51 protein-coding genes and 1 tRNA gene (1 of these 52 running past the window's edge) are annotated in these 57671 nt (G+C 63.3%); 14 read left to right on the top strand and 38 right to left on the bottom strand.

Going from position 1 to position 57671, the window contains the following annotated elements; all coding sequences use genetic code 11:
* Positions 1-298 carry the beginning of an RlpA-like double-psi beta-barrel domain-containing protein gene (locus EWH12_RS13885; RefSeq protein WP_129926966.1) on the bottom strand. It extends 653 nt beyond the left edge of the window, so only the first 298 of its 951 coding nucleotides appear in the window; it begins with the start codon at positions 296-298; its stop codon lies beyond the left edge, outside the window.
* Positions 282-1331 (bottom strand): lytic murein transglycosylase, encoded by a 1050-nt coding sequence (locus tag EWH12_RS13880; RefSeq protein ID WP_129926965.1) that lies wholly within the window; start codon positions 1329-1331, stop codon positions 282-284. The genes EWH12_RS13885 and EWH12_RS13880 overlap by 17 nt, the downstream gene beginning before the upstream one ends.
* Before the next feature lie 133 nt (positions 1332-1464).
* Between EWH12_RS13880 and EWH12_RS13875 the strand changes: the two genes are divergently transcribed.
* Positions 1465-1554 (top strand) — tRNA-Ser (locus tag EWH12_RS13875).
* Between the two features lie 53 nt (positions 1555-1607).
* On the top strand, positions 1608-2195 hold the full coding sequence (locus tag EWH12_RS13870) for a hypothetical protein (RefSeq protein WP_129926964.1): 588 nt from the start codon (positions 1608-1610) through the stop codon (positions 2193-2195).
* Positions 2196-2209: 14 nt separating this feature from the next.
* Here EWH12_RS13870 and EWH12_RS13865 read toward each other — a convergent pair whose 3' ends face one another.
* The 8 genes from EWH12_RS13865 to secA form a co-directional block, all read right to left on the bottom strand.
* Positions 2210-2911 (bottom strand): response regulator, encoded by a 702-nt coding sequence (locus EWH12_RS13865; RefSeq protein ID WP_066602060.1) that lies wholly within the window; start codon positions 2909-2911, stop codon positions 2210-2212.
* Positions 2908-5574: a sensor histidine kinase gene (locus EWH12_RS13860; RefSeq protein WP_129926963.1), complete on the bottom strand. Its 2667-nt coding sequence runs from the start codon at positions 5572-5574 to the stop codon at positions 2908-2910. Before EWH12_RS13860 ends, EWH12_RS13865 begins: the two co-directional genes overlap by 4 nt.
* Positions 5571-6158 (bottom strand): potassium-transporting ATPase subunit KdpC, encoded by a 588-nt coding sequence (kdpC, locus tag EWH12_RS13855; protein WP_129926962.1) that lies wholly within the window; start codon positions 6156-6158, stop codon positions 5571-5573. The genes EWH12_RS13860 and kdpC overlap by 4 nt, the downstream gene beginning before the upstream one ends.
* A gap of 18 nt (positions 6159-6176) precedes the next feature.
* Complete coding sequence (gene kdpB / locus EWH12_RS13850) at positions 6177-8210, bottom strand: potassium-transporting ATPase subunit KdpB (protein ID WP_129926961.1); 2034 nt, start codon at positions 8208-8210, stop codon at positions 6177-6179.
* 12 nt (positions 8211-8222) lie between these two features.
* On the bottom strand, positions 8223-9926 hold the full coding sequence (gene kdpA / locus EWH12_RS13845; RefSeq protein ID WP_129926979.1) for a potassium-transporting ATPase subunit KdpA: 1704 nt from the start codon (positions 9924-9926) through the stop codon (positions 8223-8225).
* Positions 9927-9942: 16 nt separating this feature from the next.
* Positions 9943-10032: a potassium-transporting ATPase subunit F gene (locus tag EWH12_RS13840; RefSeq protein WP_082679110.1), complete on the bottom strand. Its 90-nt coding sequence runs from the start codon at positions 10030-10032 to the stop codon at positions 9943-9945.
* 249 nt (positions 10033-10281) lie between these two features.
* On the bottom strand, positions 10282-10638 hold the full coding sequence (locus EWH12_RS22485) for a PilZ domain-containing protein (RefSeq protein WP_066605272.1): 357 nt from the start codon (positions 10636-10638) through the stop codon (positions 10282-10284).
* A 127-nt stretch (positions 10639-10765) separates the two neighbouring features.
* Complete coding sequence (gene secA / locus EWH12_RS13830) at positions 10766-13501, bottom strand: preprotein translocase subunit SecA (RefSeq protein WP_129926960.1); 2736 nt, start codon at positions 13499-13501, stop codon at positions 10766-10768.
* A gap of 257 nt (positions 13502-13758) precedes the next feature.
* Here secA and EWH12_RS13825 point away from each other — a divergent pair, with 257 nt between their 5' ends.
* Genes EWH12_RS13825 through EWH12_RS13810 form a run of 4 tightly spaced genes read left to right on the top strand, consistent with a single transcriptional unit; the run spans position 13759 to position 17979 of the window.
* A complete protein-coding gene (locus EWH12_RS13825) occupies positions 13759-15306 on the top strand; it encodes an ArnT family glycosyltransferase (protein WP_242496058.1) in 1548 nt (515 codons plus the stop codon).
* Positions 15307-15338: 32 nt separating this feature from the next.
* Positions 15339-16565 carry a bifunctional glutamate N-acetyltransferase/amino-acid acetyltransferase ArgJ gene (gene argJ, locus EWH12_RS13820; RefSeq protein ID WP_129926959.1) on the top strand — a complete coding sequence of 409 codons (1227 nt, stop codon included), beginning with the start codon at positions 15339-15341 and terminating at the stop codon, positions 16563-16565.
* Complete coding sequence (locus EWH12_RS13815; RefSeq protein WP_422917735.1) at positions 16565-17359, top strand: inositol monophosphatase family protein; 795 nt, start codon at positions 16565-16567, stop codon at positions 17357-17359. Before argJ ends, EWH12_RS13815 begins: the two co-directional genes overlap by 1 nt.
* 11 nt (positions 17360-17370) lie before the next feature.
* Positions 17371-17979 (top strand): glutathione S-transferase family protein, encoded by a 609-nt coding sequence (locus EWH12_RS13810; protein WP_129926958.1) that lies wholly within the window; start codon positions 17371-17373, stop codon positions 17977-17979.
* A 54-nt stretch (positions 17980-18033) separates the two neighbouring features.
* On the opposite strand, the gene trxA is transcribed toward EWH12_RS13810, so the two are convergent.
* The 9 genes from trxA to EWH12_RS13765 form a co-directional block, all read right to left on the bottom strand.
* Positions 18034-18354, bottom strand: a complete 321-nt coding sequence (gene trxA, locus EWH12_RS13805; RefSeq protein WP_066602036.1) for a thioredoxin TrxA — start codon at positions 18352-18354, stop codon at positions 18034-18036.
* A 26-nt stretch (positions 18355-18380) separates the two neighbouring features.
* The gene (gene addA / locus EWH12_RS13800) at positions 18381-21854 is read right to left on the bottom strand and encodes a double-strand break repair helicase AddA (protein ID WP_129926957.1); all 3474 of its coding nucleotides are present in this window, start codon (positions 21852-21854) and stop codon (positions 18381-18383) included.
* Entirely contained in the window at positions 21835-24804 is a 2970-nt protein-coding gene (gene addB, locus EWH12_RS13795; RefSeq protein WP_129926956.1) for a double-strand break repair protein AddB, read from the bottom strand. Before addB ends, addA begins: the two co-directional genes overlap by 20 nt.
* The gene (locus tag EWH12_RS13790; protein ID WP_129926955.1) at positions 24797-25507 is read right to left on the bottom strand and encodes a nucleotidyltransferase family protein; all 711 of its coding nucleotides are present in this window, start codon (positions 25505-25507) and stop codon (positions 24797-24799) included. The genes addB and EWH12_RS13790 overlap by 8 nt, the downstream gene beginning before the upstream one ends.
* Positions 25504-26490 (bottom strand): aminoglycoside phosphotransferase family protein, encoded by a 987-nt coding sequence (locus EWH12_RS13785; RefSeq protein WP_066602027.1) that lies wholly within the window; start codon positions 26488-26490, stop codon positions 25504-25506. The genes EWH12_RS13790 and EWH12_RS13785 overlap by 4 nt, the downstream gene beginning before the upstream one ends.
* Entirely contained in the window at positions 26487-26945 is a 459-nt protein-coding gene (tsaE, locus tag EWH12_RS13780) for a tRNA (adenosine(37)-N6)-threonylcarbamoyltransferase complex ATPase subunit type 1 TsaE (RefSeq protein ID WP_129926954.1), read from the bottom strand. Before tsaE ends, EWH12_RS13785 begins: the two co-directional genes overlap by 4 nt.
* Positions 26938-29274, bottom strand: coding sequence for a sensor histidine kinase (locus EWH12_RS13775; RefSeq protein WP_129926953.1), 2337 nt, complete (start codon positions 29272-29274; stop codon positions 26938-26940). The genes tsaE and EWH12_RS13775 overlap by 8 nt, the downstream gene beginning before the upstream one ends.
* Before the next feature lie 174 nt (positions 29275-29448).
* Positions 29449-30867, bottom strand: coding sequence for an adenosylhomocysteinase (gene ahcY / locus EWH12_RS13770; RefSeq protein WP_066602017.1), 1419 nt, complete (start codon positions 30865-30867; stop codon positions 29449-29451).
* Between the two features lie 127 nt (positions 30868-30994).
* Positions 30995-31555 carry a YqgE/AlgH family protein gene (locus EWH12_RS13765; RefSeq protein ID WP_129926952.1) on the bottom strand — a complete coding sequence of 187 codons (561 nt, stop codon included), beginning with the start codon at positions 31553-31555 and terminating at the stop codon, positions 30995-30997.
* A 144-nt stretch (positions 31556-31699) separates the two neighbouring features.
* Between EWH12_RS13765 and EWH12_RS13760 the strand changes: the two genes are divergently transcribed.
* Positions 31700-32182 (top strand): peroxiredoxin, encoded by a 483-nt coding sequence (locus EWH12_RS13760; RefSeq protein WP_066602012.1) that lies wholly within the window; start codon positions 31700-31702, stop codon positions 32180-32182.
* 93 nt (positions 32183-32275) lie between these two features.
* Positions 32276-33730 (top strand): AMP nucleosidase, encoded by a 1455-nt coding sequence (locus EWH12_RS13755; protein WP_066602010.1) that lies wholly within the window; start codon positions 32276-32278, stop codon positions 33728-33730.
* A gap of 5 nt (positions 33731-33735) precedes the next feature.
* Here the strand turns inward: EWH12_RS13755 and EWH12_RS13750 are convergent, their stop codons facing one another.
* The 7 genes from EWH12_RS13750 to EWH12_RS13725 form a co-directional block, all read right to left on the bottom strand.
* Positions 33736-34884, bottom strand: a complete 1149-nt coding sequence (locus EWH12_RS13750; RefSeq protein WP_129926951.1) for a GGDEF domain-containing protein — start codon at positions 34882-34884, stop codon at positions 33736-33738.
* A 31-nt stretch (positions 34885-34915) separates the two neighbouring features.
* On the bottom strand, positions 34916-36748 hold the full coding sequence (locus tag EWH12_RS13745; RefSeq protein ID WP_066602005.1) for a M2 family metallopeptidase: 1833 nt from the start codon (positions 36746-36748) through the stop codon (positions 34916-34918).
* A 53-nt stretch (positions 36749-36801) separates the two neighbouring features.
* Positions 36802-37575 carry an alpha/beta fold hydrolase gene (locus EWH12_RS13740; protein ID WP_129926950.1) on the bottom strand — a complete coding sequence of 258 codons (774 nt, stop codon included), beginning with the start codon at positions 37573-37575 and terminating at the stop codon, positions 36802-36804.
* A gap of 73 nt (positions 37576-37648) precedes the next feature.
* A complete protein-coding gene (locus EWH12_RS13735) occupies positions 37649-37876 on the bottom strand; it encodes a type II toxin-antitoxin system VapC family toxin (RefSeq protein WP_129926949.1) in 228 nt (75 codons plus the stop codon).
* Between the two features lie 37 nt (positions 37877-37913).
* Entirely contained in the window at positions 37914-38063 is a 150-nt protein-coding gene (locus tag EWH12_RS22255; RefSeq protein ID WP_165363630.1) for a hypothetical protein, read from the bottom strand.
* Entirely contained in the window at positions 38045-38326 is a 282-nt protein-coding gene (locus EWH12_RS13730; RefSeq protein WP_207212405.1) for a FitA-like ribbon-helix-helix domain-containing protein, read from the bottom strand. The genes EWH12_RS22255 and EWH12_RS13730 overlap by 19 nt, the downstream gene beginning before the upstream one ends.
* A 45-nt stretch (positions 38327-38371) precedes the next feature.
* Positions 38372-39397, bottom strand: coding sequence for an aspartate-semialdehyde dehydrogenase (locus EWH12_RS13725; RefSeq protein WP_129926948.1), 1026 nt, complete (start codon positions 39395-39397; stop codon positions 38372-38374).
* 140 nt (positions 39398-39537) lie between these two features.
* On the opposite strand from EWH12_RS13725, the gene EWH12_RS13720 reads away from it, so the two are divergent.
* A complete protein-coding gene (locus EWH12_RS13720) occupies positions 39538-40248 on the top strand; it encodes a class I SAM-dependent methyltransferase (RefSeq protein WP_129926947.1) in 711 nt (236 codons plus the stop codon).
* A 12-nt stretch (positions 40249-40260) separates the two neighbouring features.
* Here the strand turns inward: EWH12_RS13720 and EWH12_RS13715 are convergent, their stop codons facing one another.
* The gene (locus EWH12_RS13715) at positions 40261-42477 is read right to left on the bottom strand and encodes a S9 family peptidase (RefSeq protein WP_129926946.1); all 2217 of its coding nucleotides are present in this window, start codon (positions 42475-42477) and stop codon (positions 40261-40263) included.
* A 430-nt stretch (positions 42478-42907) separates the two neighbouring features.
* On the opposite strand from EWH12_RS13715, the gene repC reads away from it, so the two are divergent.
* Genes repC through EWH12_RS13700 form a run of 3 tightly spaced genes read left to right on the top strand, consistent with a single transcriptional unit; the run spans position 42908 to position 45887 of the window.
* A complete protein-coding gene (gene repC, locus EWH12_RS13710; RefSeq protein ID WP_129926945.1) occupies positions 42908-44086 on the top strand; it encodes a replication initiation protein RepC in 1179 nt (392 codons plus the stop codon).
* Positions 44083-44670, top strand: coding sequence for a ribbon-helix-helix domain-containing protein (locus EWH12_RS13705; RefSeq protein ID WP_129926944.1), 588 nt, complete (start codon positions 44083-44085; stop codon positions 44668-44670). The genes repC and EWH12_RS13705 overlap by 4 nt, the downstream gene beginning before the upstream one ends.
* On the top strand, positions 44667-45887 hold the full coding sequence (locus EWH12_RS13700; RefSeq protein WP_129926943.1) for a relaxase/mobilization nuclease domain-containing protein: 1221 nt from the start codon (positions 44667-44669) through the stop codon (positions 45885-45887). Before EWH12_RS13705 ends, EWH12_RS13700 begins: the two co-directional genes overlap by 4 nt.
* Positions 45888-46102: 215 nt before the next feature.
* On the opposite strand, the gene EWH12_RS13695 is transcribed toward EWH12_RS13700, so the two are convergent.
* The 3 genes from EWH12_RS13695 to EWH12_RS13685 are packed head-to-tail and all read right to left on the bottom strand — an operon-like array spanning position 46103 to position 47970.
* Positions 46103-47020, bottom strand: a complete 918-nt coding sequence (locus EWH12_RS13695) for a hypothetical protein (RefSeq protein WP_129926942.1) — start codon at positions 47018-47020, stop codon at positions 46103-46105.
* A 19-nt stretch (positions 47021-47039) separates the two neighbouring features.
* Positions 47040-47297 (bottom strand): hypothetical protein, encoded by a 258-nt coding sequence (locus EWH12_RS13690; RefSeq protein WP_129926941.1) that lies wholly within the window; start codon positions 47295-47297, stop codon positions 47040-47042.
* Positions 47275-47970, bottom strand: a complete 696-nt coding sequence (locus tag EWH12_RS13685) for an LYR motif-containing protein (RefSeq protein WP_129926940.1) — start codon at positions 47968-47970, stop codon at positions 47275-47277. Before EWH12_RS13685 ends, EWH12_RS13690 begins: the two co-directional genes overlap by 23 nt.
* Before the next feature lie 479 nt (positions 47971-48449).
* Between EWH12_RS13685 and EWH12_RS13680 the strand changes: the two genes are divergently transcribed.
* Positions 48450-48731: a hypothetical protein gene (locus EWH12_RS13680; RefSeq protein WP_207212404.1), complete on the top strand. Its 282-nt coding sequence runs from the start codon at positions 48450-48452 to the stop codon at positions 48729-48731.
* A 3-nt stretch (positions 48732-48734) separates the two neighbouring features.
* Here the strand turns inward: EWH12_RS13680 and EWH12_RS13675 are convergent, their stop codons facing one another.
* Positions 48735-49040, bottom strand: a complete 306-nt coding sequence (locus EWH12_RS13675; RefSeq protein WP_129926938.1) for a type II toxin-antitoxin system RelE/ParE family toxin — start codon at positions 49038-49040, stop codon at positions 48735-48737.
* Positions 49037-49285 (bottom strand): ribbon-helix-helix domain-containing protein, encoded by a 249-nt coding sequence (locus EWH12_RS13670; protein WP_242496057.1) that lies wholly within the window; start codon positions 49283-49285, stop codon positions 49037-49039. Before EWH12_RS13670 ends, EWH12_RS13675 begins: the two co-directional genes overlap by 4 nt.
* 115 nt (positions 49286-49400) lie before the next feature.
* On the opposite strand from EWH12_RS13670, the gene EWH12_RS13665 reads away from it, so the two are divergent.
* On the top strand, positions 49401-49688 hold the full coding sequence (locus tag EWH12_RS13665; RefSeq protein ID WP_207212403.1) for a hypothetical protein: 288 nt from the start codon (positions 49401-49403) through the stop codon (positions 49686-49688).
* A gap of 9 nt (positions 49689-49697) precedes the next feature.
* Here EWH12_RS13665 and EWH12_RS13660 read toward each other — a convergent pair whose 3' ends face one another.
* The 6 genes from EWH12_RS13660 to EWH12_RS22480 all read right to left on the bottom strand — a co-directional run.
* Entirely contained in the window at positions 49698-50615 is a 918-nt protein-coding gene (locus EWH12_RS13660; protein ID WP_129926936.1) for a restriction endonuclease, read from the bottom strand.
* Positions 50616-50619: 4 nt separating this feature from the next.
* The gene (locus EWH12_RS13655; RefSeq protein WP_129926935.1) at positions 50620-52077 is read right to left on the bottom strand and encodes a restriction endonuclease subunit S; all 1458 of its coding nucleotides are present in this window, start codon (positions 52075-52077) and stop codon (positions 50620-50622) included.
* Positions 52074-53540 carry a class I SAM-dependent DNA methyltransferase gene (locus EWH12_RS13650; RefSeq protein WP_129926934.1) on the bottom strand — a complete coding sequence of 489 codons (1467 nt, stop codon included), beginning with the start codon at positions 53538-53540 and terminating at the stop codon, positions 52074-52076. The genes EWH12_RS13655 and EWH12_RS13650 overlap by 4 nt, the downstream gene beginning before the upstream one ends.
* A complete protein-coding gene (gene hsdR / locus EWH12_RS13645) occupies positions 53541-56870 on the bottom strand; it encodes a type I restriction-modification system endonuclease (protein WP_242496060.1) in 3330 nt (1109 codons plus the stop codon).
* A 120-nt stretch (positions 56871-56990) separates the two neighbouring features.
* On the bottom strand, positions 56991-57407 hold the full coding sequence (locus EWH12_RS13640; protein ID WP_207212402.1) for a helix-turn-helix domain-containing protein: 417 nt from the start codon (positions 57405-57407) through the stop codon (positions 56991-56993).
* Positions 57408-57461: 54 nt separating this feature from the next.
* On the bottom strand, positions 57462-57671 hold a 210-nt coding region (locus tag EWH12_RS22480; protein WP_207212401.1), incomplete at its 5' end, for a hypothetical protein.

Genomic DNA, 57671 nt, shown 5'->3' with positions numbered 1-57671 from the left:
AGGGCAAGGTCTTGTGCGCCGCCATGATGGCCGAAGGCATGAACGCCTCGCCCGTTGCGGTCGAACCGCCCCGACTGCCATCCTCGATAACGCCGGCATAGCCGACCTCGTCATAGGAGGCGGGATCGGCCGGCGTGTATGTGACGCCACCCACCGCATAAGGCGGCTCCAGCGGGATCGGCGTATCGCCTGCCATAGCGACCGAACCGGCCTGCTGCGGCTGCGCCGCACACGCGCCTCCTCCGATCAGCGCCAGCATTATGGCGGTCCCGAACAGCCCCTTATTGTTTAACAGCATCCGCCAGCAATCCCACCGACAAGGCATAGAAGTTGGAGCAATTATAATCCAGGATCGCCCGATAATTGCCGGTCAGCAGATAGGCGGTCTTGCCCGGCCCATCGGGTTCCAGCAGCGTCGCCAGCATCGTATTCGCAGGCCACACGCCATTGGCGGGAAACAGCCCCAGCTTGCGCCATTCCGCCATGGTCAGCCAGCGGCTGTGCCGGTTGAACACCCGCGGGCACCGCGCTGGCTCGGTCTTGGCCGCCACGGCGGCGCGGTTGAAACTTGCCGGCACATTGACCGCCACGCCCCAGGGCTGGCCCTTGCGCCATCCCGACTGGACGAAATAATTGGCGATCGACGCCAGCGCATCGGCCTCGCTGGTCCAGATGTCCGCCTTGCCGTCCCCGTCGCCATCCTTGGCGAGGCGCAGATAGACCGACGGCAGGAATTGCGGATAACCCGTCGCCCCGGCCCAACTGCCGACCAGCCGGCTCCGCGGCACGCCATTGTCCAGCATCTTGAGCGTAGCGAGCAATTCCGGCTCGAACAGCGCGCGCCGCCGCCCTTCATGCGCCAGCGTCGCGAGCGACCGGATCAGGTCGAAATCGCCGGTATAACTGCCATAATTGGTTTCATGGCCGTAGATGGCGACCATGATCTCTTCCGGCACGCCCGTCTCCGCCTCGATCCGGGCCAGGCGCGCCCGGTTCGCCTGATAGACGGTCCGCCCCCGGCCGATCCGCGCCGCATCGACATGCTGGCGACGATAGGGTTCGAAATTGGGGATGGGCGAATAGGCGCCGCCGCCGGGCTGGCTCTGGTCGAGTTTAACGACGCGTGGATTGATGGTCAGCGATGGAAAAACACTGTCCAGCGTCGCGTCGCTTATGCCCATGGCCCGCGCCTTGGGCCGCAGGCTTTCCAGATAGGCCCGGAAATCCGCCCCTTCCTGCGCCTGTGCCGGCCCCACGGCCATGCCTCCGGCGGCGATGGTGGCAAGGCCCAGCAAAAAAGACAGGACGGGTGAACGCAAAGAATCCCTCATGCCCCCGTTGTTGCACAGGCGGGGCGGCAGGTGAATCCCCTTAATGCTCGGTCGGGTCGCTTAAGGCGACGAACGGAGAAAGCGACGATTTCCACTTGGCATCGCCGCCCGGCGCGCTAGGAAGCGAGCCAACGGAAGTGTGGCCGAGTGGTTTAAGGCAGCGGTCTTGAAAACCGCCGTGGGTGTAAGCTCACCGTGGGTTCGAATCCCACCGCTTCCGCCAAGTTCTGTCGGCTATCGTCGGGAGTTGCAGCCGCGTCTGAACTTCGTACCTTGATGGCTGGCGCACATGTCCATGTGCTGGGCTCTGCACCGGGAGCCTGCCTCCCTGCCGGCCCCGCGCCCTATGTGCTGATGGCCGTCAACGGCGGCTTCCTGCCCTGGCCGACCCTGGTCCCTGACATCGTGCTGCTCAACGGACATACCGTCGTGTCTGATAATGCGGCGCAGCAGATGACGCGCAGCCTGATGCGCGGCCGACATGCGACGCATGTGCTGGCCATCGCCAACATGGCCAGCCTCGACGCTTTCGCTACGATTGGCCTGGGCTGGGATTCGATAGAGGCAATGGACCGCGCGGCCCGGCAAAGGGCCTGCGAGCAGGCGACAGGGCTGCGCTTTCGCGGTGATCGCGGCGATCGCATCCCTTCGTCCGGCGTCACGGCCCTGTGCATCGCCATCGACGCTGGCGCCACGGGCGTGACATTTTCCGGCATCAGCATGGAAGGGGGGTATAGCTATGCGCCGGGCGATCATGCGCGCAAACATATCGACGTCGATCGGCGGGCGCTACAAGCGCTGGGCCTCAATCCAGACCAACTGGACCCCACCCTTATTCGACAGGTTCCAATCGGGACGGGCTGAATGGCCGGCTATGCCTATCCCCCCTCGCCATCCGTCCGCAGCCGATAGCCGATACCCGGTTCGTTGCCGATGATCCGCGGCCGTTGCGGATCGTCCTCCAGCTTGTGGCGCAGCGTGCGGACCAGCACGCGCAGATATTCGACATGATGCTCGACCTCGCGCGGCCACACCTGCGCCATGATCTGGCCATGGGTAATGACGCGGCCGGGGAATTTCGCCAACTGGACCAGCACGCCATATTCCTTGGGCGTCAGATGCACTTCATGGCCGCTCTTGCGCACCATCCGCGCCAGCAGGTCGATCTCCACATCGCCCGCCTTGACCGTCGACACCCCGCCCTCGCGCGTCAGCCGGTTGCGCAGCGCGACGCGCAGCCGCGCCAGCAATTCGTCGGTGTCGAACGGCTTGGTCAGATAATCGTCGGCGCCCAGATCCAGCGCCGCCACCTTCTGCTCGGTCGCCTCGCGCGCCGACACGACCACCAGCGTAGCGTCGGACCGCTGCTTGATCAGCGGCACCAGTTCCAGCCCGTCCCGATCGGGCAGGCCCAGGTCCAGGATGACGATATCGGGCGACGCCTCGTGCAGCAGGTCGAGCGCCGCGCGCGCATTTTGCGCCTCCACTGTCTCATAATCGGCACGGGCGAGCGCGCTGTGAATCAATCGACGGATATGCAGTTCGTCGTCGACGATCAGCACTTTATGGCGTGTGGTCATGGTCGCTCGTCCTGGGGCATGTCCTTGATTATGCAATCTTCGGGGATGCGGATGGTGAAACAGGCGCCCGGCGGATCAGCGGCATTGGCGGCCTGCGCGGTCGATCCCATGGCCTCGGCGAACCCCTTGACGATGGCGAGGCCCAGGCCGGTGCCATGTTTGGCGCGGTCGTTCCCCTCGATGCGGGTGAAACTGTCGAATAGCCGATATTCGGCGCCCGGCGGGATGCCCGGCCCCTGGTCGATCACCGACAGCAGCAGCGCGTCGGCGGTGCGAGCGCCGCGGATCGTGACGGGCGTGCCGGGATCGCCATAGCGCCCGGCATTGTCGAGCAGGTTGAGGAGGATATGGTGCAGCAACACCGGATCGACCCGGACCAGCGGAATGTCGGGCGGAATGTCGACCTTGACCTCTCGCCCGGCCAGCGTCTGGCGGCTGTCCTGCACCGCACTGGCGACAGCGTCGAACAGGTCGGTCGCCTCGATCCGCATCGGCAGCGCGCCTGCCTCGACCCGCGCCATGTCCAGCAGGTTGGCGACGAAGCGATTGAGCCGCAGCGCTTCCCCTTCGATCAGTTCGGCCAGCGGTAGAGCATGATCCCGGCGCAATTCCTGCGCCGCCGACAATATGGTGGTCAGCGGGGTGCGCAGGTCGTGACTGACCGACGACAGCAGCGCCGCGCGCAGCCGGTCGCGCTCGCGCACATGGCGCACGTCCAGCATCTGTTCTTCCAGCGCCATCCGATCGAGCGCGATCGCCGCTTGGTCGAGCAGGCTGATGAGCAGCGGCATCTGGTCGGGGCGCAGCGCCAGCCCGGCGTCGTCGCGCGCGATGCCAAGCACCCCCAGCACGCCCCGCTGGGTATGGAGCGGATGGAACAGCCAGTCGGACGCGGTCAGGGTGGACGATCCGCGCCCGGCTGGCTGGACATTGTCCATCGCCCATTGTGCTGCCGCCTTCTCGATCTGCTCCATCCGGTCTTCGGGGGGAAAGGCAGCGCGCAAGGTCGGCCCGATAGCGGATGGGGTAAGCAACATCGTGCGCACGTCGAGCAGCCGGGCGACTTCGGCGCAGACGCCCTGCATGAGTTCGTCTTGGCTGGCCGCGACAGTCAGGTGGCGGGAAAAGCCCGCCAGCGCCGCATTCTGCCGCGCGCTCTCGCCCGCAAGATTGGCTTGCGCCCGCACGCCCGCGGCAAACTGCGCGGTGACGATGGCGACGCCCAGCAGCACCAGGATGGAAATGATGTTTTCCGGGTTGCTGACGGTCAGCGTGCCGGTGGGCGGCAGGAAGAAAAAGTTATAGGCGAGGCTCGACGCCAGTCCGCCGAATAATCCCGCGCGCAAGCCATAGGAGGCCGCCGCGAACATGACGGGGACGAGGTAGAGCAAGGCGATATTGCCCAGGTCGATCGCTTCCACCATCAACCGGCCGATCGCCGTCATCGCCATGACCGCCAGCAAGGTCATGATGTAATCGGCTGGCTTGCTCCAGTGGCTCGCCATCGCCCTGGAACGGACCCGCACCGGCGCATCGTCGTCCGACGGCAGGACATGCACAGCCACCGATCCGGTATCGCGCACCAGCCGATCGACCACCGATCCGTGCCGCAGTTCGAACCACCAGGACCGGCTTGACTTGCCGATCACGATCTGGGTCGCACGCGCGTCGACCGCAAAGCGGCGCAGCCCTTCGACCACGTTGCGTGCGGGAATGCTGGCGGTCGCCGCCCCCAACCGAGACGCCAGCGCCAGCGTTTCAGCCAGGCCCTGCCGCTCCGCGTCGGACAGGATCGCGCTGCGCCGGGTTTCGATATGCACTGCGGTCCAGGGTGCCCGTAACGCATCGGCCAGCCGCTTGGCGGCGCGGACCAGCCCCGGCGCGCTCGGTTGCTCGCTGATCGCAACGACCACCCGCTCCCCCACCGCAAAGCTGCCGGCCAGCGCATGTGCGCGGACATATTCCAGCATCTGCGCATCCACCGCCTGCGCCGCACGCCGCAGCGCCAGTTCGCGCAGCGCGGTCAGGTTCGATTTGGAAAAGAAATGGGTGAGCGCCCGGCTCGCTTCCTGCGGGATATAGACCTTGCCGTCCTTCAGCCGCTCGATCAGTTCGTCGGGGGGCAGGTCGACCACCTCGATCTCCGCATCCTCCAGCACCGAATCGGGCACGGTCTCGCGCACCCGGACCCGCGTAAAGGACGCAACGACATCGTTCAGGCTTTCGAGATGCTGGATATTCAGCGTCGAATAGACGTCGATCCCCGCCGCCAGCAGTTCCTGGACATCCTGATAGCGTTTGGGATGACGGCTGCCCGGCGCATTGCTGTGCGCCAGTTCGTCCACCAGCGCCAATTGCGGCTGCCGCGCCAAAATGGCGTCGATGTCCATCTCGGTCAGGCTCTGATTCTGGTGCGGGACGATCCGGCGGGCGATCAGTTCATGCCCATGGACCAGCGCCTCCGTCTCGCGCCGGCCATGCGTCTCGACGATGCCGACCACCACGTCGCTCCCCGCCTTCGCGCGCTGCGTGCCTTCCGTCAGCATCTCATAGGTCTTGCCGACGCCGGGCGCGGAACCCAGGAAGATTTTCAGACGCCCGCGACCTTCCTGCGCGGCGGCGCGCAGAAAGGCTTCGGGGTCCGGGCGCGCTGTCTCGTTCACCGCGCCTGCTTAGCGCCAATCGCGTCCAGCCGTCGATTCAGTTCGAACAGATTGACGCGCGCATCGCCCAGGAAGCCCAGCAGCGGCCGGTCGACGCTGCCCGCTACCAGCGACCGGACCTGCCGTGGGTCCATGCCGCGCACCCTGGCGACGCGATCGACCTGATAAAAAGCCGCCTCTGGTCCGATATGGGGGTCCAGCCCGGAGGCGGAGGCCGTCACCAGATCGGACGGAACGGGGCGATCGGGTGTGGCAGTCTTATAACGGGCGATATCGGTCTTCACCCGGTCGACCAGCGCCTGGCTGGTGGCGCCAAGGTTGGAGCCGGACGAGGCAAGGCCGTCATAGCCCTTGCCCGCCGCCGACGGGCGGCTGTGGAAATAGCGGTCCGATGTGAAGGCCTGGCCAATGACGGTGGAGCCGACGACGCCCCCATCCCGCACCAGGCTCCCGTTCGCCTGTGCGGGGAAGAGCGCCTGCCCTATCCCTGTCAATGCCAGCGGATAGGCGATGCCCAGCAACAGCGCGAAGAGCAAGGTCATGACGATTGCCGGACGAACGGCGGATTTGAGATCGGTAAACATCGAAATATCCTTTTTCGATCAGACGAGGCCGAGGCTGTTGACGGCCATGTCGATCAGCTTGATCCCCACGAACGGCGCGACCAGTCCGCCCAAACCATATATGGCCAGGTTCCGCGCCAGCAGCGGCCCCGCGCCGATCGGCCGATAGGTCACGCCTTTGAGCGCCAACGGCACCAGGCAGGGAATAACCAGCGCATTGAAGATGATCGCGGTCAGGATCGCGCTTTGCGCCGTGCCCAGCCCCATGACGTTTAGCACGCCAAGGCCGGGGTAGAGCGCCACGAACATGGCCGGGATAATCGCGAAATATTTCGCGACGTCATTGGCGACCGAAAAGGTGGTCAGCGCCCCGCGTGTCATCAGCAGTTGCTTGCCCAGCCCCACCACCTCGATCAGCTTGGTCGGGTCGCTGTCCAAATCGACCATGTTACCCGCCTCGCGCGCCGCCTGGGTGCCGGTGTTCATCGCGACGCCGACATCGGCCTGCGCCAGCGCCGGCGCGTCATTGGTGCCATCGCCGCACATCGCAACCAGCCGTCCGCCCTGCTGTTCCTTGCGGATCAGCGCCAGCTTGTCCTCCGGCGTCGCCTGCGCGAGGAAATCATCCACGCCTGCTTCGGCCGCGATCGATGCGGCGGTCAGTGGATTGTCGCCGGTGATCATGACGGTGCGAATGCCCATCTGCCGTAATTCGCCGAACCGCTCGCGGATGCCCGCCTTGACGATATCCTTCAGGAAGATCGCGCCCAGCAACCGGCCATCCTGCGCCACCGCCAGCGGCGTGCCGCCCGCGCGGGCGATCTCGTCGGTGATGCGGCGCAGTTCCATCTCTTCAGCAACCGGATTGTCGCCCAGAGCCCTGATGACCGAATCCACGGCGCCCTTGATAATCCGTGTGCCGCCTGTCTCGACGCCAGAAATGCGGGTCTGCGCGGTGAAGGGGATGACCTCCGCGCGTTGCGGCAGCGCCTGCGCCGTCTGGCCGAAGCGCTCGCGCGCCAGCAGCACGATCGACCGGCCCTCCGGCGTCTCGTCCGCCAGGCTGGCGAGCAATGCGGCCTCCGCCAGTTGCGCCTGGCTGGCGCCGCCGACGGTGCGAAACTCGGTCGCCTGGCGGTCCCCCACGGTGATCGTGCCGGTCTTGTCGAGCAACAGCACATCGATATCGCCCGCCGCTTCGACCGCCCGGCCCGACTTGGCCAGCACGTTGAACCGTACCAGCCGGTCCATGCCGGCAATGCCGATGGCGGACAGCAGCGCCGCGATGGTGGTGGGGATGAGTGTGATGAACAGCGCCGCCAGCACCGCGACTGGGATCGCCCCGCCGGCATAATGGGCAAAGCTGGGGATGGTCGCCACCGCGATCAGGAAGATGGTGGTCAGGCCAACCAGCAGCAGCGTCAACGCGATCTCGTTGGGCGTCTTCTGCCGCTCTGCCCCCTCGACCAGCGCGATCATCCGATCGAGGAAACCCTGCCCCGGATTGACCGTCACCTGCACCTTGATCCGGTCGGAAATGACGCGGGTGCCGGCGGTGACGGCGGACCGATCGCCGCCCGCCTCGCGGATCACCGGCGCGGACTCGCCGGTGATGGCGGCTTCGTTGACCGACGCGACGCCCGATACCACCTCCCCGTCGGACGGGATCAGGTCGCCGGTCTCGACCAGCACGACGTCGCCCATCCGCAGCGCGCTGGCCGGGACGCCGTCAAAGGCGTCGCCGTCCTTCTTCAGCCGCTTGGCGGTCAGTTCGGCCTTGGTTGCGCGCAGCGATGCGGCCTGCGCTTTGCCCCGCCCTTCGGCGAGCGCTTCGGCAAAGGTGCCGAACAACACGGTCAGCCACAGCCAGACGACCAGTTGCAGCTTGAAGCCAAGGGACAGGCTGTCCTGCCCCACCGCCAGCAGGATGGTGAGCAGCACCGCAACGATAGCGGTCGTGAACATCACCGGATTGCGGATCAGTGCGCGCGGGGCAAGCTTGCGAAAGGCGTCGCCAACCGCAGGCAGGATCAGGTCGGCGGTGAAGAGCGATTTGGACGCGGTGCGTGCCATGAGGATGCTCCGTTAGAAGGTCTGGCCGTGGATCATCGCGAGATGATCGGCGACGGGGCCAAGGGCGAGGCTGGGCAGGAAGGTCAGGCCGCCCACCACCAGCACGATGCCGATCAGCAGCCCGGTCCAGAGCGGCCCGGTGGTGGGGAAGCTGCCGGCCGTCTCCGGCGTATGGCTCTTGGCTGCCAGCCCGCCCGCAATCGCCAGCATCGGCACGATGATGAAGAAACGGCCGATCCACATCGCGACCCCCAACAGGCCGTTATAGAAGGGCGTGTTGGCGGTAAGGCCTGTAAAGGCCGACCCGTTATTCCCGACTGCGCTGGTGAAGGCGTAGAGGATTTCGGTAAATCCGTGCGGCCCCTTGTTCAGTGGCCCGGCCAGGCCCGCCTGCGTGACGCTGGCGATCGCGGTCATGCCCAATATGACGAGCGGCAGCACCGCGATGGCCAGCACGGCCAGCTTCACTTCGCGCGCCTCGATCTTCTTGCCGACATATTCGGGCGTCCGCCCGACCATCAGCCCGGCGACGAACACCGCCAGGATGGCGAACAGCAAGAAGCCGTATATGCCCGCGCCGACGCCGCCGACGACGACTTCGCCCAACTGGATGTTGAACAGCGGGATCATGCCGCCCAGCGCTGTGAAACTGTCGTGCATCGCATTGACCGCGCCGCAGCTTGCCGCCGTAGTGACGACCGAGAAGAGCGCCGAGGCGGCGATGCCGAAGCGCACCTCCTTGCCCTCCATATTGCCACCCGTAGCGCCGATGCCATGCAGGATCGGGTTGCCGGCCGCTTCCTGCCAATAGGTGATGGTGACGCCGATCAGAAAGATCGTCAGCATTGCCGCCAATATCGCCCAGCCCTGCCGGGTATTGCCGACCGCCTTGCCGAAAGTGAAGGTCAGGCCCATGCCGATGACCAGGATCGACAGCATCTGGACGAAATTGGTCAGCGCGGTCGGATTTTCGAACGGATGGGCGCTGTTGGCGTTGAAGAAGCCGCCGCCATTGGTGCCCAGCATCTTGATCGCTTCCTGGCTCGCCACCGGGCCGAGCGCCAGCACCTGCTTCACGCCCTCCAGCGTCGTCACATCGACCGACCCGGCCAAAGTCTGCGGCACGCCGCTAGCGATCAGGAACAGCGCGTAGAGGATGCACAGCGGCAGGAGCAGATAGAGCGTCACCCGCGTCATATCGGCCCAGAAACTGCCGATCGTCGTGGCGCTCCGCCGGGCGAAGCCACGAAACAGCGCGAAGGCGAGCGCGATACCGGTCGCCGCCGACAGAAAATTATGGATCGCCAGCCCCAGCATCTGCGACAGGTTCGATAGCGTCGATTCCCCCGCATAACTCTGCCAGTTGGTGTTGGTGGTGAAACTGATGGCGGTGTTGAACGCCAGATGTTCGCTCGTGCCCGCAAAACCCATCGGATTGAGCGGCAGCCACCCCTGCAAGCGCAGCACCGCGTAAGTGAAGAGCGCCAGCACGAGGTTGAACAGCAGCATATGCACGGCATAGCGCCGCCAGCCCTGCTCCTGCGCCGGGTCGATCCCCGCCAGGCGATAAAAGCCCCGCTCGACCGGGCCGAATACCGTATGCAGCGGCGTGCGCCGCCCTTCATACAAAGCGAATAGCCACAGCCCGACCGGCTTCGTGAGCGCCAGCAATATGCCGACAAAGGCCGCGATCAGCAGCCATCCCTGGAGGGTCATCATGTCGTCCCTCCCCCTAAAAGCGTTCGGGCCGTGCGAGCACGGCGGCGAGATAGGCGAGAAGGCCTAGCGCAGCGATCGCTGCGAACCAGAGGTCTAGGGTCATGATGGCTGTCCCCTCATACATGGTCGCAAAGCGCGACATAGCCAAGGCTCGCCGCCGCCAGCCCCAGGGTGAGGCCGATCCAGAGGATGTCCTGCATGAAAATTCTCCCGCACGCCGTCGCCGCGGAAGGCGGCAGGATCGGCTACGGGACGTCAATTAGGCGGTCGGCGCGGTGGAATGCGAGAGGAGGAGCGCGTCGCCCGCATAGTATTTGCGTATGATTTTATGCGTCAGGCGCAGGCCGCGCCTTCAGGCGTAGGTGCCGGGGCCGATGCGATGCAGCGTGATCGGCGGATGATCGGCCGCATGGACGCGCGCTTCGGCGATGACGGCCAGCGGATCGACCGCGCGGCTGAGCAACAGGCCGCAGCGGTCCGGCCCTTCCCAGATCACTGTGCCGCATACTTCCAGCCCATCGGCGATCAGCGTGACCCGCTCCCCGAGCGTCGGGAGCCAGGTTCCGGCGACGAGCGCCCCATAGATGGAGATATTGCGGATGGTCACAGGCTGGCTAACGCCATCCCAGTGCAACATTCCGCCGACTTCCGTAGCAAAGCGACTTTCGCGCCTGCGTTCGACCCGCGCCCGATAGGAAATGCTATCCATCGCCATCTCTCCCGGTATGCCCCCCGGAGTCAGGCCATTTTCGGCGGGCGAAGTTGCGAAAAGACTAAGCCGGCTGGTTAACGATCGGTTGGCCGCAAAGGGGCGGACCTTGCCCGCCCCGGTCAATTCAGGCCAGCGCGCCGTGGCAGTGCTTATACTTCTCGCCCGAACCGCAGGGGCAAGGGGCATTGCGGCTGATGTCGAGATTGGCGAACTCGCCGGGCTGGCCAGTACCCACCGGCGCACGCGGGATGGTGGTGGTGAGGCCGCCAAAGCTGCCGCCGTCGATGTCGGCGCTGTTATCCTCGCCCGAAAACGGATCGATATGAGTGGTGATAAAATCGGGCAGCACCGGCAGGTCGAACTGCGGCATGGGCGCTTCATCCATGCGGAACTGCACGCGCGCGATCGATCCGGTCACGTCCTCGCGGATATTCTCCAGCATCCGTTCGAACAGGGCGAAGGCTTCCTGCTTATATTCGTTGATCGGCGTCTTCTGCGCATAAGCGCGTAGATGCACCACCTGGCGCAGCGCGTCGAGCGTCGAGAGATGCTCCTTCCAATGATGGTCCAGGCTCTGGAGCAGGATCGACTTCTCGATCATGTGCCAGTCGGACGAGTCGACCTCCCTGACCTTGTCCGCGACGGCGTCGTCGGCCATCGCCGACAGCCGCTCCTCGATCAGTTCGGGATCGACCGCATCCTCGGCAAGCCAAGCGTCGAAGTCCGGCTCCAGGCCCAGTATCTCGGCGGTGCGAGCCTTGAGCCGGTCCATGTCCCATTGTTCGGGATAGGTGCCGGGCGGGCAAGATGCGCCGACCAGGTCGTTCACCGTCTCACGGCGCATGTCGGCGACCACGTCGTCCACCGTATCGGCATCCATGATGTCGGCGCGCTGCTCGTAGATGACCTTGCGCTGGTCGTTCATGACGTCGTCATATTCGACGACCTGCTTGCGGATATCGTAATTGCGCGCCTCGACCTTGCGCTGTGCCGTCTCGATCGCCTTGCTCAGCCATTTGGACGGGGGCAACGCCTCGCCATCCTCCAGGTTGGAGCGGATCATTTTGGCGAACATCGTATCCGGGCCGAAGATGCGCATCAGGTCGTCGTCAAGGCTGAGGTAGAAGCGCGACAGGCCCGGATCGCCCTGACGGCCCGAACGACCGCGCAACTGGTTGTCGATACGGCGGCTTTCGTGGCGCTCGGTCGCCAGCACGAACAGGCCGCCCGCCGCCAGCACTTCGGCCTTTTCGGCGGCGATTTCGGCGCGGATGCGCTCGATCGCGGCCTCGCGCTCCGGCCCTTCGGCCATGTCGCGCAATTCGTCCTCAACGCGCAGTTCCAGATTGCCACCCAACTGGATGTCGGTGCCGCGACCCGCCATGTTGGTGGCGATCGTCACCACGCCCTTGCGGCCCGCCTGCGCCACGATGTGCGCTTCGCTCTCATGGAAGCGGGCGTTCAGCACCGCGTGGGGCACGCCGTCCTGGTTGAGGAACTCAGACAGCATTTCCGACTTTTCGATCGACACGGTGCCGACCAGCACGGGCTGGCCCTTCTCCGCATGTTCCTTGATCGTGCGGGCGATGCCGCGGAACTTGTCCTCGATATTCTTGTAGAAGCTGTCTTGTTCGTCCACCCGCTGCACCGGCTTGTTAGTCGGGATGGTGACGACGTTCATCTTGTAGATTTCGTAGAATTCGGTCGCTTCGGTCGACGCGGTGCCGGTCATGCCCGAAATCTTGGGGTACATTCGGAAATAATTCTGGAAGGTGACCGACGCCAGCGTCTGGTTCTCCGGCTCGATCTGGACGCCCTCCTTGGCTTCCACCGCCTGGTGCAGGCCGTCCGACCAGCGGCGTCCGTCCATCATACGACCGGTAAATTCGTCGATGATGACGACCTTGCCATCCTTGACGATATAATCGATGTCGCGGCGGAACATCACCACGGCGCGCAACGCCTGGTTCACATGATGCACGACCTGCGTATTTTCAAAATCATAGAGGTTGCTGCCCTGGAGCAGCCCGGCGGTTTCCAGCAGACGCTCGATTTTCTCGGTGCCGTCCTCGGTCAGCGTGACGGTGCGCTGCTTTTCATCCTTCTCATAATCTTCGTCGACCAACTGCTTCACGATCGCGTCGACCGCGACATACAGCTCCGACTTGTCGTCGGTGGGGCCGGAGATGATGAGCGGCGTGCGCGCCTCGTCGATCAGGATCGAATCGACCTCGTCGACGATCGCATAGTTGAACGGCCGCTGGACCATCGACGCGCGATCATATTTCATATTGTCGCGCAGATAGTCGAAGCCCAGCTCGTTGTTCGTCGCATAGGTGATGTCCGCGGCATAGGCTTCGCGCCGCTGGTCTTCGCTGATGTTCGGCACGATGACGCCGGTGGTCAGACCCAGGAAGCGATAGACCTGGCCCATCCATTCGCAGTCGCGACTGGCCAGATAATCGTTCACGGTGACGACATGCACGCCCTTGCCCTCTAGCGCGTTCAGATAGGTGGCGAGCGTCGCAACAAGCGTCTTGCCCTCGCCCGTGCGCATTTCGGCGATTTCGCCGCGATGGAGGACCATGCCGCCCACCATCTGCACGTCGAAATGCCGCATCCCCAATACCCGCACGCCGGCTTCCCGCACCGTGGCGAAGGCTTCGGGCAGGAGCGCGTCAAGCGTTTCGCCATTGGCCAGCCGTTCGCGGAACTTCGCCGTCTGGCCGACCAGTTCCTCGTCGCTCATGGCCTGCATCGCCGGTTCGAAGGCGGCGATCTGGTCGACGGTCTTGCCCAGCGACTTCACATAGCGTTCGTTGGACGATCCGAAGATGGACTTGGCGAGTGCGCCGAACATGCGATTTCCTAATTTCGTAAGGGGCACGAACCCCCTCATCAGGAGCGCGCGCGGATATGCGCCGCGATTTAGGCACGGCACATCCTTTAGTCAATCAGACTGCGGCTTAACCCAGTCTGTCGCTGGGCCGTCACATAATCACGCCAGGGGGTATTAGTCAGGGGGCTTTGAACGGGCGGTGGCGTCATGCCAACGCGAAGGCTTTGCACTTCGCGCAAGCTGCGCCACAAGAGCGCGACAAGAGCAAGGGTCGCATAGTGTATCGTTCAATCGTCCTGGCGCGCGCGCCCAGCAGCGCTCTACCGGTCGCCACGCTGGTGGCGATGGCGCTGATCCTCTGGTTCGGCCTGACCGCGATCGCGACTCCGTTCGACCATGACGAAAGCCAATATGTCGCCGGCGCCTACTTTGGCGGTCGCCTGCTGATCTTCCACGATTTTCTGTATCTTCAGCCGCCTTTGCATAGCTGGACCTTCGCGCCGCTAACCTTGCTGTTTCCCGATCATATGGTCGTGGCGATGCGGCTGGCCACGGCTGCCACCGCCCTTTGCACTGTTGCAACTCTGTGGGCGGGCCAGCGTATCGCGGGCATTTCGCGCGATAGCGCCGCAATCGCAACCTTGCTCGTTGGGGCGACCGCCGCCTTCCAGTTCACCGGCGCGGTGGTGCGCAACGACATGCTGCCGACTTTGCTGTCGTCCATGGCGCTGCTTGTCAGCCTGCTTGCGCTGCGCCATTGCACGCCCCGCTATTGGTTCGCGGCCGGATCGCTGTTCGGCCTCGCCATCGCGACCAAGCTGAATTTCGCCCCGCTGGGGCTGATGACCGGCCTGTTCGTCATCAGCGCGGGCGGCCGTTGCGGCCTGCGCGCCGCCTGCTGGCTGGCGGTGGGCGCGATGGCGGGCATGACGCCGATGCTGGTCGCCTGGGCGCTGGCCCCGGACGCCTTCTTCTATGGCGTACTGACCTTCGGCGCGACCGCGCCGCACGCCTGGTACGCCGCCAACGGCGCGTTCGATGAACTGGCGACGATCGAAAAGCTGACCGACCTGCTCAAATATCTGTGGAAGGGACCGGCGCTCGCCGCGCTGCTGCTGCTATCGGCCAACTGGATCATGACCCGTCGGCGTGTGCGCTCGCCCGGACGGCGGCTGGCGATCTGGATGACCGGGGGCGCGTTGATCGGCGCGGCGCTGCCCACGCCGTCGCAGGTGCAATATGTCATGCCCCTGTTGCCGCCGCTGGCGTTGGCGCTCGGCTATCTGTTCGACGACGCACGGCGCTGGTCGTTCGCGCCGCGTCAGGCGCTGCTCGGCCTGCTTTGCCTCGCCGCGATTCCCGGCATGTTGGCGGCCACCCGGCATGTCGTGGCGATGCTGCGCACGGGATCGCCGGTGCTGGAGGCGGACGCCGCCGCGCGCTGGGCCGGGGCGAGCGTGCGCGCCATGGGCCAGGGCGACGACGTCGCCACCCTGTCGCCGCATATGATCCTGGGCAGCGGCCTCACCCTCGACCCGCGCTTCGCCCCCGGTCCCTTCGCCTGGCGCACCGGATGGACGATGGGGCCGGTGCTGGCGCGACAGGTCCACGCCATGATCCCCGCCACGCTCTCCGACATGGACCGCGATCCGCCCGCCGCCATCCTGACCGGCTATGAAGGCGGCACCCGCAAATTGCCGCTCCGCCCCGATGACCCACTGGTCGCCTATGCCCGCCAGCGGGGCTATCGCATGGTGGCGATGCCGGATGGCGTGGGGCGTTTATATCTCCGCGCGCCAGAACTCCTGGTGTCGCGGAAAGATTGACCCATGCCCGATTTTGACGCATTTCGCGCGCCATGACCGACCGCTCCCCCCTTGCTCCCGCTTCATTCCCGAATCTGCCCGCCATCGACGGCGTGACGCTGCGTGTCGCCCGCGCGCGATACAAGAATTGGGATCGCTGCGACCTTACCTATGTCGAGCTGGACGCGGGCACCGCCGTTGCGGGCGTCACGACCCAGAGCAAATGTCCCTCGCCCGAAGTCGAATGGTGCCGGGACGCCATTCCGCTTGGGCAGGCGCGCGCGCTGGTGGTCAATGCCGGCAACGCCAACGCCTTCACCGGCCATCGCGGCCGCGCCGCGGTGGAAGCGATCGCGGCCAAGGTCGCCAATCATCTCGCCTGCCTGCCATCGGACATCTTCGTCTCCTCGACCGGGGTGATCGGCGTGCCACTGCCGATCGACAAGGCCGAAGCCGGACTGGAAGCCGCCTTCACCGCCACGCCCTGCGGCTGGGAAGAGGCCGCGACCACGATCGGCACGACCGACACCTATCCCAAGGGCGCGCATGTGTCGGCGATGATCGGCGATATACGGGTCGAACTGGTCGGCATCATCAAGGGATCGGGCATGATCGCGCCCGACATGGCGACGATGCTGGGCTATATCTTCACCGACGCGGCGATCGAACCGGCGCTGTTGCAACAGATGCTGTCGGCGGCGAACCGCAAGAGCTTCTCCTGCATCACGGTCGATAGTGACACGTCGACCAGCGACACCGTGCTGGCCTTCGCCACCGGCAAGGCGGGCCATGCGCCGATCGCCAGCATGGACGATGCCGGGGCGGACGCCTTCCAGGCCGCGCTCAGCGACCTCTGCCGCCAACTCGCCCATCTGGTGGTGCGCGATGGCGAAGGTGCGACCAAGTTCATCGACATCATAGTCGAAGGCGCGGACAGCGACGCCAGCGCCCATCGCATCGCCCTCTCCATCGCCAATTCGCCGCTGGTGAAGACTGCGATTGCCGGCGAAGACGCCAATTGGGGCCGCGTCGTCATGGCGGTCGGGAAGGCAGGCGAACCCGCCGACCGCGACACACTGTCGATCCGCTTCGGCGCGACGCAGGTGGCGACTGGCGGCCTGGCGGTCGAGGGCTATGACGAAGCCCCGGTGTCGGCGCATCTCAAAGGACAGGACATCCAGATCGGCGTCGACCTGGGGCTGGGCGAAGGCCGGGCGCAGGTGTGGACCTGCGACCTGACCCACGGCTATATTTCGATCAACGCGGATTATCGCAGCTGATGCTGGAACTGCATGATCCCGTCGTGGCGCTGATGCGATCGGTGGGCCGCGACATCGTCATGCCGCGCTACCAGAATCTGGCCAGCGACGAGATCAGCGAAAAGGCGACGAACGATTTTGTCACCATCGCCGACAAGGAAAGCGAAACGCGGCTGGCTGAAGGCTTGTCCGCCCTCCTGCCCGAAGCCGGGATCATCGGCGAGGAAGCCTGCGCCGCCGACCCGGCGATCCTCGACCGGGCGGGCGAAGGGCTGAACTGGATCATCGACCCGATCGACGGCACCGGCAATTTCGCCGCGGGCAAATCTCCCTTCGGCATCATCATCGCACTGGTCGATGGCGGCGCGACGCTGGCGGGCTGGATACTCGATCCGCTGACCGGGCGGCTGTGCCATGCGATGCTGGGCGGCGGCAGTCATGTCGATGGCAGCCAGGTGCAGGCGCGCGAAACGGGCGGCGCGCTGCCAATCGCGGCGCTGGCGACCTTCTTCATGTCGGCCGAGGAACGCGCCGACATGGTGCGCAGGTCGGAGGCCAGCTTCATGCTGGTGGACATTCCCCGCTGCGCCGCGGAGCAATATCCGCGGCTGGTGCTGGGGCAGAACGACGTGTCGGTGTTCGCGCGGACCTTGCCCTGGGATCATGCGGCGGGCACGTTGTTCGTCAACGAAGCGGGCGGCTGCTGCCAGCGCACCGACGGCACGCCCTATGTCGTGGGCGACCTGCGGCGCGGGTTGATGGGCGCTTCATCGGCCCGGCTGTGGGACAAGGCGGCGGCGACGCTGTTCGGTTAGAAGGATATGCGATGCTGACGATCTGGGGCCGGTTGAACTCGCATAATGTGAAGAAGGTCGCCTGGTTCGCGGACGAAATCGGCCTGCCCTATGTCCGCCACGATGTCGGCGGCGCGTTCGGCATGAGCGCGGACTATCTGGCGAAAAACCCCAATGCGCTGATCCCCACGATCGAGGATGGCGACGTCATGCTGTGGGAATCCAACGCGATCCTGCGCTATCTGGCGGCGCGTTACGCCCTTGGCTTGTGGCCCGCCAATCCGGCGGAGCGGGCGCAGGGCGACAAGTGGATGGACTGGCAATTCGCCTTCGCCGACGCCCAGCGCGATGCGTTCCTGCAATTGGTGCGGCGCACGCCCGAACAGCGAGATGGACAGTTGCTGGCCACGTCTGCGGCGGCATCGGGCGCGGCCATGAAAATCCTGGACCGCACGCTCGCAGTGCAACCATGGCTTTCAGGTGTCGCTTTCGGTGTCGCGGACGTGCCGATGGGCGTCTATGCCCACACTTTCTTCACGCTCGACATGGAGCGGCCCGACGTGCCGCATGTGCGTGGCTGGTACGACCGGCTGCGCACGCGACCGGCCTATGCCCAGTCGGTGATGATCCCGCTGACATAGGGCCGGCTGTGCCGGTCGTGCCAGACCGTTCGGCCCGGCACGACCGCATGAGCATTAGAGAACGCTTTCGATCCAGCCCTTAAGCGCGCTCTTGGGCGCGGCGCCGACCTTGGTCGCGGCCGCTTCGCCATTCTTGAACAGGATCATCGTCGGAATGCCGCGCACGCCATATTGGCCCGGCGCATCGGGATTTTCGTCGATGTTGATCTTGGCGATCGTCACCTTGTCGGCCAGTTCTTCGGAAATTTCTTCCAGAGCCGGGCCGATCATCTTGCACGGCCCGCACCATTCGGCCCAGAAATCGACGAGGACGGGCTTGTCCGAATTAATGACGTCATCCTGGAAGCTGAGGTCGGTAACTGCCTTGGTGGCCATGAGTATCTCCTTATGTTGCAGCGTATCTAGGACGGGTGCGCATCCCGCTCAACGGGTGAGAGCGGCAAATTCTCCTGCGCGGGCAGATAGTCGGGCTTCTGCGCCGCAAACGGCGCGAGGCCCGGCTTGTGCGCCGCCAGCACCGCGGGCGGCAGGACGATCGGGCGCGGCGCGCTGGTGTAGAGCAGCCCCGCCTCGATCGTCCGGTCGGGGAAGATCACGCCCAGCGCCGCGACATAGGCGGCCATCTGCCGGATATGGGCGGTTGGCACTTCTGCCAGGGTCAGCGGCGCGATCCGCCCGGTCTTGAAATCGACCAACTGGATGCGATCCGCGCCGATAGACAGCCGGTCGACGGTGCCGGCGATCACCGCCTCGCCCACCACGGCCGCGATCGGCGCTTCGGCCAGCGCATCGGGGCCGAACAGGGCCGCGAAATCCGGCGCTTCGATCACCCTGATCGCCTGGTCGATGAGGTCATGGCGCTGCGCCGCATCGCCCACGCCCTGCTGGACCAGCCAGCGATCCGCCGCATCGCGTCGCCGCTCGGCGGACAGGTCGGGCAGCCGTTCAAACAGCGCGTGGAGCCAGCGCCCGCGTTCGGCCGCGGCCCGCATCGCCTGCGTCGGTGGCGGATAGGGCACGTCATCCTCCACTGGGGCGGACGGCGCGAGCGGCCGGGGCGGGCGCGATTCGGTGGGGGCCGGTTCGCGCAGCCATGCGGGCTGGACGACCGGCATCGACGCGCGCGCCTCTTCCGCCTCCGCCTTGCGCGGCTCCAGTTGCTCCGTCCCGCGCCAGCGGCGCACCCCGCCCCATAGCGGATCGGCCTCCCAGTCCGTGCCCAGCGATATCATCGCCCCTTCGACCGCCGCATACCAGCTTTCCGGCTTCACTTCCCCCTTGGCGCGGGGGCCGAGCGACCCGGCGACGATCAGCTTCTCTTCTGCACGGGTCAGCGCGACATAGAGTAACCGCCAATGCTCCTCCCGCTCCACCTGTGCGGCCGCTTCGGCGACGTCGCCGATCGGCCCCTGCCGTTCGGGCTTGCGCGGGGCCAGGATCGGCAGGCCGTTCCACAGCAGCGAGTCCGACCGGTTGCCCGCATCGGGGTCGAGGCAGGCGTCGGCCAGGATGACGATCGGCGCCTGCAAACCCTTGGCGCCATGCACGGTCAGCAGCCGGAGCATGTCGCCCTGCGCCGCGGCATCGCGGACGATCTCCACCTCGCCCCGGTCGAACCAGTCGATGAAGCGCTGGAGCGAGGGATGATCGTCGCTTTCGAACGCAAGCGCGGCGTTCAGCAATTCCTCGATCGGATCGGCGGCCTCGGTCCCCAGCCGCTCGACCAGCCGCCGCCGCCCGTCCATATGCCCCGACAATATCGCCTCCAGATAGCGATAGGGCGTGGTGAAATCCGCCACCGCCAGCAGATCGCGCAGCGGTTTTAGCGTAGCATCGTCCATCGTCTGCTGGAGATGTCGCCACAGACCCGCACCGATCTTGCGGCCGATCAGCCGCACCATCAGTTCGTCCTGCGTCCAGCCGATCAACGGTGATACCAGCAGGGACGCCAGGTTCAGCTCATCTTCCGGCTGCACCGCAAAGCGCAATGCGGCGAGCAGGTCGCGCACGGCCAGCGGCGCGTTGAGCCGCAACCGGTCGATCCCGGCCACCGCCACCTTCTCCTCATAAAGCCGCGCGACGATAAGCCGCGCCAGTTCGCTGCGGCGGCGCACCAGGATCATGATGTCGCCCGCGCGCACCGGCCGCCCCCGGCTTTCGAGCATCAGCCCATCGTCGATCCACTGCTTGATCTGCCGCGCGATCTTGCCGGCCAGCACCCGCTCCTGATCGGCCGCCCAATCCTCCTCGCCCTCGGCATCTTCGGACAGGCCCGCGACGACTGGCTTCCACAATTGCACTTCGCCCGGATGCCGATTGGCGCTGACATGGCGCACCTCACCCGCGTCCATACCCAGCCGTTCGGCGCGCAGCGTGGCGATGGTGCGGTCCACCACCTCCAGCACGGCGGGCGTCGAGCGAAAGCTCTGGTCGAGCGACAGGTTGAAGAAATCATGCCCAGCTTCATCTGCATATCGCGAAAAAGCTATGCGGGCCGCGCGAAACTCGGCGGGACTAGTCCCCTGAAAGCCGAAAATGGCTTGCTTGAAGTCGCCGACGGCGAAAACAGTTCTGACTTTGTCGCCCTTTGCGCCTTCGCCAGCGAAGAATTCGGACGTTAAAGCGGCTACAATCTGCCACTGTCGGATATTGGTGTCCTGCGCCTCATCCACCAATATATGGTCGATCCGCTGGTCCAGCTTGTAACGAATCCATTCGGCGATGCCGGGCTGTTCCAGCAAGGCGGCGGTGCGCGCGATCAGATCGTCGAAATCGACCGCGCCGGCCAGCCGCTTGGCCTTGGCATAATCACGCGCATAGGCCCGCCCGGCATGGAGCGCCTGACCCAGCAGCGCGGCGTAGTCGGCGCGCAACTTCATCGCGATCAGCGCGCCGCACCTGTCGTACAGCCGCGCCGCCATCTCGATGTAACCGTCGATCGGCGGCACCCAGCCCTTGGCGTCGATCAGGTCTCCGTCCGCCTTGCTCCAGGCACGATGGAGATCGCCCAGCGTCGCCGCCCGCCCGGCCGGATCGAGCGCGCGCCACGCAGCGATGCGATCGCACCGCTCCAGCCCCCGGCCCTTGCCCCATTCCACATTGGCGCGCACGATCCCGTCCAGCGTGCGCATGTCGAACATCGTGTCAGAACATTGGTCGGCAAGCCATTGATCGATATCGCCTTCGGGCAGCTCCAGTTCCTGCGCCAGCCAAGGCCCGATCGCCTCCGGTAGCGCATCGAGCGCGTCGCCCGTCGCCGCGCAGCGCAACAGAAACTGTTCGGCCCCGCCCTCGCCCAAGCGCAGGCTGATCGCCTGCAATGCGCCGATCAGCGCTGCGTCGTCCCCGTCATGCGCACGCACCGCCATGTCGGCCAGCGTCTGGCGCGCCAGGCTCGATTGTTCGCGCTGGTCGAGCGGGCGGAAGCCCGGCGTCAATTCGGCCTCCAGCGGAAAAGCGGTCAGCAATTGCTGGCAAAAACCATGGATGGTCTGGATGCGCAGCCCGCCGCCGGTCGATTCCAGCACTTCGGCGAACAGACGCCGGGCATAGTCGCGCGCCTCAGGCCCGGACTCTTCGTCCAGCGCCTCCAGGTCGTTGAACAGGTCGACCTCTTCCATCTGCACCCAGGCGGCGAGGCGATCGTGAATACGGTCGGCCATTTCCGCCGCGCCCGCCTTGGTGAAGGTGAGGCAGAGGATATTTTCCGGCCGCACCCCTTGCAGCAGCAGGCGAAACACGCGCGCGGTCAGCACATGGGTCTTGCCGGTCCCGGCCGACGCCGACAGCCAGACATGGGCGTCGGGCGCGGCGGCGCGCGCCTGATCGCCCAGCAATTTCTGAAGCGCGCGGGTCTTAGCCATCGTCGCGGCCATACCATTCCTCCAGCCGCATGAGCTGGTCATAATCGCCATAATTGGCGACTTCGGGGTTGATCTCCGCCCGAAATGGCGCGGCGCCGAGCAGGAAGGTGTCCGCCAGAGCCTCGAAATGTTCATGGGCGTGCGCGGTGAACTGGTCGGTGACGATCTTGTCGCGCTTGCCCATCGGATCGACCGGTCGTTCGCGATAGCCGAACTGGTCGCCCTTCTTGGCGAGCGACCAATATTCGAAGTCGCCCGCCTGCGGTTGCGGGCCAAGCCCCTCGAACCCGCCCAACTCCGCGATGATGCCAAGCAGCCCCAGTTGCAGCGAAAAGCCCGCCTTGACCTGCCGCGCGCTGGGCGGCTTGCCGGTCTTGTAATCGATGATGCCGATACGCCCGTCGGCCAGCCGGTCGATCCGGTCGGCCTTGCCCATCAGGGTGACGCCCGCAATGTCGGCGCGGCCCTCCTTCTCGACCGCCAATATGGTGCGCCCCTCCGCCTTGTCGCTGGCGACCTGCGCCGCGATCCAGCGGATCGCCTCGATCAGGCGCGGCTGCCACAATGCTTTGAGCAACGGATGGACTTCGGGCTGGTCGAACATGGCGCGGGCGCGCGCTTCCAGATCGGCGGGATCGAGCGTCCCGGCCTCCGCCCAGCGCTGGAGAATATCGTGGACCGCTGTCCCACGCCAGGCCGGGCCGGCATCGGCATCCACCGGATCGAGCCGATTGAGGCGCAATACCCGCTTGGCATAGAAGGCATACGGGTCGGCCTTCAGCCGATCGACATCGGTGACCGGGATAACATTCGGCCGGACGGAAGCGGGCGGCGCGGGCGCGGGACGGTCGGCGGGACTATGCCGGCCCGGCGCGTCGATCGCCTGCGCCAGCGCCGCATAGCGGTCCGCCGTCTTCCATTGCGGCCCGGCCATCGCCTTCAGCCGCAGCCAGAAACGCGACGCCACCGCCGGCCCACCGCTGCCCCGCCGCGCGCGGGTGATGAGGACATGCGGCGCGCCCAGCGCCCCTGCGAAATCATGCGCGGCCAGGCCGATGCGCGTCTCCAGCCCAGGCAGCCCCAGTTCGCGCCGGATGCGCGGGGCGAGCCAGGGATCAGGCGAGGGCAGGCCCGGCCATGTGCCTTCGTTGAGGCCGCCCAGGATCATGAGGTCCGCCTGCGTCAGCCGCGCCTCGATCAGGCCCAATATGCTGATACGCGGATGGCCGCCCTGGGGCGGGCGCACCGATACGCCGCCCAGCATATGGTCGAGCAGCACCGGCAAAGCGCGCGGATCGGCCTGCCGCGGGCCTTCGGGCGCGGCGGCTTCCATCTCGGCGAACAGGTCGGCGGCGGCATGGCCCTGATGACCGGCCCAGACGGCATCGTTGGTCAGGGCGCCGGCCTGTTCGCGCAGCGCCGCCAATTGTCCGCCCAGGTCGGCAGCAGCGGCAAAGGCGCTTTCCAGCGGCTCCAGCAACGCACGCGCCGTCGGCCACCAATCGCGCATCTGCTCGCGCAACACTCGCTGCCGGTCGTCCGCGCGCGGATGCAGCAGCAGGTCGATGCCGACCAACCCCGCCTGCGGCCGCGGCCCGCGCAACAGCAGGTCGAGCGCGCGCACCCCCTCCAGCCAAGTAAGACGCGCCTCGCCCCGCATCACCAACGGATGTTTGAGCAGGGTCAGTAAAGCCACCGGCGCGAAGCGTTCCGCCACCGCCTGCGCCATGGCAATCAGCATCGTGCCGGGCGGCAGGCGCGACAGCGGCAGACCCGCTGTATCGTCCGCCTCGATGCCCCAGCGCCGCAGATGCGCCGACACCCGCGTCGCCAGTTGCCGGTCGGGCGTGACCAAAGCGGCGGTGCGTTCCGGCGTCTCCAGCGCCTCGCGCAGCGCGATGGCGATGGCCTGCGCTTCCTCGCCCGGCGTCGCCACTTCCAGCGCCTCGACCCCCGCCAGCGACCGGTCTGCGGTCTTGAGGTCGCGCCAGCGGCTCGTCAGCCTGGGCGGCAGCATCGCGTTGGAGATGTTGCGCCCACGCACCGCCCGCGCATCATGCTCGCTGCCCCAGCGCCATAAAGCGACATCGTCCCGTGTCGCACTCATGCGGTCGAGCAGGCGCTTCAGCGCATATTGGGGATGGCTTTCATGGCCCTGCGGCACGCGGCCGGTGAGGGGATCGGGATCGAACGGCCCGATCGCCTGCCATGCCGGATCGTCCATATGCTGGTCGAGGCCGGCGAACACCACCATGCCCTTGGGCATCGCGCCGATCCGCCGCAGCAGGCTGGCGACGGCGGGGGCGGTGGTCGACAGGCCCGCCGCGACGACGAAGCCTGACGGCGGATGGTCTTTCCAGCGCGCCGCCAGCCGATCGAACAGTTGGTTGCGCCGATCCGCCAGGTCGATGCACCCGGTCCGCGCCAGTTCGCCGGGCCAGCGGGCGATCAAAATTTCGAACATCGTCAGCGACGTCTGCCAATGCTTTGACAGTTCGTCCGACAGCGCCAGCGTGCGCAACGCCGTCATCGGCACGCGCTCCACCTGCATCTGGTCCAGCACCGCGCCCAGCGCCTGTCCCAGCAGCAGCGCCTGTCCGGCATCGATACCCGGCTGCGCATCCTGCACCATGCGCGCCAGGATCATCTGGCGGCGCATCGGTGCGATCGCCGGCGGGACGGGGTCGGCCTCCCCCAGCGGGTCGAGCGCGCCGCCCACCTGTTCCCCCAGATCGGGGTCGCCGATCGCGACCAGCCGGGGCAGCAGCAGCCCACCGCCCGATTGCCGGACGAAGGCGTCGCTCACCGCCCGGATCGCACGGTTGTTGGGCAGCAGGACCATGGCCTGCGCCAGCGCCATGGGATCACCGCGATGCCGCGCCAGCAATCCCGCCGCCAGCGCGTCGGCGAAGGCGCGATGCGCGGGTATCGTGAAGAGCGCGGGGCGCGTCTTCTCACCCATGAGCGAGCATCGACTCCACCACCGGAATAGCCTGGGGCGTGCCGACGTCAAACCAGAGGCCCTGATGCGACACCCCGTAGAGCCGCCCGGCCTCGATCGCGCGGTTCCAGAAGATATTGGTGGAAAACATATCGCCGGGCGGATTGACCAGCATCGACGGCGACAATATCTGAACCCCGGTAAAGACAAAGGGCGCGACATAGGCGGTCTTGCGCCGGCTCAACCGGCCATTGGCATCCATGTGGAAATCGCCCGGCCCAGTGTGGCAATTGGCGCGCGCCAGCGGCACCAGCAGCAGCAGCGCGTCCATCCGCTCCGGGTTCCATATCCGCTGCATCATGGCCAGCGTTTCCTGCGGCCCGTCGATCCACAAATTGTCGCTATTGGCGCAGATGAAGGGCTTGTCGCCCAGCAGCGGCTTCGCCCGGATCAGGCCGCCGCCGGTTTCCAGCAGCTTGGCCCGCTCGTCCGATATGGCGAAATCCAGCCCGCATTTCCGCGCTTTCAGATGCGCTTCGACCGTGTCGGCCAGATAATGGACGTTGACCACAACCTTCTTGATACCGCCCGCTTCCAGCCGGTCCAATGCGTGGTCCATCAGCGGCTTGCCAGCCACCTTCACCAGCGGCTTGGGCCGGGTCGCGGTGAGCGGACGCATCCGCTTGCCCAGCCCGGCGGCCATCAGCATGGCGGTGTCGATCATGCGGGCGCGAACTCTTGCAGCGCGTCATGGCGCTGGTCGGCAGGGATGTTGGCGGCAAACCATGCGGCGACGGGCGCCAGCGCCGGATGGGTCAGGTCACGCTCCAGCAATCCCCACATGCGCGGCAGGAAAGAGAGGTAGCGCGGCTTGCCATCGCGCTTCCACAGCCGGGTGAAGATGCCGATGATCTTGGCATTGCGCTGCGCACCCAGCACCGCATAGGCGGCGTCAAAATCGGCGGGCGGGTTGGCGATCGCCTTATAATGGGCCAGCATCGCCGCCTCGACCTCGATCGGCACATCGCGCCGGGCGTCCTGCAACAATGATACCAGATCATAGGCCGGGTGGCCCGCCAGCGCATCCTGAAAATCGAGCAGGCCCAGGCCATGCGAAGAGTCGCGATCGATCAGCATGATATTTTCGGCATGATAATCGCGCAGCACCGTCACCGTCGGGCTGATCGACTGCTCCACGAGCGGCAGCACCGCGTCCCAGGCGCTGACATAGCCATCGGCATCGACATCCAGCCCGATCGCCGGGCAATACCATTCCGTCAGCAACCCGACCTCGCGCTGATAGACGGCCCGGTCATAGGGCGGCACTTGCGCAGCGGGCAGGCGATGCAGGTCGGCGAGCAGGTCGATCGCACGGGCGTAGGTCGCCCGTTCCTCGGCCGGATCGGCGTCCAGATGTTCCTTGACCCGCAGGTCGCCGAAATCCTCGATCAGAACGAGGCCCTGCTCCAGATCGCGCGCCAATATCCGCGGTGCGGCGAAACCATCGGCCAATAGATGTTCGGCGATGGCGATGAACGGGCGCGGGTCTTCATGCGGTGGCGGCGCATCCATCAGCACGGCGCGACGGCCGCCGTCCAGCACGCGAAAATAGCGGCGGAATGACGCATCGCCGGCGAGCGGTACGATGGCGGCGTCACTCCATCCCGCGTCGGCGAGGAAGGCGGGCGCGGCGGCGGGTGGGATCATATCTGTGACCATCGCTCCGTCCAAGCGTCCGGCACGTCCGCTGTCAAGCGCCGCGCGTCATCGCCTGCAAAGTCGATGCTCAACCGCAGGGCGTGGGGCCACAGGGCATCGCCCAGCCGGTCGGGCCATTCGATGATGAGGAGACTGTCCATCAGATAGTCGCCCAGCGCCAGTTCCTCGGCTTCGGCCGCATCGTCCAGCCGGTAGAGATCGACATGGGCAACCGGCAGGCGCACCTCCGGCACGTCATAGGGCTGGACGATGGCGAAGCTGGGACTGGGCGCTTCGCCCTCCAGCCCCAATGCTTCGAGGATACCCCGCGCCAGCGTCGTCTTGCCTGCACCCAGCCCTCCTTGCAGCGCGATCACATCGCCGATCCGGGCATGGACGGCGATCCGCCGGCCCAGGTCCAGCATCGCCGATTCACCGTCAAGGTCCACGACCGACTCAGCCACGCGGCAGTTCGATCACGGCCATGGTCCCCTGCCCGGCTTCCGACACCAGTTGCAACGTGCCGCCATGCGCTTCCGCCAATTGCCGCGCCAGCGGCAGGCCGATCCCCGCCCGGCCGCCGTTGCGCGCCTGTCCCGCGCGCGCCGCCGGATCGAAGATCGCCGCCTGCTGCCCGGCCGCAATGCCAGGGCCATTGTCCGACACGACGATCCGCGCCTTGTCAGCCACGCCGTCTCCATGAAGGAGGATGCGGGCGCCCTTGCCGCAATAGCGGATCGCATTTTCCAGCAGATGATCGATCGCTTGGCCGATCCGCCGGGCGTCGCCCTGAACCGCGCCCAGACTGTCCTGCAACGTCATGTCGATGTCCATGCCCTTGGCGGTTGCATCCATCATCATCCGGCTGGCGCTGGCCCGCACCACGGTGGCCAGGTCGACGCGGACATGATCGATCGGCAGCGTACCGACTTCGCCCTGGGTCAGGTCCAGCACATTGTCGATCAGCATCGACAGGCGGGCCGTACTTTTGAGGATGCCATCGACATATTCGGCGGCCGACGGGCTAAGTTCCCCCGCATAACCTGCGCTCATCATCTCGGCGAACCCGGAAATGGTCGTCAGCGGGGTGCGCAGTTCATAGCTCATATTGGTGACGAAGGCGGTCTTGACCTTGTCTGCCTGCTCCAGCGCCTCGTTGCGGTCGCGCAGCACCTGCTCGACCCGGCGGCTGTCGGTGACGTCCAGCATGGTGAACAGCGCATTGCCATCGGGTAGAGGAATTGCAGCGAACTCGAAGATGCGCCCGTCTGCAAAGCCGACATGGCCCATGCGCTGCTTGCGCTCGACCGTCGCCGCCCGCACCAGATTGGCCTGTTCCGGCTTCGCCAGCTTCGCCTGTACCGCACGCATCAGATCGTCGATGCGTGGGTGGCCGGCCAGCAACTCCTCATTCGCGCCCCATATGGTGCGGAAGCGGCTGTTCCACATCTGCAACCGCCCGTCGGACGAGAAGACGCCGATCGATTCGAACAAATTGTCGAAGGTCGCGGTGCGGACCCGCAACAGCGTGTCGCGGGCGCTCGACAGATTGACCTGCTCCGTGCGGTCCTCGAAGATCAGCAGCAGGCCACCATCGGGAAGCGGCTGGGCGTAGACGCGCAAATGGGTGCCGTCCTGCAGCAGCCAGTTTTCCTCCAGCGGCGCAGGCGACAGGAACCACTGCCGCCGTTCCGCGCCCCAGGCGGGGAAGTCGCGATGTTCGGGCAATCGCCGCGCATCGCGCATCTGGTCCAGCACCCGCTCGAACGGCGGGGCGTCGGCCAGCGCATCCTGATGCAGGCCGAACAGGCTGATGAAGGGCTGGTTCCAGAAGCGTAGCGCCCGATCGGGGCCGAAACGCGCCACACCGGCCGACAGGCGGTCGAGCAGGTCGCGTTGCGCCGCCTCCAGCCGCCGATGTTCGACCCGCGCCTGTTCCAGTTCATGCTGATCGACGGCATAGCCGGCTACGCCCGCGGCCCCCAGCGGGACATCGACCACGCGCATCGTGCGCCGTTCGCCATCGATCGTCGCGGGCACCATGCGTTCGACCGGCTCGTCGCGGGCGATCGCATCGGCCGCGGCGGCTTGCGGCGTCAGGCCGGCAACGGTTTCGACCAGTTCGGCGCCATGGGCGATGACATCGCCCGCCCCCTGCCCATCAACCGCACGGACATAGGCGCTGTTGACCAGGCTCAGGCGCAGGTCGGGGGTGCGGTGCCACATCGGAAACGGCGCAGCCTCGACCAGCCCCGCCAGCGCCTCCAGCGCGTCGCGCAATTGCTCGACATGGCCACGCAACGACTGGATTTCCGCCTGGCTGTCGGTCGCGTCGAAAATCCACAGGATGACGCCGCCGCTCTCCGCGATGCCCGGTCCCGCTGGCGCGCCGCGCACCAGCAGCAGGCGCGACGATCCAAGGCCCCGCACCGGCAGGGCGAAACTCTTGCCCGCGCGCTGGGCCGAAGCGATCTCCTGCGCCAGCGCCGTCGCGTCTTCCGGCTCCAGCCCGCCATCGGGCGCGGTCAATTCGGACGCGAAAGTCGGGACACGCGGCTTACCCAGCCATTTGGCCAGGCGATCAGCCGCTTCCAGCCGCCCGTCGGGGTGGATGATGATCGGCGCGGCGGGCGCGGACGCCAGCAACATGGTCAGCCGGTCGAGCTTACCCTGGGCATGGGTGCCCTCGCGCCGCATCCTCTGGCCGCTGACGAGCGCCCATACGGCCGCGCCCAGCCACCCGGCCAGCACCCCGCCGAAAATGATCGCGGCATAGGGGGACAATGTCGTCATGACATAACCCCTCCGGCCCGTCGCACCTGCATGTCCCTGTCCATAAGTCGATCCCGACTATCCCAAGTCGGCGGCAGCGGGAAGCGCGCGATGCAAAGATTTCGGTTGGACGGAATGAAAAAGGGGGAGGCGTCTTCGCCTGCCCCTTTCGATGTCGCTTGCGGGCCTCTCGGCTCAGTAGCGGTAGTGATCGGGCTTGAACGGCCCTTCCACCGGCACGCCGATATAATCGGCCTGGCGCTGGCTCAGCTTTGTCAGCTTCACACCCAGCTTTTCCAGATGCAGTTCGGCGACCTTCTCGTCCAGATGCTTGGGCAGGACATAGACGTCGTTGCCATACTGCTCGCTCTTGGTCCACAATTCGATCTGCGCCAGCGTCTGATTGGTGAAGCTGGCCGACATCACGAAGCTAGGGTGGCCCGTGGCGTTGCCCAGGTTGACCAGGCGGCCCTTCGACAGAACGATGATCTTCTTGCCGTCGGGAAATTCGACTTCGTCGACCTGTGGCTTGATCTCGGTCCATTTCATGTTGGCCAGGCCGGCAATCTCGATCTCGCTGTCGAAATGGCCGATGTTCGACACGATCGCCATATTCTTCATCGCGCGCATATGATCGACGGTCAGCACGCCTTCATTGCCGGTCGCGGTGACGAAGATGTCGGCGCGCGGCGCGGCCTCTTCCATCGTCACGACTTCATAGCCTTCCATCGCCGCCTGCAACGCGCAGATCGGATCGACTTCTGTCACCAGGACGCGCGCGCCGCCGTTGCGGAGCGAGGCCGCCGACCCCTTGCCGACATCGCCGAAGCCCGCGACGCAGGCAATCTTGCCCGCCAGCATGACGTCGGTCCCGCGACGGATCGCGTCGACCAGCGATTCCTTGCAGCCATAGAGGTTGTCGAACTTCGACTTGGTGACGCTGTCGTTCACGTTGATCGCCGGGAAGGGCAGCTTGCCCTTCTTGGCCAGTTCATACAGGCGATGGACGCCGGTGGTGGTCTCTTCCGACACGCCCTTGATGGCGGCGACCGTCTTGGTCAGGAAACCGGGACGTTCGGCCAGCACCCGCTTGAGCACCGAGCAGAAGATTTCCTCTTCTTCGTTCGTCGGCGTGAACAGCTCTTCACCGGCCTCGACCCGCGCGCCCCACAGCGCGAACATGGTGGCGTCGCCGCCATCATCCAGGATCATGTTGCAGACGCCGGATTCATCGCTGTGCCAATCGAAGATGCGCTCGACATAGTCCCAATATTCCTGGAGCGTCTCGCCCTTGATCGCGAAGACCGGTACGCCCGAAGCGGCGATCGCGGCGGCGGCATGGTCCTGCGTCGAATAGATGTTGCAGGTCGCCCAGCGTACCTGCGCGCCCAGCGCCGTCAGCGTCTCGATCAACACGGCGGTCTGGATCGTCATGTGCAGCGACCCGGTGATGCGCGCGCCTTTAAGCGGCTGCGACGGACCAAATTCCGCGCGCAACGCCATCAAACCGGGCATTTCGGTTTCGGCGATGTCCATTTCCTTGCGGCCAAAGCCGGCAAGGCCGATGTCGGCAATCACATAATCCTGCGCCTGAGTGGCGGGTGCGGTGGCCACGAGCGTATCTCCGTCAGCTTAGAATGGAACCCCGCCAGCGACATGCCGAGCGGCGGCGATGCGATGCGCTTTACCAATGGGCGATGCGCATGGCAACTTATATAAAGATTTCTTTATGTGCCCTGACTCAGGCAGACCCCGCGCCGGAGACGAGGTGCGACGCATCCACGCCCGCCGCGGCATAGGCCGCCGCCCATTTGCGCCGGGTCGGCACATCGAACAGCAGGTCGGCATCGCCATCGGCCAGGAACCAGCTTTCGCCGTGCATTTCCTGCTCCAATTGTCCCGCGCCCCAACCGGCATAGCCCAGCGCGACGAGGTAACGGCTTGGTCCACGGCCCTCCGCGATCGCCTTCAATATATCCAGCGATCCCGACAATCCCCATCGGCCGCCGACATGCACCATGTCCTGCCCGCCCCAGTCGAGCGAATGGAGCACGAAGCCGCGCCGCGGTTCGACCGGGCCGCCGCGCAGTACCGGCATGTCGGACACCTGGCTGCCGTTGATATCGAAACTTTCGAGCAGTTCGCGCAGGGTGATGCCCTCCATCTCCTCGCCCACCGCAATGCCCAATGCGCCTTCTTCGTCATGGACGCACAGCGCCACCACCGAATGATCGAACCGCATGTCCGCCATGCCGGGAAGGGCGAGCAGAAAATGCCCGCCATAAAAGCGCGTCTGGGTCATGATACTGAATATAGCCCGCCGCCGCGTCTTGCCAAGGACACATGGTCGCACCGACGGGGCGTCGTGACATATAAGTGGGTCCGCGTCTTGACAGCGGCCCTAGCAGCGCCGACCTCCCGCCCGTCATTAGGCCAGGAGACAGACATGACCATTTCCAAGGGCGATCGCCTTCCCAGCACCACCTTCACCCAGATGACGGAGAACGGCCCCGAAGCAGTGCTGTCAGACGAGTATTTCGCCGGCAAGACCGTCGCTATCTTCTCGGTACCAGGCGCCTTCACGCCGACCTGCTCGGCCAAGCATCTGCCCGGTTTCATTGACAAGAGCGAAGCGCTGCAGGCCAAGGGCGTGGACGAAATCGCCTGCACCGCGGTCAACGACGCCTTCGTAATGGGCGCCTGGGGCAAATCGGCTGGCGCGGAGGGCAAGGTCACGATGCTCGCCGACGGCAATGGCGATTTCGCGCAAGCGGTAGGCCTGATCATGGACGGAAGTAAATTTGGCCTCGGCCAGCGCGGCCAGCGCTTCTCGATGATCGTCAAGGATGGCGTCGTCGCGGAACTCAATGTGGAGGCACCCGGCGACTTCAAGGTTTCGTCTGCGGAACATATGCTCGAACAGCTCTGATTTTTCAGCGAGATGCGCAGCGGATTTCAGGTCTGCTGCGCATCTTGCACGCGGCGTCTTCCTTCCGTCATGCAAAGACGGTAACAGGGGGCGATGACACAAAGCATCGGCAGCGCAACGGTCACGCAACTTGACCGTATTTACCGGACATCCATCGAAAATCTGCGCGAGGCCATGCGCGCTTATGCTCGCGACGGCAGCGTCCCGTCGGCGACCGCGAAGGCCGACCGGCGTTATTGTTATCCTGAATTGCGGATCACTTATCATGGCGACAGCGACGCGCCGCCGCCGGGCCGCTCCTTCGCCCGCCTGTCCAAGCCGGGCCGTTACGCCACTACAGTCACCCGACCCGCCATGTTCGCCGATTATCTGGCCGAACAGATCGACCTGCTCGTCCGCGACTATGGCGTGGATGTGGAAGCGGGACTGAGCGAACAGCAGATTCCTTTCCCCTATGTGCTCGACGGGCTGGACATGAGCGCGCTCGACGGCACGCCGCCGACTGAACTGGCGCGCCATTTCCCCGCGACCGAACTGGCCGAGATCGGGGACGAGATCGCCGACGGACTCTTCACTCCCGATGCCGACGGAGACCGGCCGCTCGCCCTGTTCGACGGGCTGCGCACCGACTTCTCGCTGGCGCGCCTCAAACATTACACCGGCACCCCGGCCGACCATGTGCAGCGCTACATATTGTTCACCAACTATCACCGCTATGTCGATGAATTTGTTGCCTGGGCCTGCGATGAATTGCAGCAGGAGGGGAGCCGCTACACCGCCCTGTCGGGCGCAGGCGGCGTCTATGTGACCCCGGAAACCGCCGATCCGGCGCGGATGATCGCCGACAGCGCCTGGCGCAGGCATCAGATGCCGGCCTATCATCTGATCGCGCCGGACCGCAGCGGCATCACTCTGGTCAATATCGGCGTCGGCCCCTCCAACGCCAAGACGATCTGCGACCATCTGGCCGTCGTGCGTCCCGAAGCCTGGCTGATGATCGGCCATTGCGGCGGCCTGCGTCCCAGCCAGCGGATCGGCGACTATGTGCTGGCCCACGCCTATCTGCGCGACGACCATGTGCTGGACGAAATGCTGCCGCCGGAAATTCCGGTGCCGGCCATCGCCGAAGTGCAGGTCGCCATGGCGCAGGCGGCCGAGGCCGTTTTGGGACAGGGCGACCCGGAGGATTTCAAGCGCCGCCTGCGCACCGGCACCGTCGTCACCACCGACGACCGCAACTGGGAATTGCGCTATTCCAGCTCCGCCCTGCGCTTCAGCCTCTCGCGCGCGGTCGGCATCGACATGGAATCGGCCACCATCGCCGCCCAGGGATACCGCTTCCGCGTCCCCTACGGCACCTTGCTGTGCGTGTCCGACAAGCCGATCCATGGCGAATTGAAGCTGCCGGGGCAGGCCAATCGCTTCTACGAAGAAGCCATCGCCAGCCATTTGCGCGTCGGCATCATGACCTGCGAACTGCTGCGCGAGGAAGGCGCCAAGCTGCACAGCCGCAAGCTGCGCGCCTTTAACGAACCGCCGTTCCGTTAAGTGATCTAAGCCGCTTCCTGCCAGATGCTGATGCGGTCCTTGCCGTCCTTCTTGGCGGCATAAAGGGCCGCGTCCGCCCGTGCGACCATATCCTCCAACTGCGTGTCGGCGGCGGTCATTTCGGCCACGCCGAAACTGGCGCGCAGCCATACGTCGGGAAAGCCCGGCAGCGCCAGATGGCCCACTTCCACGCGCACCCGCTCCATCACCTCGGCAGCGGCGGCGGCGCTGCTGTTCATCAACAGCAGCCCGAATTCGTCGCCGCCCATCCGCCCCACCACATCGCCGCGGCGCACCGCGCTGGTCAGCAGTTGGGCGAATCCCTTGAGCGCCTGGTCGCCCGCAATATGGCCATGGCCATCATTCAGCGCCTTGAACCCGTCGAGGTCGCACACGACCAGCGCCAGCGGCAGGCTCTGCCGCCGGGCCAGGGCCATCGCCCGACCCGCGGCCTCGTCCAGTCCGCGGCGATTGAGCACCTGGGTCAGCGGATCGTGGCGCATCTGCGTGCGCAGTTGCTGGGCCAGGTCGCCCGCGACCACCAGCACCGCCGTGACGGCGGTGGCCACATAGATGGTCGGCATGAAGATGCTGAAGATCAGGCGGTAGAGATCCTTGCCGATTTCGGGACCGCGAATCAGCATGGCCGCCCCCGCCAACGCGAACTGGACGATGACGAAGGCCAGCAAAGCGAGGAAGAATACCAGCTCCGGGGGCGTCAAAGACCGATCCCTGGGCCAGAGCGACGCAGCGCTGACCGCCAGCAACCCGCCGACATAGGCGGGAATGATCAGGCCCTGCATGATCTGGCTACCGACCGGGCCGATGGCGAAGGCCATCGCCAGGATCACCAGCATAGCCGGGACAACGAAACCGGCCAATCGCAAAGGCTTGCCGGATCTTTGGCGGATACCTATGGCCAGCAAAGATCCGCTTATGATCAATCCCACGCCGGTGACGATGAACCAGCCGGGACTTTTCAGAAAAAAGCCGCAGGCATTGGCCGTCCATTGCACCATGCCCATGGCATAGGAGGCGGTCCATGTCAGGACATGGCGTTGCCGCCCGAAATGCAGCCACGCCACAGTCAGCGCGACAGTCATGACGGCAGCGGTGCCGAATAACAGGGATAGGAGAATGGCTGCCGCGTTCATGCGGCAGCCATTTACCAAGATTTACTCCGGCTTACCAGCCACAAGACTTGCCTTTATTTTGCGTAATCAACCACTTCTGCAATGGCGCGAAATAATTGACCAGCGCCTTGCCTGACATTTCGCGGCTGCCGGTAAAGGCCTGGAGCGCATCGGGCCAGGGCTTTGACGCGCCCATCTGCAACATCGCGTCAAGCTTCGCGCCTACAGCCTTGTTTCCATAGAAAGAACAGCGATGCAGCGGCCCTTTCCAGCCCGCCTGCTTGCACGCCGCCTCATAGAATTGAAACTGCAACACCCGCGCCAGGAAGTAACGAGTATAGGGCGTGTTGCCGGGAATATGATATTTGCCGCCGGCGTCGAACTTCGTCTCGTCGCGGGACACGGGCGGGACGATGCCCTGATATTGCAGGCGCAGGTCGGTCCAGGCCTTTTCATACTGGTTCTGCGGAATCGATCCGTCGAACACGCCCCAGCGCCATTTGTCGATCAGAAGGCCGAAGGGCAGAAACGCGACCTTGTCCATCGCCTGCCGCAACAACAGGCCGGTGTCCTTGTCCGCGCCCGGCACCTTGGCGGGGTCGAGCAGGCCGATCTTCACCAGATAGTCGGGCGTGATCGACAGCGCGACGAAATCGCCGATCGCCTCATGGAAGCCGTCATTGGCGCCGTCCAGATAAAGCGGCTTCTGCACCTGATAGGCGCGCTGATAATAATTATGCCCCAGTTCATGATGGATGGTGACGAAATCGTCGCCATTCACCTTGGTGCACATCTTGATGCGGATGTCGTTCTTGTTGTCCAGATCCCAGGCCGAAGCGTGGCAGATGACCTCGCGGTCGCGCGGCTTGGTGATCTGCGACCGATCCCAGAATGTCTGCGGCAACGGCTCGAAACCCAGAGAGCTATAGAAGCCCTCGCCCGCCTTAACCATCTTGACCGGGTCATAGCCCTTGGTCTTGAGCAAGTCGGTGGTGTCGAAGCCCAGATCCCCTGCGCCCGCCGGCGCCACGACATCATAGATATTGCCCCATTCCTGCGCCCACATATTGCCCAGCAAATCGGCGCGGATCGGGCCGGTTTTGGATTGCACCGCATCGCCATATTTTTCGTTCAGCTTGGTGCGGGTATAGCAATGGAGATCGTCATAGAGCGGCTTCACTTCCGTCCAGATCTTGTCGGTCAGCTTGGCGAAATCGTCGGCGGGCATGTCATATTTGGATCGCCACATCGCGCCGGTATCCGCAAAGCCCAATTCCTTGGCTCCTGCATTGGCGATGCCGACCAGCTTGGCGTAGTCGGTCCGCATCGGCGCGCCGACATTGTCGTGCCAACTAACCCACATTTCCTTCAACTCTTCGGGATTGCGGTTCTCCCCCATCTGCTCTTCGATATCGCTGCCGTTGATCGGCTGGCCCTTGAGCGTTCCCTTCCCCTTGCCATAAGCGGACTGGAGCTTGGTCGCGAGATCGTTCAGCGCCTCGGCTGCGCCCGGCGTCGTCGGCGCAGGCAGGGTCAACGCGGTGCGCAGCAGCGTCAGCCGCCGCTTGGTTTCCTCGCTCAGCCCCGGCGCGGTCGCGAACTTCGCGGCCTCCAGCGCATAATCGACCCGCTGTTTTGTATCGATCGCGCCGAAATAGGACGCCATCGCGTCGGTATCGTCGGTGATGTAGGTCGCGTTGATCCACGCCGCCCGGCCGCTGACGATCGACTGGTCAAACAGGGTCTTTTCCGCATTGGTCAAAAAGGCTTCCGCTTCGGCCGCGGTCGGCGTGGCGGCTGCGTTCGCGGACGCGGACTGCTGCGCCATCACCGGCGAAGCAACGAGGGCGGCCGCAAGCGCGGCCATCGATATAACGATTTTCATGGATATCCCCTGATCGGTTATGGCGGGGAAGGTGACTTGGCTTGGCGATACAGTCAAGCGGTCAGAAAATCGACCATCGCCTGCCCCAATTCCTTGCGGGTGACGGCGTTCATATGGTTGCCCGGCACTTCGACATAGCGTCCATCCGGCAATATCTCGGCCAATTCCTGCGCCACGCCATTATCGCGGTCGTCCGCGCCGCAGATCACCACGCTGGGCTGCTGGAAACCCGCGATCGTCGCCTCGTCGGTATCGACGAAGGTGTTGAGGATATGAAGCAGCGCCACCGGATCGCCCTTGGTGGTCTTCAGGAACGCCTCGGTCATCCATTGCGACGTGCCCCGCTCGAACGTGCCGAGGTTGGTCAGGACATCGCGATAATAGCCGCCATTGTCGAGCGCCTTGACCAGCCCCCGCAGCCCCATCCCCGCCAGGATCACGCGCCGTGGCGTGGCCCCCCGCGCCAGCATCCGCACCGTCGTCCGCGCGCCCAGCGAATAGCCGCCCAGATCATAATCGGTCAGGCCAAGTTGCGCGATCAGCCCCAGATTATCGTCGGTCAGCGCATCGGCCGGATAGGCGGCGGGATCATGCGGCTTGGCGCTTTCCCCATGGCCGCGCAGGTCCGGCAGGATCAGGCGGAAACCCGCCTCCACCAGCTTTGCGGCATGGCCGTAGCGGATCCAGTTGGTGAAGGCGTTGGAGAAATAGCCATGGATCAGGACGAGGTCGCGGGCGCCCTCTGTCTTGGCCCCCACCATATGCACCGCGATCGGCAGTCCGTCGAAACCCTTGATCTCATGGCGTTCGATCGGCAGGTCGGTCATCGGGGCATTTCCTCTTGGGCTGGGATGCCTCGCCGATATGGCGTCATCCCCGGCGGGGCAAGAGCGCAATCTGTCAGTCGGACCAGGATGGTCGATCTGTCAAACCTGCGATCAAACGGGCAAAGGGTGTGTCGGCGCAACGGCGGACCAATTTTCTGTCCGCCGACATCAGCATCGTTTCCAGCATTTCGGCCGAAGCAAGAAAGAAGCAGTCATAGGCGGGATGATCGAGCGCCAGACTGATCTCCATCGCGCGATCGGCAAGGCCAGCCGTCGGGATCAGATCGATAATGTCGGGCAATATGGCGACAGCTTCCCGCGCCTGCGCCGCATCGATTTTACGCGCGCACCTTCTTCCACATGACTTTTGCAAATTCGGGCACCAACAGGTCGGGCGCCATCAGTCGTCGGGGCAAGAGCGTCAGTGCAATGGCTGTTTCGTCGGGCCGCACGGAATCGGCGCTGCCGATCACCCAGCGGGCCGCCACGCTGGTATCCACCACCAGCACCAGGGACGATCGTCATCCCGGCGCAAATCTTCAGCGGGTGTCTGCCGCACAAGTTTTGGCGTAATGGCGCGGATGGTTTCCAGCCGCGCCAACATGCCGCTCAGGCGCTCGCCCGTCATCGGCTTTCCGCGCGTCAGAGCATCACGTAATTCCGCTTCCAGCGAACGCTGGTTGCGCACAGCCAGTTCGCGATACGCCGCGATGACATCATCGTCGAGATTGCGGATCAGCACCTGGCCCATATCGCCATGCTATCATGATGATAGCATGGCGGCAAGGAAGCCGAATCAGCCCTTCTTGAGGTGGCGACGGCCGAGCAATTCGGCGATCTGCACCGCGTTCAGCGCCGCGCCCTTGCGCAGATTGTCGCTGACGCACCACAGGTTGATGCCGTTTTCGATCGTCGAATCCTCACGCACGCGGCTGATGAAGGTCGCGAAATCGCCCACGCATTCGATCGGCGTGATATATCCGCCGTCCTCGCGCTTATCGACCAGCATGATGCCCGGCGCTTCGCGCAGGATATCCTGCGCTTCCTTCGCCGAAATCTCATTCTCGAACTCGATGTTGATCGATTCCGAATGGCCGACGAACACCGGCACGCGCACGCACGTCGCGGTGACCTTCACCTTGGGATCAAGGATCTTCTTGGTTTCCGCGACCATCTTCCATTCTTCCTTGGTCGACCCATCGTCCAGGAAAACGTCGATATGCGGGATCACGTTGAAGGCGATCTGCTTGGTGAACTTCTTCGGCTCGGCCGGATCGCCGACGAAGATGTTGCGGCTCTGCTCGAACAGTTCGTCCATGCCCGCCTTGCCCGCGCCGGACACCGACTGGTAGGTCGAGACAACCACGCGCTTGATCTTCGCGGCGTCATGCAGCGGCTTCAAAGCCACGACCATCTGCGCGGTCGAGCAGTTGGGGTTGGCGATGATGTTCTTCTTCTTGTATCCGTCGATCGCGTCCGGGTTCACTTCAGGCACGATCAGGGGGACGTCCGGGTCCATGCGATAGAGCGAGCTGTTGTCGATCACGACGCAACCGGCGGCCGCCGCCTTGGGCGCATAGATTTCGGTCGGGCCGCTGCCCGCGGCGAACAGGGCGATATCCCATCCGGTGAAGTCGAAATGCTCGATATTCTGGCATTTGATGGTCTTGCCGGTCTCACCAAAATCGATGGTCAGGCCCTGCGACCGCGACGATGCGACCGCTGCAATCTCGTCAATCGGGAACTCGCGCTCGGCGAGAATGGTCAACATTTCGCGGCCCACATTACCGGTGGCACCAACGACGACGACCCTATAACCCATGACTAAACACTCCACTCCAACGGAAATATTGCGGAGTTGGCGCCATAGCGATACTGGGCGCGTTGTCCAGAAAGAAGGGCTTGTCCGTTCGTAAAAGCCTCTTCTTGTTTGCAGAATAACTGAAAGTATCAGCCCGCTCCATGTCGCTCACCTCCTTGCCGCCCCTGCCCGACCAATGGTTTCACAGCTTCGCCTTTCCCGATGGTGCGCGTGTCGATGGCATCAAGCCGCTGGAATCCTTGCAGGAGGAAGCCGACCTGATCTTTCCCACCCCACTGGCCGGTAAGCGCGTGCTCGATATCGGCGCGTGGGACGGCTTCTTTTCCTTCCAGGCCGAACGGCGTGGCGCGGCCGAAGTGCTGGCGACCGACCATTTCTGCTGGTCGGGTCAGGGATGGGGCGACAAGCGGGGCTTCGACCATGCCCACGCCCGTTTCGGGTCGCAGGTCCGCTCGCGCGACCTCGACGTCGCCGACCATCGCGTCGCTGACCTTGGCCAGTTCGACATGGTGCTGCTGCTGGGCGTCCTGTATCATGTCACCGACCCCTATCGCACGCTGGAGGCCGCCGCCGCGATGAGCCGCGATCATCTGGTGATCGAAACGGTGACGGCGCTGCGACATGAACCGGTGCCCGCGATGCGCCTGTTCACTGAACTGGAGCTAGACCGCGATCCAACCAATTTCTGGGCGCCCAACATCCTGGCGCTGCGCGAAATGTGCGTGCGCTTTGGCTATTCGCGTTTCCAGGTGCTGCCCGAAGCGCTCGACAATCAGGGCTGGCGGAAGTTGGCGATGCCATTCCGCAAAAAGGACCGCTATCGCCGGGCGATCTTCCACGCCTGGCGATAGCGTCTGGCGTCATCAATCGGCCGGGCCACCCGCATGTTCAGCCAGGAAATGCCCGATCGTCTTCCACAGGTGGACGCTGATGCCCGGCCCGCCGACGCGATGGGTCTGACCCGGATAGGCCATCATCTCGAACGGCGCAGCTGCGCTCTGCATCTTCGCCATCAGCGCGGTCGCATTGTCGAACACGACATTATCGTCGGACATGCCGTGGATCAGCAGCAGCGGATCGGCGATCTTTACCGCCTCATCCACCGCGCCCGACGCGGGATAGGCGCTGGCCTTGTCCTGCGGCTGGCCCAGATAGCGTTCGGTATAATGGGTGTCGTAAAGTTCCCATTTGGTCACCGGCGCGCCCGCCACCGCCGCGGCGAACACGCCCGGCGCCTTCTCCAGCAGCTTCAAGGACATATAGCCGCCATAGGACCAGCCATAGGTCGCGATCCGCTGAGGGTCCACGAACGGCTGCGCCTTGAGCCACTCCACGCCCTTCAACTGGTCATCCACCTCGACCGTACCCATCGCGCGATACAGATGATCCTCGAACGCCTTGCCGCGATCAGGCGTACCGCGATTGTCGATGGCGAACACGATCCAGCCACGATCCACCAGATATTGGTTGAGCGCGCCTGACCATATGTTCGTCACCTGCCGCCCGCCGCCCGGACCGCCATAATGGATCATGAACACCGGGTAGCGTTTCCCCGCCTCCATCTTAGGCGTCATGATCTTGGTGTACAGCGTCGTCCCGTCCGCCGCCTTCACCGTGCCGAACACCGTCTTCACATGGCCCGCGACATAGGGCGCATAGGGGTGGCTGCCCGTCAGCGCATTTTCCGACAGCCATTGCAATTGCTTGCCGCTGCTGTCGGCCAGATAGACCTGCTTGGGCTGGTCGCTATTCTGGCGCGTCACCACCACCCGGCTCGCCGCGCCGTCCATGACAGCGTCGTTCCACCAGCCCCTGGCCGTCAGCGCCCGCGCCTGCCCGGCCTTGGCCAAGGCCGTCACATATAGTTGCTGCTCCAGCGGCGTTTCGCGATTGCCGGTGAAATAGACCAGCCCCTTCTCCTCATCCACGCCCACGACATCGCGCACTTCCCAGTCGCCGCTGGTCAGCGCGGTCCATTTCGCGCCGCGCACTCGATAGAGATGCCCATGGCCGCTCTTTTCCGACCACCACAGGAAGCTGCCGTCCTTTAGCGCATGGAAATTGTTCGACAGGTTGATCCAGCTTTTCGCCGTCTCGGTCAGCACCACCCGCGCCTTGCCCGTAACAGGATCGACCGCCAGCAGGTCGAGACGCTTTTGGTCGCGGCTCTCCCGCTGCACATATAGCGTCTTGCCGTCCTTCGACCAATCGACGCGGGCGAGGTAGATGTCCTTCTCCGCGCCCAGATCGACCTTCACCTGGCCCGACCCATCGGGCTTCATGACATAGAGGTCCACGATCGCGTTGGGCGTGCCGGCGGCGGGATAGCGCTGTTGATAGACTTTCGTCCCCTCGCCGCCGATCGCGGTGCGGGTTACGATGCCGACCGGGCTTTCATCGACGCGGGCGACCGCGATCCGCGCATCGTCGGGCGACCACCAGTAACCGGTGCGCCGGTCCATTTCCTCCTGTGCCACAAACTCCGCCGTACCCCAACTCAGCGTGTCGCCGGCACCCTGCGTAACTTGCCGTTCCGCGCCGCCGATCGGCTGGGTGAACAAATTGCCGCCGCGCACGAAGGACACAAAGCCGCCCTTGGGACTGACCACGCCGTTCAGTTCGCCGTCGGGCGTATCGGTCAGCCGCATGACCTTCCCGTCCAGTCCGGCGAGGTACAGGTCGCCATCCACCGGCACCAACAGGCTCTTGCCGTCAGGCGCCCAGTCATAGCTGGTGATGCCCGTGCTCCCCGCGACGCTCCGATCGCGCTCCCGCTGCATCTTCTCCGCTTCGGAAAGCTCGGCGCCGCTGCCGGCCTTCTTCGAATCGACCAGCATCCGTTCCGCGCCGGTCTTGCTGTCGATCGCCCACAGGTCGAGCCGTTCCTTCTCGTCGGCGCGGGGCTTGAGCAGCGTCACCAACGATCCATCCGGCGACAATTTCAGCGCGCGCGGCAGCGGCCCGGCCAGGTCGGGGCTGGCGAACACGCGCTCCAGCGTGAGCTGTTCCTGCGCGCTGGCGGGAAGTGTGGAGAGCAGCAGCGCACCAAAGGCCGCGCCGGCTTTCAGATAGGGGGGCATAATTGTCCTTTCCGGTCGGCGCGCAAACGCACCGAATGATAGCGCGGATTTAGCGCCACACATTAGAAAAGATCAATGCCGGGAAATTATCTGTCCTGCCATGATCGCCTGGATCATGGTGGGCGCGGCAGGGATTGAACCTGCGACCCCACCCGTGTGAAGGGTCACACTCAGGCCTAAAATCGCGGATAACTGCGGTTTCAGTACCGGACGATTGGCAGTTAAAACCTTCATATCGTAACCGCTGCGGTCCATCTGCTGTCCACTCGGAACATCAGTTGCAACGCTGGGAAGGTCAGGGCTGGAATGAAAAAGCCGTCGAAAGGGCTGGCACCCTTTGCGACGGCGGATTGCATAGCTGTGCGGCTATTCGTCGAGCATATCTCAACGGATTCAGCCGCGCAACTCATACGCTGTCGGGAGGTGCATCATGAGCATCGCCCTGACCCATTCGGGCCTGCCGGAGAACTGTGGTCGCTTCGATTTGCTGTCCGTGTTCGAACAGGTTGCCAAATCCCACTATCGGCTGTCGAAGACCGCCATCGCATTGGTTCGCCATTATGTCCTCAGAACATCGGATGAGGATTACCGCAAGGGCCGGGTCTGCGCCGTCTGGTCACAGGTGGCGACCACGGCGCGGGCGATCGGCCTCACGCCGCGCTCAATCAATGGCGCGGAACGGGAGCTGGAAGATGCGGGCTTCCTGATCCGCTCCACGGGCGGCAACGGTGCGCGCTATGGCGAGCGGCGTGATGGTCGGGTCATCTGGGCGTCGGGCATCAATCTCGCTCCGCTGATCCTCCGCTTCCACGAATTGCAGGACAAGCTGCAAGCGATACGATTGCGCGATCGTGCGGTCGATCAGTGCAAGGCCGATATCCGCCAGATCAATCGCGCCATTCGTTCGAGTGAGCAGATGAACCTGCGCACGATGGCCGACGAAATTTTGCCGCATGGTCGCACGGCGCGCATCACGGACCTCGACCGGCTGACGGCTATCAGGGATGCCTTGGCGGAAGTCCTGACCATGCTTCGCGATGGTGCCGGTGCGCAGAAAATTTCCGATGGATCGGAAGAAAATTGCGCACCCAATATACCACCAGAACAATCTTCAAAAACCTGTAGCAGCGGGGAGCCGTCGCAAACGCCCGACCTGCGCATGTCACCCCAGCAGGCTGCCCTGATCGCTACCGACGAGTATCGTGAGGCTCTTGCGATGTTTGGCGGAACCACATGGTCCGGCATTGTCGAAACGTCGCTCCATATGGCTATTCAGATGGGGATTGGTCAGCGGTCGTGGCAGTCCGCCTGCGCTCGTCTTGGACGTGAACATGCGGCCCTTTGCGTCATCATCATCCAGCGCAATGCCGCCCTGTCCTCCGGCCATCGCTACCACGCCCGCAAACCTGCGGGGTGTCTGGCGGGGATGGTGAAATCTACCTTGGCCGGAACGATGAACCTTGCCGGGATGGTCGCCGCGATCCGCGACCGAAAGAACGAAGGGAGAAAGACGGGGAGGAGTGAGATTGGAAATGCGCAGGATAGCATAACCGACAGCATTTTCGGACAAATGGCTGCACGTTATGCTCGCTGCACGAGGCTGTCATGACGCCGGTTGGCCTCAGGATCGAGGATGATCTTGCCCAAGCAATCGACCTGCTGGCGAAGGCTGCTGGGATGACGCGCAGCGCCTGGATCAAACGCGCGCTGATCGACGCCCTGCAAAAACGGCCCGATGAAATCCGCGATGTTCCGGCGTTCACTTGCCCGTCCAAACTGGTGTCCATGCGCTTTCCATCCGAGGAGGTTGCGGCAATGGAAACCGTCGCCCAGCAGGCGGGCCTGACCCGCGCGCAATGGATCAAGCGGACGATACGCTGGCAATTGTGGGACCGAGCGGGGGAACTTCGGTTGGTGCCAGCGAGCGCGCAATCCATCCTCAAGCTGGCCGTGCAGGTTCGCGCAATCGGGCGCTCGCTCAATCAAGCGGTGAAGGCGGTGAATGCCGCCAACCGGCCTGACGCTTCTGTCCCGATCGAGCTGGCTGCGCAGGCGGTGATCGGGATGGAGGATCGACTATCGACCGTCATCGCAACAGCTACGTTCGACCTATCCAGCATCACAGCGGCGGAGGTCAGCTATTGGATCGGGGGCGGCAAGCGGGCATCCCGAATCGGGAAACGCGGCGCATGAGGGGCTTCCAGTTTTCCGACGAAACGCTGGACGGGTTGGAGCGGATACAGGGTGCGCCTGCTGCGCGGCGCGGCAAGGTCGATCGAAAGGGCAATGGGCAACTCACCCGTGCCATGCTGTCAGGCAGAGGAGAGAATTTCCGACCACCAGCCAACCGAAGCCAGCGAGCGATGGAGGCGTTGGAGCGGACGACGCGGCGTGTTCCGCAGACCGTGGTGAAGATCACCGGGCGCATCCATGGGGCGGGCAGCGTGCTGGGCGCCTTCACCTATGTTGCCCGCTTGGGAGTGACCGATCAGGAGCCTCTTCCGCTGGAAACCAGTGAAGGCCAACTGCTTGCGCGGGCGGACGAGATGCAGCAATTGGCCCGCGAATGGCAACTCCACGAAATGTCCGATGAGACGCGGAGAAAAGGAGCCACGGCGCTGGCGATGGTATTCTCCATGCCTCCCGGCACAGACCCCGCCATCGTTCGTGAGGCCGTCAAGGAGTTCGCCGAGCAAGACATGGTCAACCGTCGGTGGGTCATGGTGCTGCACACCGATGAGGCGCATCCCCATGTCCACCTGATCGTCGCCAACCGGGACCAGGACGGTCGCCGTTTCAATCCCGACCGCGAATTTCTAGCCCATTGCCGCGAGCGGTTTGCCGAGAACCTTCGCTCGCGCGGTGTTGAAGCAGACGCGACCCGGCGTGCGGCGCGTGGTTTTCCACCGAGGCGGGAAGACATTGCGGCTCAGAAGGCCCGCGAACGGCAGCAAAGGCCATCGGCTGGGTCTAGGACTGCCTTCGATCAATACCGCGCGGAGAATACGGAACGGGTAACGTCAATTTACATGCGAGCGGTCGAAGAACTTGAACGTCATGGAGGAAACTCCGAGCTTTCCTGTGCAAAGGCGTTGCGTGGGCTGATCGCAGCCATGGCGATCACGTCACCTGATCGCGAGGTTGCGTCGCCGCTTATGCCCGAGAACTCGGCAGTTAGGTTAGCGCAGCTTGCTGAAGCAGCGGACAAGTTGAGAGCTTCAACGGCAAAACTCAATGAGCTGACGAAGGATTCGGCCGAAAAAATCGGAAGCACGAAACCGCAGGGCGCTGCTGGACGGCTATCTCGGCAGGCACAACGACTGGAGGAGATGATTCTCGACCGGCATCCAGCTGTGCGCCAAGTTCGGGCGCGTGACCGGGCACGGGATATAGAGGGGCCAAGCCGCTGAGATTTCGCGGCGCTCGCAATGAGCCGACATCCATGCGGTTCGACAGAGATCGTCCCAAACCAATGAGCGAACATTCAGTTTATGACTGAGCCTAGGACTTAGCTGCCGCCCTTTGGGCAGTAGCAAGATGAATCGGCGGTTTGGCCGGTTCAGCAATTTTGGTTGGCAAGGTTGATGGATGATCCGTGAAATTCGCGCTTTTTGGTGGCCAACGTCTACCGCTTTGCCAACTTCTGATACTCTCGGTCGTTCTTCAGAAAGTTTCGTGCTTTTTTATGAACCTGAGGGTCGTCTTCCAAAAGTTGCCGATCTGTCAGCACCTTGACCACCCGATCGGCGATTGCATCCGCTTCGCTTGGCAAATTCTTGAGCAGATTCACTGCCTCTTCGGGCGTGAGCTGATCTTGGCCGGAGGCTTGTAGCGCCACGGCGATCTGCCCTTCTAGGAAAGTGCGCTGAAAGGGCGTCAGCCAAACCACACTGGCGTAGCCTAGTTCTTCAAGAAACGCCTTCGTGTACGCATCTACGGCCTTTCTATCATTGCGCTCGTGGAGGTCGGGCGTGGCGATTCGCGCATACAGATTGCTGGCCAGCGAACCTACCTTTGCCGCGAATATCTCCTTTGCTTGGCCAACCTTTGCACTAAGGCACGTGTCGTAATGGTCTACTCGCAAAGCCACTGAGAGGGCGAGGAAGGCGCACAGGTGCTCGTCTACCGTTGCGGCCGCACCGCGGGGAATGAAGAAAATACCGTCGACGGTATTATTCAACACCCGCTCAAGGTACTGGCGAGCTAGGACGTTGTTCTCGACGTTCCCGAGCGGCACCGGGCAACCATCGAGTGGATTAGTGTACCGCTCGAGCTCTCGAGCCACAGCGAGCGACAGTGGCCGAACCGCACAAATCGTAATGTAGCGACTCTTGCATCTGCCCTTTCGCCGGACGAGATCACATGATTGCGTCAAGACGAGAAAATGCGAGTAATCGGCAGCAGTTGCATAATACGAGTGGGCCTTTCCGATAGCTTCCGCAAGCGCGGGAGTTCGGTGCAGCAAGTCCCCCTGAAGCAGTTGCTCCCGGTCGATCCGCTCTTTGGGCTCGAAAATAAAGTCAAACGAGGCCGCGTCTGCCATGCAGCTACGCCACCTTCTCTTAGCGCGTCGTCGCTAGCGCATCGACAGTTGTGAGCTCTGCGGCAGGCTCTTGAGGCTCCCGCAGAAGCCGATTGATGTTCCGAATATCAACTCCATCGTGGCTGATGGTCATTGCCTTAATCACGTTGTTGACCACCCGAAACGACCGAGGCGCGTTACAGAAATCTGCAGTCACAGCATCGCTGACGATTGCTGTATGGACGACAAAGCGGCCGGTCTTCACCGAGCGAATCTCAATGGGTTGTTTGAGAGTCATCGCCATTTCCCTCTTGCTGATTTCCGGCCACGAAGCCGATCACGTCGCAGCCTTCGTATCCATATAATGACTTAAGAAGCGTTTCGCTGTCCTCTCGGGCCTTTGCGATCATCCCAGGAACAAAATTCTTGTACCTTTCGGCGTCGCTTTCGGCGCGGTGGTAGTTAAATGAGTAGCGCGCCTCTTTCGGACCAAGAAGGCGCACGAAATTTAATACCTGCTCGCCCTCAAGCTGAAGCTGCACACCACTCTGCCGGCTGTTCAGGACGCCTTCGGCCTCGAAACCTTCGGGCGTAGTGAAGAGTTCAGCAATCGCCGTACTCGGATCGTCATCGACATAAGACAGATTGCAACCGACAGCCGCTAAAGGTGTGTGCGGCAACACTTCGAGCATCTTCAGCAGAACACCTTCAGCGCGTGCCAATGTTTCTGGCTCCGCATCAAGGGCGAATATCTCCGTCCGATTGGGTGCGACATTGATCGCTACGCCCTCAAGAAATGTGAGTTGGATCAGCAGGGGGCCATTTTGAATGAGAATTTCAGCGGCCGCCATTTCGTCACCCTCGGCTTTACCAAACAGGTGCTTGGCGATCCAAGGAGGCTGGAAAATTGCTGAATTGAATTCCGCGACTAGGACGACAATGGGACCACGGATATCGAGCTTGAGTGTCATTGATTCGACAGCTTCGTGCCCATGAATAATCCCCTGCGCTTGATTCGCTTCAGCTTCTCTACACGCAGGACGAGCAGTTTCAAATCCAGCTGATCCAATTTGTCAGATCGCCAGTAACAGCTCCTAACGTTCGCATCGCAGAACGTTGCGCCATAGCTGGTCGAAAGCCGGCGTCTCGTGCGGGTCGGCAGTCCCCAAAGACCTAGCCTCGAACCTACTATTTTCCTTTATGGTCAATCGCGGACGTCCATCGTTGCCCGAATCGTCCTACTTTGGCATGGATGGGGGCATCTTCCAGAGACGGTAGACGAGGCGTGGAAACCTCGAAACTCTCAGTCGGCCATGGCATCGTTTTGGCCGGGTGGTTGTCGTCCATGTCCAAGGTTTTGCCCAAAAGCGGCAGCGCCTGTGCGAGAGGCCAGGTTTCCAACACCCGGCCAAATCGAGCCATCGCCATTCACAGCACGATGGAGACGACAATGGCAGAACCCCTCGAATTTGACCCGTTTGATACGGTATCCAAACTAAACCACATCCGTAAATGGCTGGAGCAGATGGCGGCGGATTGTTTCAGCACCAAGCCGGATTTGCTGTTCGACGTATTCTGCGTCGTCTGGGAAGATCACCCGGACATGCTGCCCCAATTTCTCGATGACATCGAGTTTCTTCGGTCGATCCCGGAAACAGAGGCAGAAGCCGACGAACGATTTGCCGCGATCGTGAAGGAATTCGGCCCGCGCTCCAACTTGGACCGCCCCTGAATTTCAGGAATCACGGAAGGCAGGCCCAAGGTCGCGCAGGGCGTTGATGACGCGCTGGACGGTGACGACTTGCCCGTCCACGCTGTAGGCGATCAGCAGGCGGCGCTCGAATGTCAGCGTGCGCAGGCCTGCGATCAGGTCATCACGGGACGATCCGCGATGGGGGAAGTCGGCCAGTGCCGCAATGCGTTCTTCAATTCTGGCCAGATAGCCGTCTGCCGTGGGAATATCGGCTTCCGCGCTTACCCATTGGTGGAGTGCAATCAGGTCTTCGATCGCCAGGGCGGACAGCTGAACGTCATAGATCATGCCTTGGCGATCGAGGCCCGGACCTTTGCGAACGCCTTGTCGAGCGGCATGGGCGGACGAGGATCGGCCAGAGCCTCCGCAACGCGGACGCGGACCAGTTCATCCAGCACCGCCTCTTCGCGATCCAGCGCGCGCAATCCGGCTCGCATCACCTCACTCATGGAGGCATAGCGACCGGATGCCAGATGGCGTTCAGCGTGCGACGCCATTTCGCCGAGCGTTACCGAGATTGCCTTCGCGGCCATACCTGCCTCCATTCCGATATGATTTTATCATATAGCGCTTGAACGCCGAATGCCAGTGCCGGTTCATCCGGTTGGCGGAATGGTGTAGAACCCCGGCTATGAGGGATCGAAAGGCATGACCGCGAAAACCTACCCGCTGTGGACGCAGAATCAGGCGATTGCCTATGAGGCGGCGCTGGAGGCGATCAATGATGTGATCGCCGGTTACAGCGAACAGGTCGACATCGAAAGCCAGCGGGCTATCCCCGATCAAGCACGCATCGACTGGCTGGAATTGCGCACGACACAGGCCCGCGAGGTCGCGGAGTCCTTCGCTGTCACGGACGATGCCACCGTTGCCCAGGTGCTGATGGAATATAGCGCCATCGTGCGAGAGCGGGACCGGCGAGAAGCCGCCCTGTGACGCACACCGTTACTCCTCCGCGAAGAAATCCTCGTCGAGCCGCTTGAATTCGATCCTGCGGCTGACGCGGACGCCCACGCCATATTCGATCATTAGGTCGGTCAGACGGTCCCCGTCGATCAGGATGACGCGCTGGGCGAGGTGTTTGACGTAATCGCGCGCCTGGCTGCTGAAGGTGGAGGTGGTGACGAACACGCCCTTGGTTGCGCCATGGCCGACCAGACTGCCGACGAAAGCCTGCACATCGGGACGACCGACCGTTGTTTCGGCATAGCGCTTGGCCTGCACATAGACCCGGTCGAGCCCCAGCCTGTCCTCGTTGATGACGCCATCGACACCGCCGTCGCCTGAACGGCCGAGCTGGGTGGCTGCGTTCTTGTGCGATCCGCCATAGCCCATAGCGATCAGCAGATCGACGATCAGTTGCTCGAAGAAGGCCGGCGTGTTCTGGACGATGCGTTCCAGCAGCTCCGCGCGGAGGGCCGATTGCACGGCCTGATAGGCTGCCTCAATCTGCTCTTCCGGCGTGCCGGTTTCGGCTGACGGGGCGATGACAGCGGGCACGGCGTCATCGTCAACGGACTTCTGACCGCTGTAAAATTCGCGGAAACCCTCATAGTCCTTCAACTCGTTCACGCCGATGCGCGCGGGATTGGATGCCAGCAGCGTCCGGCCCGCTTCGGTCGCGATGAAACGCCCTCGCATCGGCGAGGCGACAAGGCCCGCCTTGGACATATAGAATTTTGCCCAATGGATGCGGTTATGGAGCAGGCGTTGCCGTCCGCTGGGCAGCATTTCTTCGCGCTCGTCCGGGCTGAGGCCGAGATCATCGGCGATGCGTTCGGCGGCATCGGCCACACGCTGTTCGCCAGCGGCAGCGAGGCGCAGGACCGGCAGCATCAATGTCTGGTAATCGGGAATGGCCATGAGGTCAGGCAGCCTTCTTGCGACCGCGCTTCGCCTTCGGTGCGGCCGCGCGTTCTGCCCGGATGCGTTCGAGCAGGGAGCTGGCAGGTTCGTCGGCAGGGTCTTGCGGCACGAGTTCACCTTTGAAGGCCTTCGCGAGCACAGCTTGGTCAAGCCGATCAATCAGCTTGCGAGCACTGACAGAATCTGCAGCAAGGCGATTGATCCATTTCATAGCTGAATCGACGCGCCTAACAATTTCATGGCGCTCATTTTCTGGCGCCATGGGTATGAAATCTTTGCGTAAATCGGTCAGATGAATGTGCTGTAAACCGGAGCCGACCCCGCCCATTTGATCTTGCACCGCCGGCGATTGAAAGGCCAACTCCAAATAATCTGCCATCGATCTATCCACTGGTTTAACCAAAGCCAAGGAAACAAAAATACTAAACTCTACGTCAGTCCTGACGGCGCGAACGACACCAAGGGTTCCATCCTTTGTTATAAGAATATCTCCCTTCTCCGGGTGTGTCCTTCTTATGAAATCCCGATGGTCACTTTCCGAGATGTGGCGGCAATTCTGAAATGATATGCCCGGCCCAGCGGTCAAATTTTTGACAGTTAAAAACGGAACTCCTGAAGTAATATATTCGGGCTTCTTGTGCACACCATCGACAACCTTAGTCGCAAGCGCATTTACAGGCATCCATACCCAAGATGCGGGTAATTGTGGTAGATGTTCAGCGCCAGCAAAATCGAATGCAGGTAGTTTCTTTCCTCGCTCTGCACCGATGCGAGCGCTAAGCAGGCTTTCACGCAAACGCTCGCCGCTTGTCTGTTCGTTACTATTTCGCCAATCTGTGGTCAGATCGCCCCGGAAGGCGGCGGCGAGGATGGCCTGTTTGTATTTCTCGACGAGGCGGGGGATGTGGTCGAGGTGGTCGCGGGCGCGTCTGGATTTGCCGGTGAGGCTGTCGATCTTCGCCACGATCCGGCGCTGTTCTGACAAAGGGGCAATGGGAGTAGACAGCTCAGCCGCTCGGCCTCCAGAAAGCTCCATAAAGGTCGTGCCGCTAGCTTTGCTCTCAGCGTAATCCACTGAAGCAAGCAAATAGTGGCGGATGTATTCTGGGCTAATTTTTCCTTTGAGGACGAAGCTCTTAAAGCCCTGATTTGTGCTTATCTCACCGGATGCGATGGCGCAGTAACCGATCGGCGCGCGCGACGAGAACAGAACGGTTCCAGCAGGCAGGATACGCGCAGCACTGGAACGATAGCCCTTTTCGCTCAGGTCACGCCTGCCTCGCGAGATGAAGGTTTCTTTATATCCCGTCAAATCCGCAGGTGTTAGCCAACGAATGCCCTCATCCGCAAAATTGCTGCCGTCCTTGGCTGACGGGGTTCCGCCACCAACAATCTCGGAAACCTCGTCCATTGATGCCCAAGCCCAACTGCTTGGGATTTCCCATCGCTGCTCGGTCATTCCGCCGGCTCCGCTATAACGGCAGGCTCTGCCGCCGCTTCCGGTTCCAATTCCTCCGAAAGCGTTTCAATCTCCTCCAGTGCTGCCTTCAAATGGCCGATGATAGCGGCAGCGATATCCTCAGGTTCTGTCAGCGCCTCTTCGGCTTCCGCTTCGGTATCGCGAAGCCAGCTGATGTCGAGATTGTCATTACGGCCAGTGATGAAAGCACGGTCGAACGTGCGCCAGCGGCTGTCTTCGCCCTGATCCTGCCGCGAAGCCTCGCCATTGGCATCGACGCCATAGGCTGCCTCGAAATCTGCGAAGTCCGCAACGGTCAGCGGGCGGGTCTTGCCATAGGCAGGAGCGTTCGCTCGCATGTCATAGACCCAGACGGCCTTCGTATTGCCCTTGTCACTTTTGCCGCGCCGGAAGAACAGCACGTTGGTCTTGACGCCCTGCGCATAGAAAATGCCGGTTGGCAGGCGCAGAATGGTGTGGAGGTCGCATAGGTCCATCAGCCAGGTGCGTAGGCGGCGGCCGGTATTGTCCTCGAAAAGCACGTTATCGGGAATGACGACGGCAGCGCGGCCACCGGGGGCCAGTGCGCGCACGATATGCTCGACGAAGGCAAGCTGCTTGTTCGACGTATCCGCCGTGATTGAGAAATCGGATCGGGTCGGACGCCCCCCGCCTTTCTTGGTGCCGAAGGGCGGATTGGTCAGGATCAGATTGGCCTTGGGCAGCGCCTCGCCATCGGGGGAGAGCGTATCGATATTCTCCATGCCGCCTTCAATGCCGTGCAGCAGCAGGTTCATCATGCTCAGGCGATGGGTGTCCGGCACCAGTTCCGCGCCGGCGAAGGCGTTGTGCCTCTGGAAGAAAGCCTGCTGCTCCGTCAGCGTGTAGAGATCGTCGGTGTGATCCTTGATGTAGCGGTCGGCGGCGACGAGGAAACCCGCCGTTCCGCCTGCCGGGTCCTGGATCATTTCCCCCGGCTGCGGCTGCATCAGGCGCACGATGCAGTCGATCAGAGGGCGTGGCGTGAAATATTGGCCGGCGCCGGATTTCTTGTCGGCCGCGTTCTTTTCCAACAGCCCTTCATAGAGGTTGCCAAGCCCCTCTTCACGGGCGGAGAACCAGTCGAGCTGATCGATGTTGGAGGTCAGCGCCTTGAGGTTGGTCGGCTTGCGGAGGCGGGTCTGTGCGTCGATGAAAATCGCGCCGACTAGCGGGTCCTTCGCCTTGCCGAGTTCGAGCAGCATCGCCTTGTAATAATCGAGCTGTTCCACGCCTTCGCGCTTGGCGAGCAGGCTCCAGCGCCAGCCTTCCGGCAGCCGCTCCTCCTTGCCGGTTTCCTCCAGCATCTTGAGGAACAGCAGGTAGGTCAACTCCGTCACATATTCGTTATAGGTGACGCCATCGTCGCGCAGGACATTGCACAGGCCCCAGAGCTTGGCGACGATATCGGTGGTGGTGCTCATTTACGCGGCCTTCTTCCACAATTCTTCGTTGATCCCGGCCAGGATGCTTTCCAGCTCCCCACCGAACACCTTGTTCAGGCGATTGAAGCCGCCATCGGCGATGAACGGCTCTTTGTCGATGGCGGCGCGGTCCACCACGATTTCCTTTTCAATCTGGTCGCCGATCCGCTTGAGCCAGCGTTTTTGCGGGTCGGTCCATGCACGGCTCGCCATGATGGCGCGCATGGCATCTCGCACGCGGTCTTCATAGGGGATCAGCGCATCGCCGAGCGCGGCCTGACGGACGAAGCCGATGACCGACGCGGCGATTTCCTCATTGCGGGCATCGGCCCAAGCGCGGCGCAGATTGGCGTCTGAAAAGCCCTTGGAGTCGAGAGCCAGGCGCAGTTCCTTCAGATCGGCGCGGGTCAGGTCACGGGGACGTTGTACGACGAGCTTCAGCGCGGCGATGGTGTTGATATTGTCGCGCACGAAGACGGCGAAGCTGTCCAGAAAATCCTCAGGTTTCGCGCCGCTGCCATAGCCGCGCGATACATCGACGACCTGATCCGCGTGCTTGGAAATAGGGACATAGCTGGGATTATCGCCATCGGCCTGCCAATCGAGGATGGCGCCGATCGCGGCGCGATCCTTCAGCCAGGCGGCAAGGCCCGGCGCATCACCGGACATTACCCGTTGCAGCATCGCTTCCGGCGTTTCGCCTGCTGCGGCCTCGAACTGCTGCCTAGCGTCCTCTGTCAGCTTCCTGATCCGACGGCGCAGTTTCACGGCGAGCTGTTCGCGGATGGCCTCCCGCTGCTCATCGTTCTGGGCTTCCGTCATTTCGCGGACGAGCTGTGCGAAGCTGATCGAAGGGTTGACGACGACAGGCTTCATGTCGGTCATGTTCTGGAGGTGGGGATAGAGATCGACTGCGTCGAAAATCCGGAAAACCTCCTTGCCTATTTCCGGACACTGGCGCGTCGCGCGGCCAATCATCTGCTCATACAGGATGCGGCTGTTCACCCGGCGCAGGAACACGAGGTTGGTGATCTTCGGCACGTCGATGCCGGTGGTGAGTAGGTCAACGGTGACGACGATTTGCGGGTTGGCATCGTTGCGGAACGAGCGAATCCAGTTCTTCACCTTGTCCACGCTTCCGGTGATTTTCTTCACGGCCGCATCCTCGATCTCGCCATATTGCTCAGCGAAAGCGGCCTTGATAGCGCTGACCACCATGTCCGCATGGGCATCGGTCGCGGCGAAGATCAGCGTTTTGCCGGGTAGCGCCGGATCGATGTGCCGCGCCAGTTCCTCTGCCACGACGCGGTTGAACTCCGGGGTAATGACCTGGCGGTTGAATGCCTCAACCTCGAAACGGATTTCGTCCGGCGCGTGAGCCAGATCGACTTCGCCAGTCCGGGTATTGAGCCGTTCAAGCTCTTCATCCTTCTCGAACTTGATGCCGGCGCGCGCCAGCGCAGTTTCGATGCGGATCGGCGGCTCGTGGTCGATCAGGAAGCCATCGACCACCGCCTCGCGGTAGGAATAGGTGAAGACCGGATCGCCGAAAATGTCGGTAGTGTGCAGGGCTGGCGTGGCTGTCAGGCCGATTTTCACCGCATCGAAATAGTCCAGCACGCGCCGATACTTCGAAATATAATCGTCCTGCCCCCGGAAGCTCAGCTCGGCATCGGACATTTCCCGATCGAGCAGATAGCCACGATGGCATTCGTCAATGACCATCAGGTCATATTGGTCAACGGGCGGCACGGATGCGCCATCGGCAGCGAACAGGACACGCTTGACCAAGCCCTGAATCGTGCAGATATGGACTTTGGTTTCCACGTCCGGGGTCACGTCGCCCAAGCCCTTGAGGCCGAAGATTTCGGCGAATGTCTTGCCGGACACGACCTTGGTGGTCGAAAATTCGCCCTCAGTCTGGTCGCCAAGGGCGCTGCGATCGACCACGAAGCAGATGCGCCGAAACCGCTTGGCTGACAGCAAGCGGTACAGCATGGCGATAGCCAGCTTGGTCTTGCCGGTGCCGGTCGCCATCGCAACCAAGACGGCGCGTTGCTCAGACGACAATGCCGCTTCTACCGAGCGGATCGCGCTTTCCTGATAATGGCGAAGCGGGAAACCAAACTCGAATGGCTGCGCCTTTAGCAGCGCATCAGCCGCGTCCTGATCGACCTCAAGCTGCCCGGCGAGGCCTTCCGGTGTCGGCCAGTCCACCAACGCGCGACGATGATTTGCTGCGCGGCGGGTATCGCGGAACCAGATGCCGCTCTCCGTCTCAATCTGCTTGAGATAGGACCGGCCATTCGCGCTGAACACGAATGGCACCTTGTGTTCGCCCCATGGCCCACCGGCATATATGAAATCGGCGCTGTCCCTGATGCCGGTCGAGTAGCGTTCAGCCTGGTCGATCGCGGCTGATACATTCTTCCGCCGCCGCTTCGCCTCCACAACGCCGATCAGAGTCATGCCAGCGAACAGGGCGTAATCGGCGGGGCCATTTGCGGTCGGCCATTCAGCGATGGCGAGATTGCGACCCTTGGCAGGGCGCACGCCGTTGCTGTATCGAAGGTCGCGGGTATCAACCTCCCATCCACGATCGCGCAATTGCTGGTCGATGAGCGCACGAGTTTCCGCTTCATCGAGGTCGATCTTTACCGCAGCCTTCTCACCGCGCTCGACCAATTGCGCAGCCTCAGCGCGAGGTACAGTTTCGGCTTCAGCCTGAAGGGCTGCGAGCTTGCTCGTGACTTCGGCCTTTTCTGCGTCAATGTCCTGAGCGATCTTCTCCCAAGCGGCTCGCTCCTCGGCCTCGCGCGCCAACCGCTCTTCTACTGCCTCGCGCGCGTGGGCCTGTTCCTCAGCTTCCAGACGAGCGCGGGCCGCATCGCCTTCAGTTTCCGCCACCTTCTGCCTGAGCTTTTCAATCTCTTCGCGCAGGGCAACGGTCGCATCAACGGGTTGGCGCGGCGGCACGAATGCGCCGGACTGGAAATTGGCAGCGCGGCCATAGGTTCGATGAAACCAGATGCCGAGCGACCAAGCGAATTTCAGGGCCGTCAGGGCTGTGGAATGATTGCCCTTCGCTTCATGCACGGCACTGTTTCCTGCTTTCCGCAGGGCATGAAAGATATCGGCGGCTTCCTTGGGGATCAGGCGATCATATGACAGGCGGCGCAGTGTTTCTTCGAATGTCTCGCGCTCATCGCGATAAACGGCGTGATGAGCTGCGACCATCTTCGCCATCAATTCAGCGAACTGGCGGAGCTTGACGATGGCGGTCGAGGGATCGCTTGAGAAATAGCGTTCCGCCAGCCCTCCCAACGTCACCAACTGCTTATCATGGGCCTCAAGGAAGCCGAAATTCAGCGAGTCCACCGTTCCCCCGTTCCGCTCATATGTCTGCTACTCGACTCTGCCCTCAAGATCAGCCTTGCCGTATCTCACTGATCAACCGGCTATTGCTGTCAGTATCAGATCATCCAATTCCTTATCTTGAAGTCCCGCATCTATCTTCTCAAAAATTATATTAAAAGCGACTGCCTGCTGCCGCCTATCCATCTGCAATCCATGATCCCGTCGAAAAACATCAAGATATCTGAAGCAGGCTTCCGTTTTTGACGGGTCAAGGGTTGTCGATATATTGTCTATGGATTGACCCGTCAGGAGCCACGCGGGCGTAACATCATAGGTTGTGCATAACAGAATCAAGGTTGACGCAGAGGGTTCGCGAATTCCTTTTTCGTAATTCTTATAAGTAGCCAAAGATATTCCAAGGCTGTCAGCGAACTGCGCCTGGGTAAGGCGAGCCTGTTTCCGAATAACGCTCAGCCTATCCGACAAATCCATAAACTGTTTGACCCACACACTATTTTAGCCATATAGCTACAAAAGTAGCTATTGAACGGTGATTCCTATATATTAGTGTGATGTTGAGCTAAAACCAAGGAGGTTGGATGAAACAGGACCTTGAAAGCCCAAGGCGTCTCGCAGCTCGAACCGGCGGTCGTGTCCCACGGGGTGGTGTAGGAAGGTTTCCCTGAGAGGGTGGCCACCGTCGATCTTCTGGTAGGGTTCGGATGCGAACTCGAACCTGGAGAAGAAGACGATGACCGATGACAGAATGGCCCT

Origin of the sequence: Sphingobium cupriresistens (assembly GCF_004152865.1) — a bacterium.
Lineage (GTDB): Bacteria > Pseudomonadota > Alphaproteobacteria > Sphingomonadales > Sphingomonadaceae > Sphingobium > Sphingobium cupriresistens.
The sequence above is the reverse complement of the archived record's forward strand: the minus strand, read 5'-3'. Positions and strand labels throughout refer to the sequence as shown.

Bases quoted from the DNA above. Each gene is read 5' to 3' on its own strand.
- EWH12_RS22485 (WP_066605272.1), bottom strand. From the start codon at position 10,638: ATGGATAGCATTTCCTATCGGGCGCGGGTCGAACGCAGGCGCGAAAGT.
- EWH12_RS13675 (WP_129926938.1), bottom strand. From the start codon at position 49,040: ATGATCTATGACGTTCAGCTGTCCGCCCTGGCGATCGAAGACCTGATT.
- EWH12_RS13745 (WP_066602005.1), bottom strand. From the start codon at position 36,748: ATGAAAATCGTTATATCGATGGCCGCGCTTGCGGCCGCCCTCGTTGCT.
- secA (WP_129926960.1), bottom strand. From the start codon at position 13,501: ATGTTCGGCGCACTCGCCAAGTCCATCTTCGGATCGTCCAACGAACGC.
- EWH12_RS13760 (WP_066602012.1), top strand. From the start codon at position 31,700: ATGACCATTTCCAAGGGCGATCGCCTTCCCAGCACCACCTTCACCCAG.
- EWH12_RS13720 (WP_129926947.1), top strand. From the start codon at position 39,538: ATGTCGCTCACCTCCTTGCCGCCCCTGCCCGACCAATGGTTTCACAGC.
- EWH12_RS13790 (WP_129926955.1), bottom strand. From the start codon at position 25,507: ATGATCGACACCGCCATGCTGATGGCCGCCGGGCTGGGCAAGCGGATG.
- EWH12_RS13695 (WP_129926942.1), bottom strand. From the start codon at position 47,020: ATGGCAGACGCGGCCTCGTTTGACTTTATTTTCGAGCCCAAAGAGCGG.
- EWH12_RS13685 (WP_129926940.1), bottom strand. From the start codon at position 47,970: ATGACACTCAAGCTCGATATCCGTGGTCCCATTGTCGTCCTAGTCGCG.
- EWH12_RS13655 (WP_129926935.1), bottom strand. From the start codon at position 52,077: ATGACCGAGCAGCGATGGGAAATCCCAAGCAGTTGGGCTTGGGCATCA.
- EWH12_RS13680 (WP_207212404.1), top strand. From the start codon at position 48,450: ATGGCAGAACCCCTCGAATTTGACCCGTTTGATACGGTATCCAAACTA.
- EWH12_RS13670 (WP_242496057.1), bottom strand. From the start codon at position 49,285: ATGGCCGCGAAGGCAATCTCGGTAACGCTCGGCGAAATGGCGTCGCAC.
- EWH12_RS13725 (WP_129926948.1), bottom strand. From the start codon at position 39,397: ATGGGTTATAGGGTCGTCGTCGTTGGTGCCACCGGTAATGTGGGCCGC.
- EWH12_RS13755 (WP_066602010.1), top strand. From the start codon at position 32,276: ATGACACAAAGCATCGGCAGCGCAACGGTCACGCAACTTGACCGTATT.
- EWH12_RS13810 (WP_129926958.1), top strand. From the start codon at position 17,371: ATGCTGACGATCTGGGGCCGGTTGAACTCGCATAATGTGAAGAAGGTC.
- EWH12_RS13715 (WP_129926946.1), bottom strand. From the start codon at position 42,477: ATGCCCCCCTATCTGAAAGCCGGCGCGGCCTTTGGTGCGCTGCTGCTC.
- repC (WP_129926945.1), top strand. From the start codon at position 42,908: ATGAGCATCGCCCTGACCCATTCGGGCCTGCCGGAGAACTGTGGTCGC.
- EWH12_RS13840 (WP_082679110.1), bottom strand. From the start codon at position 10,032: ATGACCCTAGACCTCTGGTTCGCAGCGATCGCTGCGCTAGGCCTTCTC.
- EWH12_RS13785 (WP_066602027.1), bottom strand. From the start codon at position 26,490: ATGATCCCACCCGCCGCCGCGCCCGCCTTCCTCGCCGACGCGGGATGG.
- kdpA (WP_129926979.1), bottom strand. From the start codon at position 9,926: ATGACCCTCCAGGGATGGCTGCTGATCGCGGCCTTTGTCGGCATATTG.
- EWH12_RS13660 (WP_129926936.1), bottom strand. From the start codon at position 50,615: ATGGCCATTCCCGATTACCAGACATTGATGCTGCCGGTCCTGCGCCTC.
- EWH12_RS13665 (WP_207212403.1), top strand. From the start codon at position 49,401: ATGACCGCGAAAACCTACCCGCTGTGGACGCAGAATCAGGCGATTGCC.
- kdpB (WP_129926961.1), bottom strand. From the start codon at position 8,210: ATGGCACGCACCGCGTCCAAATCGCTCTTCACCGCCGACCTGATCCTG.
- argJ (WP_129926959.1), top strand. From the start codon at position 15,339: ATGACCGACCGCTCCCCCCTTGCTCCCGCTTCATTCCCGAATCTGCCC.
- EWH12_RS13870 (WP_129926964.1), top strand. From the start codon at position 1,608: ATGGCTGGCGCACATGTCCATGTGCTGGGCTCTGCACCGGGAGCCTGC.
- EWH12_RS13730 (WP_207212405.1), bottom strand. From the start codon at position 38,326: ATGGGCCAGGTGCTGATCCGCAATCTCGACGATGATGTCATCGCGGCG.
- EWH12_RS13740 (WP_129926950.1), bottom strand. From the start codon at position 37,575: ATGACCGACCTGCCGATCGAACGCCATGAGATCAAGGGTTTCGACGGA.
- EWH12_RS13750 (WP_129926951.1), bottom strand. From the start codon at position 34,884: ATGAACGCGGCAGCCATTCTCCTATCCCTGTTATTCGGCACCGCTGCC.
- EWH12_RS13815 (WP_422917735.1), top strand. From the start codon at position 16,565: ATGCTGGAACTGCATGATCCCGTCGTGGCGCTGATGCGATCGGTGGGC.
- addA (WP_129926957.1), bottom strand. From the start codon at position 21,854: ATGGCCGCGACGATGGCTAAGACCCGCGCGCTTCAGAAATTGCTGGGC.
- addB (WP_129926956.1), bottom strand. From the start codon at position 24,804: ATGGGTGAGAAGACGCGCCCCGCGCTCTTCACGATACCCGCGCATCGC.
- EWH12_RS13690 (WP_129926941.1), bottom strand. From the start codon at position 47,297: ATGACTCTCAAACAACCCATTGAGATTCGCTCGGTGAAGACCGGCCGC.
- trxA (WP_066602036.1), bottom strand. From the start codon at position 18,354: ATGGCCACCAAGGCAGTTACCGACCTCAGCTTCCAGGATGACGTCATT.
- EWH12_RS13650 (WP_129926934.1), bottom strand. From the start codon at position 53,540: ATGAGCACCACCACCGATATCGTCGCCAAGCTCTGGGGCCTGTGCAAT.
- EWH12_RS13700 (WP_129926943.1), top strand. From the start codon at position 44,667: ATGAGGGGCTTCCAGTTTTCCGACGAAACGCTGGACGGGTTGGAGCGG.
- EWH12_RS13865 (WP_066602060.1), bottom strand. From the start codon at position 2,911: ATGACCACACGCCATAAAGTGCTGATCGTCGACGACGAACTGCATATC.
- EWH12_RS13765 (WP_129926952.1), bottom strand. From the start codon at position 31,555: ATGACCCAGACGCGCTTTTATGGCGGGCATTTTCTGCTCGCCCTTCCC.
- kdpC (WP_129926962.1), bottom strand. From the start codon at position 6,158: ATGTTTACCGATCTCAAATCCGCCGTTCGTCCGGCAATCGTCATGACC.
- EWH12_RS13880 (WP_129926965.1), bottom strand. From the start codon at position 1,331: ATGAGGGATTCTTTGCGTTCACCCGTCCTGTCTTTTTTGCTGGGCCTT.
- EWH12_RS13705 (WP_129926944.1), top strand. From the start codon at position 44,083: ATGACGCCGGTTGGCCTCAGGATCGAGGATGATCTTGCCCAAGCAATC.
- EWH12_RS13775 (WP_129926953.1), bottom strand. From the start codon at position 29,274: ATGACGACATTGTCCCCCTATGCCGCGATCATTTTCGGCGGGGTGCTG.